This is a genomic window from Pseudacidovorax intermedius, assembly GCF_001476815.1.
Classification (GTDB): Bacteria; Pseudomonadota; Gammaproteobacteria; order Burkholderiales; family Burkholderiaceae_C; genus Xenophilus; species Xenophilus intermedius_A.
In genome coordinates, this window is the sequence record NZ_LDSL01000104.1 from 1 (window position 1) to 42,115 (window position 42,115).

Sequence of the window (42,115 nt, forward strand, 5' to 3'; positions counted from 1 at the left end):
AAGCCCGACTGGATGTTGGCCAGCGAGGCGTCGCTCAGGTAGAGGCTCCCGGGCGTGCCGCCGCCGCTGCCGCCCAGCACCACCGTGCCGGTCGGGTCCGTGGGGCTGATGGTGAGCGTGGCACCGGCGCTGCGCACCGGCGCGGCGATGGTGATGTCGGTCGAGCGCAGGACGATGTCCTTGCCGCCCGCATCCACCGCATTGGAGATGGTCTGGGTGCCGCCCAGCGTCGCCACGTCGGTGGCGCCGCCGCGCGAGCCGGAGCCCGAGGCGCCCACGTCCGAATAGACCTGCACCGACCCGGTGGCGAACACCACCACGTCCTGCCGCGAGGTGCTCGACACCGTCAGCGACTTCGCATCCACCACGATGGACTTGGGGCTGAAGGTGAAGCCGTTCACCTTCTCGCCCACGCCGTTGAGCGCGGTGATGGTGATGTTGCCGCCGACCGCCTGCAGCATTGGGCCGCCCGCCTGGCGCAGCACGGTGCCGTTGGCGAAGAAGTTGTTCTGCTCCTGCGCGTTGAGGCCCGTCGCCACGATCCTGCCGGTGGCCTGGTCCATGGTGAAGTTGCCGCGGCGCAGTGCCCAGTCGATGCCGGCATCGAAACCGTTGCCGGCACGCAGCCAGCCCAGGCTGCTGTCGATGTTGGTGACGGCACCCTTGAGTGCCCGCACCGTCAGGTCGCCCGAGCCGCCGGCATGCACGCCGGCGCCCAGCAGCACGTCGCCGCCCTCGGCCGCCAGCACGATGCTGCCCTGGTGGGCGCTGCCGCCCGTGGTCGAGATCTCGCCCAGGATCTGCAGCGTGGTGCCGGCCGTGAGGTTGACCAGCCCGGTGGTGGCATGCACGCCGGTCCCGGGACCGGAGCCCGCCGCCACGGTGAGCGCACCGCCGCGCGTGATGATGGACACGCCGCCGTCGGCCTGCTGGTTCACCTGCTGCAGGATCAGCCCGTCCACTTCCTCGATGAACACGGCGCCGCTGACGCTGTTCACGAAGTCCAGCGCGCGGACCTGGATCTCCAGCGGATTGCCGTTCTCGCCGATGCCGCCGGTGGAGCGGATGTAGAGCAGCGCATCGCTGGCGATGATGTCGGTCGTGCCTTCGGCCACGTCCAGCACGCCGCCGGCCACGATGCTCAGGGTGCCCGCATTGGTGGTGCGCAGCTTGCCCAGCATGATGTGGCTGCCCGCCGTCATCGTGATGCTGCCGCTGCCGGCGTTCACCACGGTGTCGCCCGTCATGTCCAGCACGCCGGCGCCGGCGTCCAGCACGACGTTGCCGCCGAGCGTCGTCACGTCGCCCGCGGCGGCCATGCTCAGGCCGCCCGCGCCACGCAGCGTGACCGCGCCGGTGGCCGTGGTCAGTGCCTGGTTCACGGTCAGCTTGCCGGCCGTGGTGATCAGCTGGATCGACGCCGAGCCGACCGCCTGGATCGCGCTGTCGACCGTCATCGCGCCGCCGGACTGCAGCAGCACCGCCGCATGGCTGGTGCTCAGCGCCTGCGCCACGGTCATGCCGTCCTTCTCGTAGATGGTGATGGCCGAGCCGGCCGTCACCGTCAGCGTGGTGGCGTCGATGGCACTCACCACCGCGCCGTTGACCAGCTTGCCGCCCGTGACCGAGCCCGCGGCCGTCAGCGTCACCGCACCGGCCGTGGCCATGTTGTCGATGACGATGCTGCCGGTCTTCGAGACGATGGTCACGATGCCCGCAGTGCCCGTGATCGAGCCGATGCTGACGTTGCCATCGGCCTGGATCGTGATGTTGCCGCCCCTCATCACCAGGCTGGAGATCGACAGGTCGCCGCTCTCGAAGATGGTGAGGTTGCCGGCGCCCGTCATCTCGACGGACAGGGTGTCCACCGAGGTCTTGAGGGTCAGGTCGTCGCCGGAGGTCACCTTCAGGTCGTGGGCGGTGAGCGTGCCGCCCACCGTCAGCGCATGGCCGGCGCTCAGGTTGAGCGTGCCGCCGCTGCTGCCGCTGCCGACGTTCAGGTCGGAGACGACGATCAGGTCGCGGCCGGCCGCCAGGGTGATGGACTCGCCCGCATGGACGTCCATCTTCACCACGCTCAGGTTGCCCGTGACGGACAGGCTGGCATTGCCCGGCGCGCGCTGGGGAACGATGAGGATGTAGTCGCCGCTCTTGGTGAGCGCGCGGTTGGCGTCGGTGTCGGCGCTGCTGCCGCCGGCGGTGAAGGCGGTGTTCGCCTGGTTCGCGGTCAGCGTCAGCGTCGAGCCGCTGACGGACACGGCCACCAGGCCGCCCTGCTCCGCCTTGTACTCCAGCGCGCCGAGCACCGAGGCCCAGTCGGCGGTGACGGTACGGCCGTTGACCGTGTCGCCCACCTTGACGCTGTAGGTGTTCAGGCCCACCTGGACCGTGTAGTCCACGCCCGCCTTGACGGTGCCCGTGTAGGCCACGGTGGCGACCTGCGTCGCATCCGTGCCGGCGGCCGTCAGCAGCGTGCCGGTGTCGCGCACCGCATTGGCCACGTCGGCCTGGTAGTGGCGCAGCACCGAGGTGCCGTCGACGGTGAAGCCGACGTTGTCGACCTGCGCGGTCAGCACCAGCTTGCGTGCCGCCACGTCCTTGGTCACCACGAGCGACACGCTGTTCGCCGCCTCGCCGGTGGTGATCTGGCTGGCCAGGTTGGTCAGCACCGAGTTCCAGTCGGCGGTCACGCCGCCGCTGCCGACGGTCACGCCGTAGGTGCGGCCATTGACCGTCACCGTGTACTCGTAGCCCTGCGCCAGCGCATAGGAGGCGTTGGCCGGGTCGGCGAAGCTGAGCGAGGACTTCTGCTTGGCATTGACGCCGGCATCGCGCTCGGTGGCGACGGTGGCGGCTGCGGGGCCGCCCAGGGTGCCTGCCGCGATGCTGAAGGTCGTGTTGTCGGCCTCGGCCAGCAGGCCGACGGCGGACTGGACGGCCACGGCGGCGCCGAAGTTGTCGGTCACCGTGCCCAGCGCGGACGTGCCGCGGATGGTGAGCACGCCGGCCCGGTCCTTGGCCAGCACGCTGCCATCAGTGAGCCTGGAGGCCAGCTGCGACGCGACGGTCTGCCCGCTGTCGCCGGCCACCGCGGTGTAGCTGTAGTTGGCGCCGCCCACGTTCACCGTGTAGGTGGTGCCGGCGGCCACGGTGAGCGACGACAGGTCGATCGAGCGCACGTCGTAGGACGTGGCGTCGATGGCCTCACCGGCCTCGACCACCGACACCAGCGCGCTGCGCAGCGAGGCCCAGTCGGTGACGTTGTAGCTGGAGGCGGTGACGGTGTAGGCGCTGTTGGCGGTGCGCAGCGCACTCGCCAGTTCGGTGTTGACCTTGGCCATGTCGTCGCCGCTGGCGGCGACGTAGCTGACGCGGGTCTGGTCCACCGTCAGCACGTAGCGGTAGCCGGAGCCGAAGACCACCGAGCTGAAGTCCAGATGGCGGCCCGCCTGCGTGGTCTGCACCTCGGTCACGCCGCCGGTGCCGGCATTGGCCACGGCCTGCCAGGTGCGCATGGCCGTGGCGATGGTCTTGCCGACCGCCTGGGTCACGGTGATGACGTTGCCGCTGACCGTGGCGCCGAAGGTGGCGTCGGCGTCGATGGCGTTCTTGAGCGCCGTGACGATGGCGGCGTCCGAATTGATGGTGCCGGTGGCGATGACCTCGAAGGTCTTGCCGTCGATGGTCACCGCGTAGCGCGCGTCGGCCACGTAGTGCCAGCCCACGGTGAGCTTCGGGTCGACCTTGGCGCTGACCGTCGCCGACGGTGCGTCGCTGCTGATGTCGGCCGTGCCCGCGTTGTACGACGCCGAGGCCGACGTGATGCTCAGCTTGTTCGTCGCCGCGTCGTAGCTCGCGCTGTAGTGGCCGCCGGCGCCGATGGCGCTGGCCAGCGAACTGCCCATGGCATCCGCGGTGGCACCCGTGCCTTCGTAGCTTTCGCCGGCGATCACCACGTGCCACTTGTCGCCCGCGCCCGGCGCGGTGGTCGGCAGCGTGACGGTGCGCGCACCGTCGGTGGCGACGGAGACGCTGCCCTGGCCCGTCTCGGCCTGCAGGGACTGCACGGCGACGCTGCTGGCCGCCGCATTGGCGGCCACGTTGGCGATGTCCAGGAACTGGTTGCCGCCCAGGTGCACCGCGTACTCGTGGCCATTGAGCACCACGCTGTAGCTCTTGCCGGCCTGCGGCGCGGCGCTGGCGTCGAAGGTGACGCCGCTGAGCTGCTTGTCGAGGTAGCCGGAAGCGACGTCGCCTGCGGCGGTGTCGATGGTGCTGCCATCCTTGGCCACGCCGCCGGTCACGGCGTCGGTGGCCGGGGCCGTCACCGACACGCTGCCGAGGGTGAAGGCCACGTTGCCGTGCTCGGCCACCAGCGTCAGGCGCAGGGCGGTGGCATCGACGGTGACGGCGATGTCCTCGCCGGCCTCGATGCGGGTCTTGAGCGCGCCCAGCACCGTCGCCGCCGTGTCGGAGGCACCGGCGGTGACGCTGTAGCGGTGACCGTTGACCAGCACGCTGAACACCTGGTTCACCGTCGGTGCCGCGCTGAAGGCCAGGGTGCTGACCTGCGCGACGGAGACGCCCGCAGCCGTCACCGTGTGCATCGCGAAGTTGCTGATCGCGCCGCCGGCTTCCAGCAGGGTCTTCTCGGTGACCGTGCTGTCGTTGTTGTGCACGTAGCCGTCGGCCGCGATCGTGCGGACCTCGACGTCGTCGCCGTTGCCCGACTTGCTCGGGTCGGTCAGCTGCACCGTGCTGACGCTGCCGTTGATGGTGACGCGGTAGCCGTACAGGTCGGCCACCTTGTCGTCGTAGGCGTCCTGGCCCACCAGCACGTTGCCGTTGCTGTCGCGCACCAGGGCCTTCAGTTCCTTCACGCCGCCGAGCGCGTCGACGGTGATGGCGCCGGAGGTCTTCTGCGCGCCCATGTCGGTGGCCGCCTCGACCTCGTCCACGAAGATGATCGCGGTCGAGCGCAGCGAGATGTCGTGGCCCGGCGCGAAGTTGCGCACCTCGCGCAGCAGCAGGTTGCCGCCGGCGGCGATGTCGATGGCGCCGTCCTTGGCGCTCGCGAGTTCCACCGTCAGTCCGGTGGCCTCGTTGATCTTGATGTCGCCCTGCACCGTGGAGCGGACGTTGACCGTCTCGACCAGGGTGTTGAGCTGCACATCCCTGGTGGCCTCGACCACCAGGCGGTCGGAGATGAACACCGAAGCGCCGTCCGAGGTCACGTTGGCCGCCTTCAGGCTCAGCGTGCCGCCGCTGGTGGCCGCGGCCACGATGCCGCTCTGCAGCGTGAGCGTGCCGCCCACGCGCATCGTCACGTCGCGGGCCGACTCGAAGCCGTCCAGGCCGCCGACGAAACCGCTCAGGCGCAGGTCGCGCGCCACCTCGAGGAAGATGTCGTTCCTGGCGCGGATCTCGAACTTGGAGGCCAGCAGCTGGTCGATCTGCAGGTGGACGTTGCCGGTCTGGATCTGCGCCGAGCTGGTGGTCGAGCGGGTGCCGTTGGCGTTGACGTCGACCACCTGGCTCACGGTGCTGGTGCCGCGCGCCTCGATCAGCACGCTGTCGATGGCGGTGGCGGCGCTGCCGTCGTAATGGGTGGCCTTGACATTGATCAGGCCGCCGACGGACGTGGTGACGCCATTGGCGGTGCTGACCACCGGCGTCAGGTTGACGTCCTGCCCGGCGATCAGCTCCAGGTGCCGGTTGACGTTGAGCGTGGTGCCCTTGAGGTTCAGGCTCTCGCCGGTCTGCAGGATCAGCGTGTCGGCCGTGATCGTGCTGGGCAGCAGCTTGGTGAAGTTGTCGCTGGCGACCGTGCCGTCGGCGTTCAGCGTCATCGCGCCGAACTGGAAGTACTGGCCGGCGCGGTATTCCATCCACTCCGGCGCGTCGAAGAAGCGGTAGAGCTCGATGGTCTTCGCGGCGTCGAACACGATGCCGCGGGTGTAGCTGAGCGAATCGCCGCTCGTCGGCGTCTTCACCACCACGCTGCCGGCCGTGCTGGCCAGGCGGATGGTGTCGCCCTTCACCTTGTCGTTCTTGTCGACCAGCAGCGAGCCCGCGCTCGTGATGTCCACCCGCGTGTTGCCCGTGCCAGCCGTGGTGCTGCTCGTCGCGTTGAGCACGTGCAGGCCGGCGAAGCGCTCGTAGGCACCGTCGGTGTCCACCAGCTGGATGTCGCCGCGCGTGGTGCGCGCGTCGAGTTCGTTGATGGCGGTCTCCAGGCCCGTGATGCCGCTGACGGCCACCACCGTGAGGCGGTTGGCCACCACGTCCACGCCGGCGTCGCCATAGGCTTCGCCCACGGCACCCGCGCGCGACTCCAGCCGCACGTTGCCGGCCGAGCTGACGAACACGGGGACCAGGGTGTTGTTCGGGCCCTGCACCGTGGGCTGCGCCGCACCGGCGTCCAGGTGGACGCCGGCCGAGACGAAGCGGACCATCAGGTCCTGCTGCGCCGTGATGGCGATGTCGTTGCCCGTCTGGTTGGTCTTGAGCTGGGCCGAGACCACGTCGATGGCGCCCGCGCCCGTCACGCTCAGGCTGCCGTTGGCCACGCCGGCTTCGAGCAGCAGCTTGCGGCTGCCCTGGTCCACGGTGGCGCTGGCGCCGCCGGCCAGGGTGGCCTGCACGTCCAGCACGAGGCGGTTGACGTTGGTGCGGATGTCCACGGCGCCGGTGCTGGTCACGCTCAGCTCGTCGGCCACGGTGGTCTGGCCGGTCAGGCTTTTCACGGTGCCCTGGGCGGACACGGTGACGTCGCCGCGCGCATCGTTGCGCACGTCGCCCAGCCACAGGTTGGCGTCGATGGCGGTGCCGCTGTTGCGCGCCGCCGTGAGGCTGATGTCGTTGCGGTCGCTGGTGCCGCGCGTGACGACGCTGGTCGCCGTCAGGCTGCCGGTGTTGTAGACCGTGATGCCGCCGTCGGCGGCCACGGCCGTGAGGTCCAGCGCGCCGACGTTCGTCAGGTCGATGTTGCCGGCGCCGGTCAGCGCCACGTTGGCCTGGGCCACGCGGCTGCTGAGCATCAGGCCGGTCTCGGCGCTGGCCACCAGGCGCTTGGCCGCCATGGTGCCGGCCGCCACCCACACCTTGTGGTCGTCGCCGGTGGTGCCGGGCAGCTGCACGAGGTCGCGCACCTGCTCGATGAAGCCCGAGGCCGCAGTCAGCGACAGGGTGCCGGTGGCCCCCGCCGTCGCGTCGACGGTGGCGTGGTTCAGCACGATGTTGCCGCCGTACTCGCCCGCCTTGAAGCTGATGTTGCCCGAGGTGGCCGTGAGCACCGTCTGCTCGTCGGCGCGGATGTCGCCATCCTTGAAGGTGTTGGCCTGGGCCGAGCCGGACTCGAGCGCGATGTCGCCCGCCGTGACCGTGCCGCTGAGCTGCAGGTCGCGGCCCGCATAGACCTTGACCGTGTCCAGGTGGGCGCTGCTGTCGCTGGCCGCCACCACGCCGCCCAGGTTGACGTCCTGTGCGGCCTTGAGCGTGACGGTGCCGTGGCTGCCGGTGGCGGCCAGGGTGCCCGAATCAGCCAGCGTGAGCGAGCCGCCGGCCGACAAGTCCAGCGTCTGCGCCACCAGCTTGGTGGCGACCGTCTGGCCGCCGATGGTGTTGCCCTGCACCTGCAGCTGCGTGCCGGCGTCGATGTCCAGGCCCTGCGTGGCGGCCACGATGCCGCTCACGCGCACGGCGCCGCGCGCATCGATGGCCACGGTGGCGCCTTCGAGCGAGGCACCGGTGTACGAGCCGTAGTTGGTGTCGATGGTCTGGCTGCTGGCCTCGGTCACCAGCTGGGTCACCTGCTGGATGATCGGCACGGACTTCCACACCGTCACGTTCTCCAGCTTCGTGACCATCACCTCCTTGGTGGTGGTCTGGTAGACCGGGCGGTAGTCGAAGTCGTCCTTGGCGATGGTCGCCAGCTGGTACTTGAGCTGCACGCGCTGGTCGGTGATCTCCTGAGTCTTGGCCGTCCACTGGTACATGTAGTCGACGAACTGCTCGAAGCGCCGGCCCCACACGAAGGCGGAGCTCGACTCGTCGTTCACGCCGCCCAGGTTGGGCGTCGAGCCGGTGTAGTCGGCCTTCCAGCCGCCGTAGTTGATGTGCTGGTACAGCCGCACCGCGTAGGTGGCGTTGGTGAAGCGCACCGCCTGGGCGTCGTCGTTCCAGTCGTCGCGGCGGCTGCTGTTGTAGTAGCTGCCGAGCCACGGGTCGTTGCCGCGCAGCTCGAGCGAGGCGCCGACGTAGTTGGCCCACCACCACAGGGTGGGACCGCCATAGCCGCCCTGGATGCCCGGGGCGATGCCGACATCGCGCACGCCGTCGTACTGCGTCCACAGCCGCTGCAGCGAGGCCGTGCCGCTGTCGAGGGTGCTGTTGTAGGCCGCGATGGCCAGGATGTTGTTCGTGGCCGGCGCACCGCCGCTGAAGCCATAGCCCTGAACCAGGTTCTGCTTGGCCGGATCACTGTCGTTCCATGACCAGTTGGGGTCGTAGGCCAGCGTGCCCGCATGGCCGTCGGCCATGCTGGTGAAGATGCGCGAGCCGGTGTTGCCCGAGTAGGAGACCTTCCAGCGGCCGGCGTCGCCGTCGTAGTCGACGCTGGCCTGCGACCAGTCGAAGCTGGTGCGCGAACCCGTCCACACCGAGCTGACCTGGTCGTAGAACACGTTGGCCCGGTCGTAGTACGAACCCACGACCTCGCCCTTCGGCGTGGCCGTCGCTTCCACCCAGGTGCCGGCCGCGCCGGTACCGGTGGTGGCGGAGCCGCCATTGAGGTACTTGGCACTGCCGTCGCTCACCAGGCGCAGGATGTCCTCCTGCGATCCCACCGGCATGTAGACGTACTTGTCCCGCCAGTTGGCGACGTCGACGTAGAAGACCTTCTTGGCGTTGTTGGCCCAGTCCGGCGTCCACGCAGTGTGGGTGGTGTTGCCGTTGAGGGTCTTCCACTCCTGCGCGCCGTCGTACGTGAAGTTGTAGATGGGCATGTAGCCCAGCGTGTTCAGCACGGCCCAGCGCTGGGCGTCGCTCAGCTGCGAGAAGGACTTGTAGCCGGGATCCTTGTAGTTGCCGCTCGGCGCCTCGGCGCTGCGCCCCGGCGTCTGCTCGTTGCCGGCGTTGGTCCACACCACCACGCGGATGTTCGCGGCATTGGGCTGGCGGGCCGCGATGGCGGCGTCCTTCTCGGCCTGGGTGTTGAAGTAGTCGATGCCCTCGATGAAGAAGTCGCGGAACTGGTCCGCGGCCGCCGCGTTCGGGTTGTAGTAGCCCGTCTGCGACAGCGTGACGTTCATCGTGTGGTAGGTGCTGCCCACCTTGACCAGATCGGTGCCGACCTGCTCGGTGATGACCGTGGGCACCCAGGTGACCACGGGCACCTGCACGGTGCCGTCCTCGACCTGCTGGTAGCCGGTGACCACGTCCACCGTCTTGGTGACGGTCTGGTAGGTGGTCACGTCCACCGGTCGCGCCACGCCGCCGCCGATGGCGGCGTCGACGATCACGTCGCCACCGGACTGGATGCTCAGGCCGCCCTTGGCCTGCACCACGCCCTTGTTGCTGATGGTGATGGTGCCGCCCGAGAGCTGCGCCTTCGCGACGCCCAGCTCCATGGCCGCGCGCGTCATGTTCATGTCGACGCCGGCGTTGAGCACGATGTCGTGCATGGAGCCGAGCGAGCCCGACACCTTCAGCGTGCTGCCCGCATTGACCAGCAGCTTGCCGGCCGTGGCGTCCTTGTCCACCAGCACGTTGCCGTTGACGGTGATGTTGCCGCCGGCCAGGTGCACCAGGTGGCCCGCCTTGACGATGGGCTGGTCGTTCTTGTTCGGGTCCGAGGCGCTGGACAGCGTCAGCTTGTCGCCGGCCTTGATGTAGATCGACGACTGCGCACCGTAGGCAAAGATGTGGCTGCCCGAGGTCATGCTCACGTTCGCCGCCACGATGGAGACGGACTCCTGCGCCTCGATGTTGCGCTGCACGACCACGTCGCCCGAGGTGGACTCGATGGTGACGTGGTTGACGTGCGCGCGCGTCATCGCCGCGTCCGACTCGCCCACCGCGATGAAGCGGATGGTGACGCCGTCGGTCGAGCGGATGTTCACGCTGCCGCCGTCGGCGGTGTCCAGCGTGCCGCCGGTCAGGTAGTTGCCCTGCGCGTCCTGCGTGAGCACGTCCACCAGCACGCCGATGCGGCTGGCGTCGGTGCCGCCGACGACGTTGACCTGGTCGTTGGCACGCACCAGGCCCGCCACCATGACCTGGGAGCGCGACTGCAGCGCGATGTCCGCGCCCTGGCCGGTGGCCAGGATGCTGCCGCGCACCAGCAGGTCGCCGTCGGTGGTCAGCGCGATCTGGCCGGCCGCGTCGGTCACCCTCACGGTGCTGCCCGGGTTGAGCACGATGCCGGTGCCCTGGCTGTCCTGGCCCGCCACCATCTCCACCGTGCCGCTGGCCGAGGCCTGGAAGGCGACGGTGATGTCCTGCGACGCGCGCAGCTTCAGGGCGGCGCCCGCCGCCGACAGCTGCTCGCCGCCGGCGTACAGCCCACCCTGCAGGTCCATGCGCACGGCATCCGCGCGCACCAGGCTGCCGGCGCCCAGGGCCAGCACCTTGCCGTCCGACGCCACGCGCAGGTTGCCGCCGGCATGGATGTCGACCAGCCGGTCGGCGCTCAGCACCGCGCCGCCGCTGCGACTGCCCACCGAGCCGACGGACACGTCGCCGCCGGCGCTGAGGGTCACGCCCTGCCCGGCCGCGTTGGCGGCGACGGGCGAGCCGTAGATGGCGATGTTGCCGCCCGCCACCACGCGCAGCGAGCCGGCCAGGGACATGTCGGCATGCAGCTGCACGTTCTGCGCGGCCGAGACCTCGACCTCGTAGTCGTAGCTCGCCGGCGTCGCACCGGTGCTCTTGACCACGCCGGCCAGGTCCACGTTCTTGCCCGACAGCACGATCTGCGCGCCGGTCTCGATCCAGCCCGACGCATGCTCCAGCGTCAGGGTGCCGCTGGTGGCACCGATCTGCACCAGGCCCTGCGCCGCATTGCCGCGGCCGATGCTGCTGTTGATGGAGACGTCGTTCAGGCCGGTCATGACGATCCGGCCGCCCGCGTCGAGCGTGTTGAACTGCGCGGTGCCCGTCGTGCGCAGGCTGACCTCGCCCGCATGCACCTGGGTGCCGGCCTTGATGACGATGTCGCGCTGCGCGGTGAGTTCGCCGCGGATCTCCAGCGTCTGGCGCGCGTCGATGACGATGTCGGCATTGAGGCCGCGGGCGATCAGGTCGCCCTCCATCACCACGTTGCCGGCCGGCGACAGCTGCATGCCGCCCGACAGCGTTTCCAGCAGGCTGGTGGCCGACAGGTGCACGTTCTGGTTGCCCAGCGCATTGGTGCCGGCAAACATGTTGATGGCCGAATGGCCACGGATGGCGCCGGAGATGGTGATGTCGCCGCCGGGCGCATTGGCCCGGCCGAGGTTGACCACCGAGCCGCGCGCGCTGGCGTCCAGCGCATAGGCGCGGCCCGAGCTGGCGGTCGCGCCGCCGTCCACCTGCGTGAAGCCCAGCAGTTCGGCATGGCCGCCGGCCACGGCGGCGATGGCGAACCGGTAGGCGCCGCTGGTCAGCATGAGGTGGCCATCGGCGAGGCGAACCTTCAGGCCGTAGGTCGCGAAGTCCGGGATGGCGTCGATGGCGGCCTGCAGGTCCGCCGCCAGGCCGGCGATGCCGGTGTTGCCCGTGGTGGCCGAGGCGGCCAGGCGCACCACCTGGCTCACGGTGCGGCTGCCGTCCTGCACGCTCAGCGTGAAGGCCACGTCCTGCGTGATGCGGCCGCTGGCGTACTGCATGAAGTCCGCCGCCACCAGCTCCTGCGTCCATTCGGGCGTGAGCACCGACAGGCTGCCGGCCGCCGACAGCGACAGCGTGCTGTCCTGCTGCGTCGTGCGCAGGTGCACCGCGCCGCCGACGACGATGCCGTCGGCCAGCCACGGCTCGGCCTGCGTGGCCGTGCCGGTGCCGGTGCCGCCGCGCACGTCGATGGTCTTGCCGGCCGTCAGGTCGCGGCCCAGGCGGACCTGCTGGCCCGCCACGATGGTGATGACCGAATCGCCGCCGAAGCTCTGCGCCGTGCTGCCCAGCGTGAAGCCGTCGGCATCGCGGTGGTCCACCACCTGGCCGCCGGCCACCAGCTGGCCCAGGATCTCGGCGTCCTGCGAGGCGCTGACGCGGATCTCGCCATCGGCATGCTGCGTGGTGACGCGGGCCGCGGCCGGCATCTTCACGCCGATGCCGTCGGCCAGGCTGAAGCCGCCGGCCAGGTCGACCAGGTGGCTGGCGCGGATGGTCGCGCCCACCTCGATGCTGCCGCCCGAGGCCGTCTTGGCCTGGCCGCCCAGGTAGAGCTGGCCCAGCGAATGCAGGCGCACGGTGCCGTTGCCGGCCGACCAGTCCAGGTCTTCGCTCAGCAGGCGGCCGTTGGCGTCGAAGGTCTGGCGCATGGTCGCGCCGGACAGGATGCTGCCCGCGATGGTGACGCCGCCCTGGGCGTCCACCGACACCAGTCCGCCGGACTGGTCGCTGGTGAGGCCGGCCGCGTTCAGCCCGCCGGCACTGCCAATGACCACGGCCCAGCCCTGGTCGTCGGCACTCAGCGCCTTGGTGGTGGTCAGGGTGACCGACTTGGCGGCCTGCAGGCCGGCGTCGACCAGCACCTGCTGGCCGGCCTTGACCACGATGGTGGAATCCGGGCCGCTCCAGGTCACGCCCTGGGCGCCGATGGTGCCGCCGGCCACGATGGCGCCGTGCAGTTCCACGTCCTGGCTGCCGATGACGGTGATGCTGCTGCCGGCGCGCGTGGTGTTGAGCGTCGAGGACGCGTTGACGTACACGCTGGTGCCGGCGGCATTGGCGCCGTTGCGGTCTGTGCCGTCCAGCTCCACGCCGCCCACGAGCGTGATGTTGCCGTTGACGTTGGCTTGGCCTTCCCAGTACAGCCAGCGGTCGGACTGCATGACGAGGTCGGAGCCGGCGCCCAGCAGGTTGATGTTGCCGCGCACGATGACGTCGTCGGCCGTGGAAACCACGAAGTCGGCGTCGTCCTGCAGCGTGGTGATGGTGCCGGTCAGCAGGAAGCCGAAGCCGCGCTGGCCCAGCAGCGGATGCGGCTCCAGCACGCGGATCTCGTCCACCGCGCCGTCGTTGTTGGCGTCGTAGGCGTACACCACGTACTTGTGGCTGCCGTCGCTCACCACCCAGCGGTTGGTGTCGGCCACGGTGACGTCGGCGTTGCGGTAGTCGATGCCCTCGGTGAAGGAGGTCATCAGCTGCTTGCCCGCCGGGGCGGCGGCGTTGTAGTACACCTTGCCGCCGTAGGACGTGAAGCCGCTCTGGTCCAGCACGCGGAAGAGCTGGTCGCCCGTGAGCGAGGACAGCGCCGCATGGTCGGCCGGACGCGCCACGTCGGCCCAGCGCAGGCCGCTCACGGTGTAGTCGGTGCCGGCCTTGAAGCTCAGGTGGTACTGCTCGCCCACCGGCTTGGTGGCGTTGTAGTACACGGCGCCGTCCCAGCGGGCATAGCCCAGCTGCGCCAGCACCGCGTTCTGCTGCTCGATGCCCAGCTGCTCGAAGCCCTGGCCCGTGGCCGGGCGCGTGAGGTTGCCCCAGGCGATGTCGGCATTGCTGTAGTCCTTGCCGTCGCCCTCCACCAGCGTGCCCAGCACGCGGCCGGTGCCGGCGTTGTAGAACACCTGGCGGTCGACCTGGTCGTAGCCCAGGGACTTGAGCACCACGGCGCGCTGCGAGGGGTTGAGGTCCTCGAAGCTGGCGCTGTCCGTCGGCCGGGCGACACCGCCCCAGTCGATGGCGTCGAGGTTGTAGTCGGCGGCCTGGCCCTGCGCGAAGCCGTCGACCACGCGCACGTTCTTGGCCGCGTCGGTCTTGATGAAGTGCAGGCCTTCCAGCACCTCGTAGCCCATGGCACGGGCCACCACCTTCTGCTGCGCGGCCGTGAGGTCGCCGAAGGCCGCACCCGCGGCCGGCGCACCGGCGCTGCCCCAGTAGATGCTGCCGTTGGCGTAGTCGGAGGCCGGGCCCTGGGTGAAGGTCGACACGGCCTTCTTGCCCGGCGCGGCGTTGTAGTTGAAGAAGTTCTTGTAGCCGGTGCCGTGGTCCAGGAAGTCGGCCACGATCTGGCGCTGCTGCGCGCTCAGCTGGCTCCAGGCGGCGTCGGCGTCGGGAATGGGCGCGATGGGCGTGCCCGCATCCACGCCGGGGCCGAACCACAGGTCGCCCGGCATGGAATAGAAGTCGAAGGTGTAGCCCAGGGCCTCCGCCACCACCATCTTCTGCGCGCCGCTCAGCGCGTCGAAGCCGGTGCCGGCGGCCGGCGCGCTCACGCCCGCGGCGGCCCAGCCGATGCGTGCGTTGTCGTAGTCGTAGGCCGGGCCCTGCGTGAAGCCCGTGAGGACCGCCATGGTGCCGTCGGCGGCCGTGCGCGTGAACACCAGGCCGTCGTAGGTGGCATAGCCCAGCTGCGTGGCCACGGCCTTCTTCTGCGCCAGCGTGAGTTGGTCGAAGCCGGCGTTGGCCGCCGGCGCACCCGCGTCGCCCCAGTGGATGTCGGCATTGCGGTAGGCGACCAGCTCGCCTTCGGTCAAGGCCGTGCGGAAGGTGTGGGTGGCGGCATTCCAGTAGCCGCCCTGGTCGTAGGTGGTGTAGCCCAGCGAGGCCACCAGCGTGGCCTTGGCCGCATCGCTCAGCGCGTCGAAGGGCGTGTAGTTGGCCAGCGAGACGGCGCTGGCCACCGAGGCCAGCGGCGTGTTGCCGGCGCCGAACAGCGAACGCAGGTCCACATGGATCTGGCCCTGGTTCAGCGCCGAGACGATGGCCGCGAACTTGCCGGCATCGCTGGTCGAGGCCAGGGTCTTGCCCGGCAGGGTGTCGAAGTAGTCGGCATGCGGGTCGCTCACGGCGCCCGCATCGATGCGCAGCGCGCCGGCCGCCACCAGGGCGCCGGAGAGCATCAGCTCGCCCGCGGTGCTGATGGACAGGGTGGCGCCGCCGCCGACCAGCAGCGGCGTGAGGCCGTCGGCCGCATAGCGCGCGCCGGACAGCACGGCGCTGCCCGACAGCAGGCCCATGGCGCCGGTGGCGCGCAGGTCGATGGTCGAGTTCGCGCCCTCGGCGGACAGCACCGCGCCCTCGAGCAGCTTGAAGGAGGTGCCGGCCGACAGCTCCATGCGGGCACCGGCGCCCAGCGCCTGCACGCTGGCGGCCATGACCACGGAACCCGAGCCGGCCATCAGCACCTGGCCGCCGTCGGTCAGGTTGCGGATCACCGCGCCCTTGTCGGTGGTGATGCTGTTGGCCTCTGCGCCATAGCTCACCATGGCGCCCTGGCCGGTGGTGCCGGCGACGCGCACGTCCACCAGCGTATCGGCCGTCAGCCAGCCGCTCACCAGCAGCTGCTCGGTCAGGCGCAGGACCGTCTCGCGCGCATGCACGCCCGAATCCGGCGCGCCCATGGGCGTGCGCAGGTTCTGGCGCTGGACGTCCATCAGCCGCGCCTGGAAGCTCAGGCGGTCGGTGGACTGCACGTCGCCCACGATGTCGATGCGGTCGGCGATCAGCGTGGCGCCGTCGCGCAGCATGGCCGAGTAGTGCTCGGTGCCGATGGTGGCGTCTTCCACGTCGCCCACGTACATCGCCACGCCGGCGGCGCGGTGGCCGATGGTGATGCCGCTGAAGCCGTCCTTCAGCGCCGACAGGTCGCGCATGCCCAGCTCGAGGTAGCCGGTCTCGATGCCGAAGGAATAGTCGCCGCCGAACAGGCCCTGGGCCGCCGCGCCGATGCGGTAGCTCTGGCCGATGGACCAGGTGCGGATGCTCAGCGCGCCGGTGCCCGACACATGGTCGTCGCCCGAGGCGAAGTCCACGTCGTCGGCCACGATGGCGATGCTGCCGCCGCCGGTGCCCGTGCTGAGCTGGCCGCTGGCCAGGGTCAGCGCCGCCTCGTGCGTCGCCAGCTGGATATCGATCAGGCCGTTGGGCGTGGTGAGGCCGCCGGCCGCATAGCCGTCGGCGACGATGGACAGGCCGTCGAGCTCGCGCACGACGATGTCCGAGAAGCCGGCACCCGCGGTGCCGCGGTTGACCACGTTGAGCTGGTCCACCTGCGTGGTCAGCGTGCCGCGCAGGCCGGCCGCGTCGATGCTCAGCATCGCCTCGGGCAGCTTCAGCAGCGTGGCCTGGGTCACGTCCACGACGCCGGCGCTGGACAGGTGCAGCGAGGTCTTGCCCCAGCTTGCGCCGCCGGTCATCTTGAGCGCGGTGCCGGTGCTGGCGGTGTCGGTCACCTCGATGCGGTCGAGCGCATCGTCGAAGTTGATGACGCGGTCGCCGCCGTTGATGGTGGTGGCGAGCTGGTGGTCGCCCAGCACCAGCGGCGTGCTGCTGGAGAAGGCGCTGAGCACCAGGCGGTCGTAGTCCGAGCCGCTCTTAAGGTTGAGCGTGCCGGGGCCGGTGACGTAGATGGTGTTGTTGCCGGTGCCGGTCTCGACGTTGTTGGTGCCGGCGCCGACGTAGATGACGTCGTTGCCGCCGCCGCTCTTGATGGTGTTGACGCCGTCGCCCATGTCGACGATGTCGGCGCCGTCGCCGCCCACGAAGCGGTCGTTGCCTGCCCCGCCCTCGAAGCGGATGCCGCCCACGTCGCCGCTGGCGAACTGGTCGTTGCCCGCACCGCCGCGCACCACGCTGCCGGCGCCGCCGCCGAGGATGACGAAGCTGTCATTGCCCTCGCCGCCGTCGAACTGAAGCTGCGCGCGCACGTGGCGGCCGACGTAGATCGAGTCGTTGCCGCGGCCGCCGTTGGCCACGATGTGGTTCACGTTGGTGAAGCTGGCCGACTCGCCCAGGGAGCTGACGGTGACGACGTTGCTGTCCTTCTCCTGCTCGACCGTGTAGGCCTCGCCGATGATGTCGTCGTAGACCGTGTTGCCGTAGCGGTTGCTCGTGTCGCCCATGTTCAGGTAGAGCGTGTCGCCCACCTGGTAGGCGATGCGCGGCGGATCCGCCCACGACCACTTGAAGCTGCCCGACAGGGTGATGCCCATCACGGTGACGCGCGCCGCCATGTAGGCGCTGGCGGCGTTGATGTCGATCTCGCCGCGGAAGCCCGCCAGCGTGAAGTCGATGGAGAACAGGCCCAGGTCGATCTCGAAGTCCAGCGAGCCCCAGGCTGCCGCCGCGAAGCGCGGCGCGCTGCTCAGCGTGAGCGACACGCCCGCGTTCAGGTGCAGGGGGCCGAGGTGGATGTCGATCTCCGCCTTGCCGCGGATCTCGAAATGCCCTTCCGAGTCGACGTAGCCGCCGACGTCGATGGTCAGCGCATTGAAGAAGTTCAGGCTGCCGTCGAAGGACAGCTTGAACACGTTGTCGATGACGCTGATGCCGCCCTTGAAGTCGACATTGAAGGTCAGCAGCTTGATGGCGCCCACCAGCTGCATGTCGAACAGCGTGTTGGCCTTCACCACGTTGCCGTGCAGGTCGGTGTAGTCGCTGCTGCCGGTGTTGATGCGGATGTCCGCACCCGCACGGATGGTGACCGGGCCCGCGCCCAGTTCCACGTTGGTGTGCAGGTTCAGCGCGAAGACGGGGCTGCCGCCCTCCATCAGGAAGGCGGCCGAGCCGCCCACCTTGACCTGGCCGAAGCCGGCCAGCTCCATGGTCATGTCCATGGCCGCCTGCACGCCGCGCGCGTCGATCAGCAGGTCCATGGCACCCGACATGCTCACCGGGCCCACGGCCACGCTGGCCGAGCCCGAGATGCGCAGCATCTGCGGCGACAGCATGACCGTGCGCAGCGGATTGCCGTGGCTGTCCAGCGCCAGCGTGCGCACTTCCTGCTGCGTCGCGGTGGTGTTGATCTGCAGCAGGAACTTGCCGGTGACGGTGAAGATGCCGCCGCCGTCGATCAGCGTCGAGTTGGGGCCGGAACCTCCGACCTCGAAGGCGCCGTAGATGCCGGTGTTGGCCGGCGTGTTGGGGTCGATCAGGATGCCCAGCGTGCCGGTGACCGACAGCGGCTGCAGCAGCGGCAGGTCGAGCGTGGCGGTGGCGCCCAGCTCGGCGCGCACGGTGCCGTCGACCACCGAGACGATGACGCTGAAGTCGCCCTTGAGCGACAGCGCATGGTCCAGCAGGTCCATGGTGCCGTGGCCCACCACGGCGGCGTAGGGGCCCACCCAGCCCGGCTTGCCCGGAGGCGCCGCGCCGATGGTGAAGCTGTCGAAGCCGGTGAGCGCCCGGAATTCGTCCGGCACCACATAGGTGATGTCGCGGCCGAAGGTGTTGAGCGACAGGTCCAGGTCGGCGCGGATGTCCACCACCGAGCCCAGCGTCAGGTTGGCGTCCAGCGACAGGCGCGCGGCGACGCCCGGGTCGCTGCCGCCCTGCACCACGATCAGGCCGGTGCCGTGGCGCTTGAGGTTCAGGCCGTCCGGCCCGATCTGCACCATCACGTCGGCGAAGGCCGTGAGGCCGGTGCTCTGCGAGAAGCGGAAATCCAGCACGCCGGTGGCCGTGACCAGGCCGAACAGGTTGAGCTCGACGCGGCCCTTGATGCGCAGCAGCTGCTCGTCGTAGTTCAGCACGATGGGGTGCGCGGCATCGCCGGTGGCGATGGCATAGCCCGGCTGCACGACGCCATTGACGTCGCGGTACGACGCCTTGCTGTAGTCGATGGCGGCGAACTGGAAGGACGCGCTCACGTCCTCGGTGAAGGACACGCCGGTGTGGATGTCGCCGCTGAGCTTGCCGATGCTGAAGGTGGCCCGCGCGCCGAGGTTGATTTCCATCGACAGCAGGTCGGCCGTCATGTCGGCACCGGTCACGCCCACCAGGTCGATGGAGTCGATGGTGGCATGGCCGGCGACGTAGGCGCCGACGCTCACCGAGGTCAGCCCGACCTCCAGCTCGCGGGAGACCACCAGGCCCAGGTTCAGGTTCTTGACCGCCAGGCCCACGGCCGAGGTGTTGGGCGAGTCCTTGGGCGTGATGCGGCCGTCGTTGTCGGAATCGCGCCAGTAGCCGCCGTAGCCTACGAAGCCGTAGGCCTGGCTGATGCCCAGGGCCAGCGAGGACACGTTGGTCTGCACGCCGTTGGTCAGCGTGACGGCCTCGGAGCCCTTCTTGGTCAGCGCCATCGACGCCGACAGCTGCAGGAAGCCGCCGATGTTGATCTCGGCATAGCCGATGGACGCCTGGATCAGCTCCTCGTTGAAGTCGATCAGGATGGTGTGGCCGCCACCGGCCTGCACCTGGAAGCCGGGCTTGGTGCCGGCCGGCGCCTTGGCGTCCACCGGGAAACTGGTCTCCCAGTTGATGGACGGCGGGCCGAGGAGCTGCAGCGCCAGGTTGATGTAGCCGCCGGTCGGGTCCTCGGGCAGCACGAAGGTGTTGATGTTGACCGACACGTCGTGCAGCTGCGCCGACAGGATCGAGTCGGGGATGCCCACCAGCTGCGCGTAGCCCACGTCCGCCTTGACGGTCAGGAAGCGCGGCGACACCTGCTCCAGCGCCGGCAGCAGGGTCATCAGCGCCGGGGTGGAGATGACCACCGCGAAGTCGACGTTGCCGATGGCGATGCCGATGGCGCCCTCGTTGGTCGGGTCGTTGTTGTCGATGCGGTCGTTGTTGTCGGTGGCCGAGTCGTAGCGGTACGGGCCGCCCACGCCGGCAAAGCCCTGCAGGTCGTGGCCGGCCAGGGTGATGGTCTCCATCTGCAGCTTGAGCGTGGAGCTGGTGCCCAGCAGGGTGCCCGCTTCGTTCATCAGCTTCTGCAGCGCGCCCAGGTTCACGTCCGCCATGAAGCGGTCGCCCTTGCGGAAGGCCAGCGAGCCCGACAGGCTGAGGAACTGCGACACCTGCAGCTCGGCATAGCCGATGTCCACGCCCAGCAGCTGGGTGCCTTCGAAGTTGAGGTAGACGCCGGTGCTCGGGCCGGTGCGCACCTTGAAGCCGTGCTGGTTGGTGACCGGATCGACGATGGAGCTGAAGTTGGCTGTGGACTTGAGCAGGCCGCCGAACAGCAGGCCGCCGTAGTTGACCTCGATGGTCACGTCCTCGGCGCGCACCTTGAGCACGTCGCCCATGCCGTAGGTGGTGGCCTTGTCGGCATGCACGTACAGCGAGAAGAAGTTCTGCGCGTTGAAGAACTGCGGCAGGTCGGCCTTGAACATGGAGAAGCCCACGTCCACGCCTTCCACGCTGAAGCCCACCAGGTCGTTCGGGTTGGTGATGCGCAGCTTGCCCGGCTGGCCGGTCACGGCCTCGTAGTGCGGGTTGCCCACGCCCACGTAGGCGTAGACGTTGCTGGCGCCGAAGCTCAGGCCCTTGAAGGTGACGCCGTCGATGGTCGAGTAGTCGCCCGAGACGCCGCCCAGCGCCTTCAGGCCGTCGATGACGGCCGCCGCGGGCGTGCCGTTCAGCAGCGACTCCACCGACGCCAGGTCCGCCGGCAGGCCGGTGTACATCTTGCCGGTGAAGGTCTCGCCGATGTTCAGCTGGAAGTCGCCGCGCAGGTGGACGAAGTCGCCCAGGTCCAGCGACAGGTTGGGCAGCTTGAGCGTGCCCATGATGGTCGGCAGCTTGCCGTCGAAGCCGATCGAGATGTCCAGGTCGCGGATGAAGGAGATCGCGCCCTTGAGGAAGTCGAAGTTCGGCGACAGCGTGGGCAACATGTCGCCCAGGCCCGACAGGCTGATCTTCGGGAACAGGTTGCCGGTGTCGGGCAGCGTGAAGTTGAAGTTGAACCCGGCATCGATCTTGATGAGATCCATGATGCCCAGGTGGGCCGTCATGCCGATGCCCAGCGTGTTGCCGCTGAAGCCCAGCACCAGCTTGTCGGTGGTGCCGATCGGCACTTCCAGGCCCTTGCCGCCGTCGATCTTCGACAGGTCGGCATAGAAGCCGGGCAGCGGGTACTGGCCGGCGAAGGCGCCGTTGAAGGCGAAGCGCAGGTCGGTGGCGTTGAGCGTGAGCCAGGGGTCGGTGCCCACCAGGCCCGCGAAGTCGGCCTTGGCGTCCAGCGCGAAGAACTTGGCGGGGCCGGCGGCCGGCATGTTGGCGCCCAGCGAGGGCGAGAGCATGGCCAGCGCGAAGTCCAGCCCGGTCACGGCCAGGCCGATGGCGCCGCTGCTGATGCTGCCGTCGGCCTGGATGTGGCCGTTGATGCCGGCGAAGGCGCTGACGTTCTTGCCCGCGACCACCAGGGCCTCGGCGGGCATGCCCAGGCCGAAGCCGGGGCCGTGGAATTCCACCTCGTCGAGCGTGCGCTTCTGGAAGGTGAAGCCGCCTTGCAGCGCCAGGATGCCGGCGATGGAGGCGGTGGCCTTGCCGACCGAGGCCTCCAGGATGGCGTTGCCATAGTCGATCACCATCGGCGCGCCGCCGGTGGCGATCTCGCGGCCCTTGCCGCCGTTGGAGAAGTCGGCGATCAGCCCGGTGCGGTTGCTGATGTTGATGCCGACGTTGACGTCCTGCAGGTCGAACTGGATGAAGTCCGAGCCGAAGCCGACGAAGCCGATCTGCTCGCCATGGGCCTTCATGCCCACGAACTTGGCGCCGGCGGCCAGGGCCGACAGCGGGTTGGACGGATCGATGGCGTTCTTCGCCGTCAGGATCGTCATGCCGAAGTCGAAGTCGCGGATCAGCAGGCCCACCGACTCGGGGTTCAGCGCGTCGGCGCTGTTGATCTTGCCGTCGCCGTTGGTGTCGCGCACGAAGGGCTTGTTGACGCCGACGAAGGCGGTGACGTTGTTGGCCCCGATCTCGATGGCATTGGCCTGCACGTTCGGGATCACCACGTTGCCGACGGTCTTGACGTCCAGGCTGGTGGCGCCGCTCATGCGGAAGGCGAAGTCGCCGGAGACGTAGACGAACTTCGACACCGTCAGCAGGACGTCGTGCACCGTCGCCTGCACGAAGGCGCCGCCGGCGTAGTCGATGGTCAGCTCGGTGGCGCCCGCGCGCACCTTGAGGGGCTGCGCGCTGTGGGCGAAGTCGATGGAGGGGCGCGAGGCCGGGTCGGTCGACCAGCCGGTGCTCCAGTTCATCTGCACGTCGATGCGGCCGCTGGACAGCTCGAAGATGTCCGCGCCGCCGGCCACGATGAACTCGTCGGCCGAGCCATCCACCGCGATGAACTTGGGCATCACCTTGGCGAGGCGGCCCGTGGGCGTGAGGATGGCGAGCGCCAGGTCGATGTTCTTGACCGCCACGCCGAACACGCCGTCCTGGTCGCGGATGGGCGTGGTCGACTGGAAGTCGGGCGTGCCGTAGCCGACGAACACGTTGGCCTGGCTGACGCCGATGGTCATCATCTGCATCTCGACGTCGTCGATGTGCGTGAAGTCCGACGACACCTTGCCGCCCGAGGCCAGCACCTGCGCCACCGAGCCGGCCGCCAGGCTGGTGAGGGTGGCGCCGGTGTCGACGCGGAAGGACTGGCGCCGGCCCATCTCGAAGCTGAAGCCGCCCTGGATGTGGACGAAGTTCTGCACCACGATGGTGGCGCGCGCCACGTCGACGCCGATGTAGCCGCTGGCGAAGGCCAGCGCGATGGGCGCGTTGCCCGTCTGCACCAGCAGGCCCGCCGCGCCGAAGGTGGACACGAAGTCCACGTAGGGGCGGATGGTGGGCGCACTGCTCCAGGCGGCGCCGGAGTTGGCGCGCACGCTGGCGCCTTCGGCCGACAGCGTGAGGAAGCTTTCGAGGCCGACGAAGGCCACGTTGTCCACCGAGGCGGACAGCGCCCACAGCGTGCCGACCTTCTTCGTCGGGTCGGTGAACATGGCCAGGGCCATGTCGAAGTTGTCGATGACGAGGCCGGTGGCGTCGCTGCTGCGGCTGTCGCTGACGCCGTCGCCGTTGGTGTCGATGAAGTACGGACCGGCGCCGACGAACATCTTCACGTTCGACAGGCCGATCGTGGTCACGTTCATCGCATAGTTGTCGATGCGCGAGCCGTCGGCGCTCACGGTGCCGCTGCCCAGGCCCAGGCTGTGGGCCTGCACGGCGCTGAGGCCGGTGACGATGTCCACGCCCACGCTGCCGCCGCGGCCCACGGAGAAGCCGCCTTCGACGTGGAAGAAGTCGCCGATGGAGATCAGCGCGTGCTGCACCTGCACGCCGAAGAAGGCGCCGTTGAAGTCGAACTTGACCGGCGTGCCGCCGGTGGCCACCTCGAAGCCGCCGGTCGAGCGGAAGCTGCTGGCGAAGTCGATGGTGGGCGCCACCTTGACGGCGGCGCTCCAGTTGGAGCCCGAGTTCAGCTGTACCTCCAGGCCCTGCACCTGCAGCTGCATGAAGCCCCAGTCGGCGTCGACCGGCTTTGCCCACGAGGCCTTCAGGCTGTACATCAGCGGCACGACGCCCTGGGTGTCCTTGAAGGCGGCGAAGGCGACGTCGATGCCCGACAGCGTGAACAGCGGGTCGCTCGTGTCGCCGACCTTGATCACCACGTTGGACGCGCCGATGGTGATGGCGTTGACGGCCAGGCCGGTGATGCGCGAGCCGTCGGTGCTCAGCATGCCGTTGGCCAGGCGGCCCAGGCCCAGCGACGCGGCCTGCAGCCGGTCCAGGCCGGTGTTCACGTCCACCAGCGTGGTGGTGCGCTCGAAGGCGAAGCCGCCCTCGATCTGGAAGAAGCCGCCGATGTTGAGCAGCGCGTGATCGATGTTGACGCCGATCATGGCGCGGCTGTAGTCGATCGCGATGGGCGCGCCCGAGGTCGGGATCGAGAAGCCGCCGTTGAAGCTGGTGGAGAAGTCGACGTACGGGTTGAGCACGCCGGTGGCCGTGGTGCCCCACTTGCCGCCCTGGTTGACGTCGATGCTCAGGCCGTCGGCCGCGAAGCGGAACACGCCGCCCAGGTCGATGTCGATGCTGTTGTTGTAGCGCACCTGCAGTGCGTACAGCTTGGGAATGACCGACAGCGGATCGGCCGCCAGGGTCGAGTCGAACATGGCCAGGCCGACGTCGATGCGGTCCAGCTTGACGCCGAAGGCATCGGGGTTGAGCTGCTCGCCCGCGTCGCGGATGCCGTTGTGGTTGGCGTCGATGAAGTACGGGCCGAGGCCGGCGAAGACCTCCAGGTTGCTGCCGCTGAGCAGCAGGGCCGAGACCTCCAGGTCCTCGATGCGCTTGTGGTCGGCCGACAGGCCCTGCACGCGCGCCAGGCCGCTCGCCAGCGAGGCCGGCAGGTTGCCCGCCGGCAGGCCGGTGGCCACGTCCACGTGGGTGGTGGCCAGCTGCTCGAAGTAGAAGCCGCCGCTGATGTAGATGTAGTCGGAGATGGCCAGGGTGGCGCGGCCGATCTGCACTGCGGTGGTGTTGCCGCGGCTGCCGTCCATGTCGAGCAGCACGCTGCGGCTGCCGCCGATGTCCACGCGCAGCGGCGAGGCCTTGAAGTCGATGACCGATTGGCCGGCGAGGCCGGCGCGGTTGATGGTCAGCGCCACGTCGGTGGCGGCGATGGTCAGGGCGTCGATGCCCAGGAAGCGGGCACCGGCCGCGCTGGCTTGCAGCGCCGTCCAGTGGCGGGTGGCGTCGGCCTGGCTGGTCATGAGCGCCAGGGCCACGTCCACGCCGTCGAGTTCCACGCCCAGCGCGTCGGACGTGCCGCCGTTGACGCCGGCGAAGGCATGCACGTTGCTGGCGCCGATGGTCAGCAGGTTGACGTTCACCCGGCTCGCATCGGCCAGCTGCACGGTGGCGGTGCTGGTCTGGATGGCGAAGTCGCCCGAGACCTGGACGAAGCCGTACAGGTCCACCACCAGCTGCGCGCTGGCCTTCATCAGGGCGCCGTCGCTGCCCCTCATGTCCAGTGCCAGCGTGCTGCTGCCGCCGGTGGCGATGGCCAGCTGCGTGGCGCCGGCGGCATAGTCCACCACCGTGTTGTTGGCCACGCTGGTCGACGAGCCGGACTTGTTGATCGCCACCGCGATGTTGGAGGCCGAAACCGTCAGGTCGCCGGCACCGACGATGGCGGCGCCGCCGGCCGTGGCCTGCAGGCTGGTCCAGCTGCGGGTGCCGCCGTGCTCGTGCATCAGCGCCAGGCCGAAGGTCACGTTGCTGAGCTTCAGGCCCATCTGGTTGGCGGTGCCGCCGTTCAGGCCGGCGAAGGCATCGACGCCCGAGGCGCCGAGCGTCAGCAGGTCGACGTTGGCCGTCGTGCTGTCGGAGAGCTTGACGGTCTGGCTGCTGGTCTGCAGCGCGAAGTCGCCTTCGACCTGGAAGAAGCCGTAGAGGTCCAGCGACAGGTGGGCGCTGGCCTGCAGCAGCTCGCCCTTGGCGCCGGCCATGTCGAGGTGGATGGGCGCGCCGCCGGTGACCACCGTCAGGTCGGTCGCGCCGCTGGCGTAGTCGACCACGGCGTCGTTGACGACGCTGGCCTGGTTGATCAGCACCTTGAGGCCGCTGGCGGACAGGTTGATGTCCCCCAGGCCCACGAAGCCGGCGCTGCCGGCGCTGGCCTGCAGCGAGGTCCAGCTGCGGCCGGTGGCCGCCTGGCCGCTGGCCGCGCGCTGCGTCATCAGGGCCAGGCCGAAGTCGACGTCGTGCAGTTGCAGGCCGGAGGCGCTGGCCGTGCCGCCGCCGACACCGGCGAAGGCCTCCAGGTCGGCACCGCCGATGGTGAGCATGTCCACGTCCACCGTGGCGGCGGGCGTGCTGCCGTGCGCGGCCAGGGTGACCTGGCGGCTGCTCTTCTGGATCGCGAGGTCGCCTTCGACGTGGAAGAAGCCGTACACGTCCACCGTGAGGTGGCCCGAGGCCTGGAGCAGCTTGCCCTTGGCGCCGTCCATGCTCAGCTGCAGCGGCGTGGTGCCGGTGCCGGTGGCCACGGCGAGTTGCGTGCCGTGGGCATAGTCGACCACCACGTTGGCGCCGGCGCCCGTCTGGCCGCTCTGGTTGACCAGCAGTTCCAGGTCGGTGGCGCGCAGCGTCACGTCGGAGATGCCGACGAAGGCCACGGAGCCGGCCTTGGCCTGCACGCTGGTCCAGTTGCGGGCGGGGGCCGTGCTGCCCGCCGCCATCTTCTCGCCCATCAGCGCCAGGCCGAACTGAACGTTGTTCAGCTGCACGCCGGTGCCGCTGGCGCCGACGAAGCCATCGATGCCGGTGCCGCCGATGGTCAGCACGTCGACGGTCGCGGTGCTGCGGTCGGACAGGGTGACGGTCTTGCTGCTGCTCTTCTCGAAGGCGAAGTCGCCACTCAGCTGGGCGAAGCCGAAGACGTCCAGCGTCAGGTGCGCCGATGCCTGCATCAGCTTGCCCTTGCTGCCGTCGAGCGACAGGTCCAGGCTGGTGCCGGTGCCCGTCGCGACGGACAGGCTGGTCTTGTTCGCGCCGGTGTATTCGACGACGGCGTCGTTGGCGGTGCCGGCCTGGTTGACCGCGATGGCGATGGCGCCGGCCGACAGCGTCAGGCCGTCGACGCCCACGATCTGGGCGCTGGTGGCGGTCGCTTGCAGGCTGGTCCAGGTGCGCGCGGGCGTAGTGGTGCCTGCGGCCATGTGCTGGCTCATCAGGGCGAGGCCGAACTGCGCGTTCGTCAGGCTCAGGCCGACGGCGTTGCTCTGGCCGCCGTTGGCGCCGATGAAGGCGTTGATGTTGGTGCCACCGATGGTCAGGACGTCGGCCGTGATCTGCTCGTGCGCGGCGTTCGCCAGCGTGACGGTCTGGTTGCTGCTCTTCTCGAAAGCGAAGTCACCGGAGAGCTGGGCGAAGCCGAACACGTCCAGCGTCAGGTGCGCCGATGCCTGCGTCAGCGCGCCCTTGCTGCCGTCCAGCGACAGGTCGATGCTGGTGCCCGTGCCGGTCGCGACGGCCAGCGTGGTCTTGTTCGCGCCGGTGTATTCGACCACCGCGTCGCTGGCGGTGCCTGCCTTGTTGACGGCAACGGCGATGCTGCCGGCCGACAGTGTCAGGCCGTCGACGCCCACGATCTGGGCGCTGGTGGCGGTCGCTTGCAGGCTGGTCCAGGTGCGCGCGGGCGTGGTGGTGCCTGCGGCCATGTGCTGGCTCATCAGCGCCAGGCCGAACTGCGCGTTCGTGAGGCTCAGGCCGACGGCGTTGCTCTGGCCGCCGTTCGCACCAATGAAGGCGTTGACGCTGGTGCCGCCAATGGTCAGGACGTCAGCGTTGACTTGCTCATGTGCGCTGTTCGCCAGCGTGATCGTCTGGTTGCTGCTCTTCTCGAAGGCGAAGCTGCCCGACAGCTGGGCGAAGCCGAAGACGTCGAGCGTCAGATTGCCCGAAGCACGCGTGAGGCTGCCCTTGCTGCCGTCCAGCGACAGGTCGAGGCTGGTGCCGGTGCCCGTCGCGACGGACAGGCTCGTCTTGTTCGCACCGGTGTACTCGACGACAGCGTCACCGGCCGTGCCGGCCTTGTTCACCGCGATGTCGATGGAACCGGCCGAGAGAGTCAGACCGTTCACACCCACGATCTGCGCGCTCGTCGCGGTCGCTTGCAAGCTCGTCCAGGTGCGCGCGGGCGTGGTGGTGCCTGCGGCCATGTGCTGGCTCAACAGCGCCAGGCCGAACTGCGCGTTCGTCAGGCTCAGGCCAACCGCGTTGCTCTGGCCGCCATTCGCGCCGATGAAGGCGTTGATGCCCGTGCCGCCAATGGTCAGCACATCGGCGGTGACCTGCTCGTGCGCAGCGTTCGCCAGCGTGACGGTCTGATTGCTGCTCTTCTCGAAAGCGAAGCTGCCGCTGAGCTGCGCGAAGCCGAACACATCCAGCGTCAGGTTGCCCGAAGCACGCGTGAGGCTGCCCTTGCTGCCGTCGAGCGACAGGTCGAGGCTGGAGCCCGTGCCCGTCGCAACGGTCAGACTGGTCTTGTTCGCGCCCGTGTATTCGACGACGGCATCCCCTGCCGTGCCCGCCTTGTTCACCGCGATGTCGATGGAACCGGCCGACAGCGTCAGCCCGTTCACGCCAACGATCTGGGCGCTGGTGGCCGTGGCTTGCAGGCTGGTCCAGGTACGCGCAGGCGTGGTGCTGCCTGCGGCCATGTGCTGGCTCATCAGGGCGAGGCCGAACTGCGCGTTCGTCAGGCTCAGGCCGACCGCGTTGCTCTGGCCGCCGTTGGCGCCGATGAAGGCATTGATGCCCGTGCCGCCGATGGTCAGCACGTCGGCCGTGACCTGCTCGTGCGCAGTGTTCGCCAGCGTGATGCTCTGATTGCTGCTCTTCTCGAACGCGAAGCTGCCGGAGAGTTGGGCGAAGCCAAAGACGTCGAGTGTCAGATTGCCCGAGGCACGCGTCAGGCTGCCCTTCGCGCCATCCAGCGACAGCGCGAGGCTCGTGCCGGTGCCCGTCGCCACGGACAAGTCGGTCTTGTTTGCACCGGTGTACTCGACCACGGCGTCGCCGGCCGTACCGGCCTTGTTCACCGCGATGTCGATGGATCCAGCCGATAGGGTCAGACCATTTACACCCACGATCTGGGCGCTGGTCGCGGTCGCTTGCAAGCTCGTCCAGGTCCGCGCGGGCGTGGTGCTGCCTGCGGCCATGTGCTGACTCATCAGCGCCAAGCCGAACTGCGCGTTCGTCAGGCTCAAGCCGACTGCGTTGCTCTGCCCGCCGTTGGCACCGATGAACGCATTGATGGCCGTGCCGCCGATGGTCAGCACGTCGGCGGTAATCTGCTCATGCGTGGCGTTCGCCAGCGTGATCGTCTGGTTGCTGCTCTTCTCGAAGGCAAAGCTGCCCGACAACTGCGCGAAGCCGAAGACGTCCAGCGTCAGATTGCCCGAAGCACGCGTAAGGCTGCCCTTCGCGCCGTCCAGCGACAGCGCGAGGCTCGTGCCCGTACCCGTCGCCACGGACAAGTCGGTCTTGTTGGCACCGGTGTACTCGACAACTGCATCGCCTACCGTGCCCGCCTTGTTCACGGCGATGTCGATGCTTCCAGCCGACAGCGTGAGGCCGTTCACGCCGACGATCTGGGCGCTGGCGGCCGTCGCCTGCAAGCTCGTCCACGTCCGCGCAGGCGTGGTAGTGCCTGCGGCCATGTGCTGGCTCATCAGGGCCAGGCCGAACTGGGCATTGGTCAGGCTCAGTCCGACCGCATTGCTCTGGCCACCATTAGCGCCGATGAAGGCGTTGATGCCCGTGCCGCCGATGGTCAAGACGTCGGCCGTAACCTGCTCGTGCGCGGCAGTCGCCAGCGTGATGGTCTGGTTGCTGCTCTTCTCGAATGCGAAGCTGCCAGTCAGTTGGGCGAAGCCGAAGACGTCCAGCGTCAGGTTGCCCGAGGCGCGCAGCAGGCTGCCCTTGCTGCCATCTAAGGAGAGGTCGATGCTGGTGCCCGTGCCGGTCGCAACGGCCAGCGTGGTCTTGTTCGTTCCGGTGTATTCGACCACCGCGTCGTTGGCGGTGCCTGCCTTGTTGACCGCGATGTCGATACTTCCAGCAGACAGCGTCAGGCCGTTCACGCCGACGATCTGCGCGCTGGTGGCCGTGGCTTGCAGGCTCGTCCAGGTACGCGCGGGCGTGGTGCTGCCTGCTGCCATGTGCTGGCTAATCAGGGCCAGGCCAAACTGCGCGTTCGTCAGGCTCAAGCCAACCGCGTTGCTCTGGCCACCATTCGCGCCGATGAAGGCATTGATGCCCGTGCCACCGATGGTCAGCACGTCGGCCGTGACCTGCTCATGCGCAGTGTTCGCCAGCGTGATGGTTTGGTTGCTGCTCTTTTCGAAGGCAAAGCTGCCCGACAACTGCGCGAAGCCAAAGACGTCGAGCGTCAGATTGCCCGAAGCGCGCGTCAGGCTGCCCTTGCTGCCGTCCAGGGAGAGGTCGATGCTGGTGCCCGTGCCGGTCGCAACAGCCAGCGTAGTCTTGTTCGTGCCGGTGTACTCGACGACGGCATCCCCTGCCGTGCCAGCCTTGTTGACCGCGATGTCGATGCTTCCAGCAGACAGCGTGAGGCCATTCACGCCGACGATCTGCGCGCTGGTGGCCGTGGCCTGCAGGCTCGTCCAGGTGCGCGCAGGCGTGGTGCTGCCTGCAGCCATGTGCTGACTCATCAGCGCCAGGCCGAACTGCGCGTTCGTCAGGCTCAGGCCGACGGCGTTGCTCTGTCCGCCGTTGGCGCCGATGAAGGCATTGATGCCCGTGCCGCCGATGGCCAGGACATCGGCCGTCAGCTGCTCGTGCGTGGCGTTGGCGAGCGTGATGGTCTGGTTGCTGCTCTTCTCGAACGCGAAGCTGCCCGAGAGCTGCGCGAAGCCAAAGACGTCGAGCGTCAGATTTCCCGAAGCGCGCGTCAGGCTGCCCTTGCTGCCGTCCAGGGAGAGGTCGATGCTGGTGCCCGTGCCGGTCGCAACCGCCAGCGTGGTCTTGTTCGCACCGGTGTACTCGACGACCGCGTCACCGGCCGTACCGGCCTTGTTGACCGCGATGTCGATGGAACCGGCCGACAGCGTCAACCCGTTCACGCCAACGATCTGCGCACTGGTCGCGGTCGCTTGCAGGCTAGTCCAGGTCCGCGCAGGCGTGGTGGTACCTGCGGCCATGTTCTGGCTCATCAGGGCCAGGCCGAACTGGGCATTCGTCAGGCTCAGGCCGACCGCATTGCTCTGTCCACCGTTGGCGCCGATGAACGCGTTGACGCCCGTGCCACCGATGGTCAGGACGTCAGCGTTGACTTGCTCACGTGCGCTGTTCGCCAGCGTTATGGTCTGGTTGCTGCTCTTCTCGAAAGCGAAGCTGCCCGACAACTGGGCGAAGCCGAACACGTCCAGCGTCAGGTTGCCCGACGCACGCAGCAGGCTGCCCTTGGCGCCATCCAGCGACAGCGTCAGGCTCAAGCCCGTGCCTGTCGCCACAGACAGGTCGGTCTTGTTCGCGCCGCTGTAGTTGACGACCGCACCGCCTGCGGTGCTGGTCTTGTTCACGGCCACATCGATGGCGCCGGCCGACAGCGTCAGCCCATCCACACCGACGATCTGGGCACTGGTCGCGGTCGCTTGCAGGCTGGTCCAAGTGCGCGCAGGCGTGCTTGAGCCTGCGGCCATGCGCTCGCCCATCAGGGCCAGGCCAAACTGGGCATTGGTCAGCTTCAGGCCGACTTCATTGCTCTGTCCACCGTTGGCGCCGATGAAGGCACTGATGCCCGTGCCGCCGATGGTCAGCACATCCACGGTCACGTTGCTGGCGTCCGACAGCGTGACGACCTTGTTCGCGCTCTTCTCGAAGGCGAAGTCGCCCGAGAGTTGCGCAAAGCCGAACACATCCAGCGTCAGGCTGCCCGACGCACGCAGCAGATTGCCCTTGGCGCCGTCCAACGACAGCGTCAGGCTCGAGCCCGTGCCTGTCCCGACGGACAGATCGGTCTTGTTCGTACCGATGTAGTTGACAACGGCACCATTGGCAGTACTCGACTTGTTCACCGCCACGTCGATGGCGCCGGCAGACAGCGTCAGCCCATCCACACCCAGGAACTGGGCGCTGGTGGCGGTCGCTTGCAAGCTCGTCCACGTGCGGGCAGGCGTGGTGGTGCCCGCAGCCAGGCGCTCGCCCATCAAGGCCAGGCCGAACTGTGCGTTGGTCAGGCTCAGACCAACCGCATTGCTCTGGCCGCCGTTGGCGCCGATGAAGGCGTTGATGCCCGTGCCACCGATGGTCAGCACGTCAACGGTGACGTTGCTGGCGTCCGACAGCGTGACGGTCTTGTTGCTGTTCTTCTCGAAGGCAAAGCTGCCCGACAGCTGGGCGAAGCCGAACACATCCAGCGTCAGGTTGCCCGAGGCACGCGTCAGGCTGCCCTTGCTGCCGTCAAGCGACAGGTCGATGCTGCTGCCCGTGCCCGTGGCGACGGACAGGTTCGTCTTGTTCGCACCGCTGTACTCGACCACTGCGTCACCCGCCGTGCCTACCTTGTTGACCGCGATGTCGATGCTTCCAGCAGACAGCGTAAGGCCATTCACACCGACGATCTGAGCGCTGGTGGCCGTGGCCTGCAGGCTCGTCCAAGTGCGCGCAGGCGTGGTGCTGCCTGCAGCCGTGTGCTGGCTAATCAGGGCCAGGCCAAACTGCGCGTTCGTCAGGCTCAAGCCGACCGCGTTGCTCTGGCCGCCATTCGCGCCGATGAAGGCGTTGATGCCCGTGCCACCAATGGTCAGCACGTCGGCCGTGACCTGCTCATGCGCGGCATTCGCCAGCGTGATGGTCTGGTTGCTGCTCTTCTCGAAGGCAAAGCTGCCCGACAGCTGCGCGAAGCCAAAGACGTCGAGCGTCAGATTGCCCGAAGCGCGCGTGAGGCTGCCCTTGCTTCCGTCTAGCGATAGGTCGAGGCTTGTGCCCGTGCCGGTCGCAACAGCCAGCGTGGTCTTGTTCGTGCCGGTGTATTCGACGACAGCATCACCGATCGTGCCCGCCTTGTTTACCGCGATGTCGATGCTTCCAGCAGACAGCGTCAGGCCATTCACGCCGACGATCTGCGCGCTGGTGGGCGTGGCTTGCAGGCTGGTCCAGGTACGCGCAGGCGTGGTGGTGCCTGCGGCCATGTGCTGGCTCATCAGGGCCAGGCCGAACTGGGCATTCGTCAGGCTCAGGCCGACCGCATTGCTCTGTCCGCCGTTAGCGCCGATGAAGGCATTGACGCCGGTGCCGCCGATGGTCAGCACGTCAGCGTTGACTTGCTCGTGCGCAGTGTTCGCCAGCGTGATCGTCTGGTTGCTGCTCTTCTCGAAGGCAAAGCTGCCAGAGATTTGAGCAAAGCCGAACACGTCCAGCGTCAGGTTGCCCGACGCGCGTAGCAGGCTGCCCTTGGTGCCGTCCAAGGAGAGATCGATGCTGGTGCCCGTGCCGGTGGCGACGGACAGGTTCGTCTTGTTCGCACCGCTGTACTCGACGACAGCGTCACCGGCCGTGCCGGCCTTGTTCACCGCGATGTCGATGGAACCGGCCGACAGCGTCAGGCCGTTCACACCGACGATCTGGGCACTGGTCGCGGTCGCTTGCAGGCTGGTCCACGTGCGCGCGGGCGTGGTGGTGCCGGCGGCCATGTGCTGGCTCATGAGCGCCAGGCCGAACTGCGCGTTCGTCAGGCTCAGGCCGACCGCATTGCTCTGTCCGCCGTTAGCGCCGATGAAGGCATTGACGCCGGTGCCGCCGATGGTCAGCACGTCAGCGTTGACTTGCTCGTGCGCAGTGTTCGCCAGCGTGATCGTCTGGCTGCTGCTCTTCTCGAAAGCAAAGCTGCCCGACAGCTGCGCAAAGCCGAAGACGTCCAGCGTCAGATTGCCCGAAGCGCGCGTCAGGCTGCCCTTGCTACCGTCAAGGGACAGGTCAATGCTGAAGCCGGTGCCCGTCGCGACGGACAGGCTCGTCTTGTTCGCACCGGTGTACTCGACCACGGCGTCGCCGACCGTGCCCGCCTTGTTCACCGCGATGTCGATGGAGCCGGCTGACAGCGTCAGGCCGTTCACGCCGACGATCTGCGCGCTGGTGGCCGTGGCTTGCAGGCTAGTCCAGGTCCGTGCAGGCGTGGTGCTGCCTGCGGCCATGTGCTGGCTCATCAAGGCCAAGCCGAACTGGGCATTGGTCAGGCTCAGGCCGACCGCATTGCTCTGTCCGCCGTTAGCGCCGATGAACGCATTGACGCCCGTACCGCCAATGGTCAGGACATCGGCCGTGACCTGCTCGTGCGCGGCGTTGGCGAGCGTGATGGTCTTGTTGCTGCTCTTCTCGAACGCGAAGTCGCCCGTCAACTGCGCGAAGCCGAAGACATCCAGCGTCAGATGGCCCGAGGCCTGCAGCAGTTCGCCCTTGCTGCCGTCGAGCGACAGATTGACGCTGCTGCCCGTGCCAGTCGCCACCGACAGCGCGGTCTTGTTGGCACCGCTGTATTCGACGACCGCGTCGTTGGCCGCCTTGGCCTGGTTGAAGGCGAGCTGCACGCTGCCGGCCGACAGCGTCAGGCCGTTGACGCCGGCAAAGTCGGCCTGCGTGGCGCTTGCCTGCAGGCTGGTCCAGGCGCGGGTGGGCGCCGGCTGGCCGGTGACGGACTTCTGGCTCATCAGGGCCAGCGCGAATTCCATGCCCGTCAGGCGCAGGCCCACGGCATTGGCCTGGCTGCCGTTGGTGCCGATGAAGGCGCTGATGCCCGTGCCGCCGATGGCCAGCAGGTCGGTGTCGACCTGCTCGTGGGCCGCGTTGGCCAGCGTCACCGTCTGGCTGCTCTTCTCGATCGCGAAGCTGCCCGACAGCTGCACGAAGCCGGACAGGTCCAGCGCCAGGTTGCCCGAGGCCTGCAGCAGGCGGCCCTTGGCGCCGTCCAGGGCCAGCGTGACGTGGGCGCCGTTGGTGCCGGTCGTCACGTCGAAGGCCGTGGTGCGGCCGTAGTCGACGACGCTGTCGCCCGCGTTGCGCGCCTGATTGACGGCCACGCGGATCTGGCCGGCGGACAGGGTCAGCCCGTCCACGCCCGTGATGGACGCACCCGCGGCCGTCGCCTGCAGGCTGGTCCAGCTGCGCGCCGGCGTGGTGCTGCCGGTGGCCATGTGCTGGCTGATGAGGGCCAGGCCGAATTCCACGCCGGTGAGTTGCAGGCCCATGGCGTTGGCGCGGCCGTGGCCGACGCCGGCGAAGGCGTCCAGGCCGGTGCCGCCGATGGCGAGCACCTCGGCGCCCAGCACCTGCTCGCCGCTGGCCAGGGTGACGTCGCGGCGGCTCCTCTCGATGGCCAGCTGGCCGTCGACGGCAAAGAAACCGGCCACGTCCAGGCTGAGGTGGCCGCTGGCTTCCAGCAGTTCGCCGCGCGACGCCGCCATGTTCAGGGCGACCGACGTGCTGCTGCTCGTGGCCACCGAGAAGGCGTGCGCGCCGCTGAAGTCCAGCACCTGGTCGTTCGCACGGCTGGCCTGGTTGATGGCGATGCTGAGGCCGGAGACCTGCATCGTCAGGTCGGCCAGGCCCACCACGCTGGCGCTGCCCGCGGTGGCGACCAGCGTGGTCCAGTGGCGCGAGGCATCGGCCTGCGAGGTGGCCAGCGCCAGACCGAAGTCCACGCCCGTGAGCGCCAGGCCGGCCTTGGCGGCGCTGCCGCCGTTCACGCCGACGAAGGCATTGGCGCCATGCGCGCCCAGCGTGAGCAGGTCAACGGCCAGGCTGCTGCCGTCGGCCAGCGTGAGCGTCTCGACACTCTTGTTGAGCGCGAAGCCGCCCGAGACCTGGAAGAAGCCGTAGACGTCGATGTCCAGGTCGCCCTGCACCTGCAGCAGCTGGCCCTTGGCACCGGCCATGTTCAGCGTCATGACCGTGCCGGTGCCGGTGGGCACCGCCACGCCCTGCGCGGCGTAGTCGATCACCAGCGCATGGGCCGGCACGCCAGGGGTGCTGTGCGTGTAGCCGTCATGCACCTGCGACAGGCCGGGCGTCGCCACCTGGGCCGAGGCCGTGACGGCCAGCGCGGCGACGTCCACGCCCGCCAGGCTGCCGCCGAAGCGCACCACCAGTTCCTTGCCGTTCCAGAAGGTCGCTTCGACCTGGGCGCCGGCGAGGGACTGGTTGATGGCGGCGTCCAGCGCCGCGTTGATCTCGGCGCGGCCCGCGTCCAGGGCGATGCTGCCCGTGGTGTAGGTCTGGCCGCCGTGCGTGAAGCCCAGCGTGAAGCCACCGGCCAGCGCCTGCATGTCGAAGACCACGCGCTGCGCTTCGGCCACCGCCGCCTGGCCCTGGGCCAGGTTGTAGGGCTTGGCCGTGGCATTCACCAGGCTGCCGAAATGCGTGGTGAAGTCGGCGATGTCGGTGTTCGCCTTGGCACCGGCGAACTGGACGTCGTAGCTGCTGAAGCGGCCGCCGGAGGCGCCGGCGTTGTAGCTCACGCTCAGCTCGCCGGCCTGGAAGCCGCCCATGGCGAGCAGGGCCGCCTGGATGTTGGCGGCCTGGGTCGCGGGATCGCTGCTGTAGGCGATGGCGGCCGTCGTGCGGCCCGCATATTCGATGGTGAACGAGCCGCTGGGCGCCGTCTCGGCCACGGTCACCGTGCTGCGCAGCGCGTTCAGGGATTGGCCGGCCAGGCTGCCGCCGAAGCCCACCAGGAAGGCGCCATTCGCGTCGGTGGACACGGTCACGCTGCCGCCGATGCCCGCGAGTGCGGCATTCAGGGCCGACTGCACCGCCGAGGCGCCGGCGCCGAGCGCGATGGCGCCGGTGGTGTAGGCCGAGCCGTTGTAGGTCAGCGAGAGCGTGTAGCTGCCCGCGGCCGCGGTGTCGATGGCCACGCGCTGCACTTCGCCCAGCGCCGCACCGGCCGCGCTGACGTTGGAGGCGCTGACGTGGCCGAACACGGTGCGGGTGCCCACCACGCTGATGTCGCCCACGTCCGTGCCCGCCAGGGCGCCGCTGAAGCTGATCAGGTAGCGATGGCTGCCCGTCGTCTTCTGGTCGAAGGTGACGCGGATGTCGTTGGCGTTCGCGTTCAGCAGCTGGACCAGCGCGGCCTTGATGTTGGCGGCGTTGAAGCTGACGCTGTTCTGTGCGAAGAATTCGGTCACCGAGCCGGCGACGCCAGCCACCGACAGGATGTAGCTGCCCACCGAGGTGTAGGGCGTGTCGAAGACGATCTGCTGCACTTCGCCCGTGGCGGTGCGGGCGGCCGAGACTTCGCCGATGGCGATGGACACCGGCGCCGGCACCACGCGCTCGGCCTCGATGACGATCTGCTTGACCTCGCTGGTGCCTGCCGCGGCCTGCGCGTCGGTGCTCACGGTGGCGGTGATGCCGGCGGCCGTCAGGTGGACGCCCAGCGTGCCCGCGGCCTGGCCGGCCAGGCTGCCGATCAGCTCGATGGCGAAGCCCTGCTCGCGCGAGCCGGTCACGTGCACGTTGCCGGCGCCGACCAGCGTCTCCAGCGTGCGCGTCAGGCTGGCGATCAGCTCGGCCGTGCTCTCGCGGCCGGTCAGCGTGGCCGTGGCATCGGCGCCGCCGTAGCTCAACTTGAGGCTGCCGACGGCGGTGGCGGGCAGCTGCAGCGTCCACAGCGCGTTCTGCTGGTCCGAGGTGGCCGCCGTGGCCGGCACCTGCACGCCGCGGTTGATGTTGACGACGAGGTTGGAGGCGGCGACGTGCACGTCGTCCAGCCCCACGAAGGTGGCCAGCTGGGCCGAGGCCTGCAGGCTGGTGAACTTGTGCGCCGCATTGGCGCGGTCGACGGCGAAGAGCAGGCCGAAGTCGGCATTGCCCAGGCGCAGGCCCAGCGCATCGCTGCTGCTGCGGCCGTTGACGCCGGCGAAGGCCGTGATGCCGGCGCCGCCCAGGCTCAGCGTCTGGGCCTGGATCTGGCTGCCGTCGGACAGTGTGAGCGGCTGGGTCTTGCTTTCCAGCGCGAAGCTGCCGGAGACATTGAAGAAGCCGAAGACGTCCAGGTCCAGATGGGCCGTGGCGAGCAGCTGCGCGCCGGCGCTGCCGGCCATGGCCAGCGTGACGTGGCTGCCGGGCCCGGTCGCCACGTTCAGCGGCGCGGCCTGCCAGTCGATGACGTTGCCGGCCGGCGCGCTGGCCCGGTTGACGGCCACGTGCACGTTGGAGACCACCGCCGTCAGGTCGCTGACGCCGACGAAGGAAGCGGTGCCCGGCGTGCTCGCGTTGCTGGCGATGTCCAGCGCGGTCCACTGGCGTGCGGTGCCGGTGGCGCCCGCGGCCAGTTGCTCGCTGGCCAGCGCCAGGCCGAAGTCGAAGCCGTTCAGCGACAGGCCGATGGGGCTGCTGCCGGTGATGCCGGCGAAGGCCTGCACCTGGCTGGCGCCGACCGTCAGCAGGTCGACGTCGACCTGGCTGCCGCCCTGCAGCGTCACGCGGGCGCTGCTCTTGTCGAAGGCGAAGTTGCCGCTGACCTGCACGAAGCCGAACAGGTCCAGGTCCAGCTGGCCGGCGGCGCGGACGGTGGCGCCCAGGGCGCCGTCCAGGTTCAGCGTCGCGCTGCTGGCGGCGCCGGTGGCCACCGTCAGCTGGTGGCTGCCGCTGAAGTCCAGCACCACGCCATCGGCCGCGGCGCGGTTGATGGCCACGGACAGCTGCGTGCCCGAGGCCTTGAAGCCATCGAGGCCCACGAAGGAAGCAGCGCCGGCGCTGGCCTGCAGCGTGCTCCACTGGCGCGGCGTGCCCTGGCCGGCGGCCAGGGTCTCGGTGGCCAGCGCGAGGGCCACGTCCACGTTCGACAGCGCGAAGCCCATGGCGCCATCGGTGCCGCCGCGCACGCCGGCAAAGGCGGACACGCCGTGCATGCCCACCGTCAGCAGGCGCACGGCCACGGCGCCGGATTCGTCCACGTTGGCGGTGGCGGCCCGGTCGGCCTTCTGCAGCGTGGCGTCGGACTGGCTCAGCGCGAAGCTGCCCGAGGCCTGCAGGAAGCCGAAGGCATCCAGCCGCAGCGTGCCGGCGGCGCGGGTCACGGCGCCGTCCTGGCCCTTCATGTCGAAGGCGATGGTGTGGCCGTTGCCGGTGTCGATCGCCAGCTGGGTCTTGCCGGCGCCGAAGTCGATCACCGACGCGCCGGCGGAGGCGCGGTTGATGTCCAGCCGCAGCGCCTCGGCGGCGAGTTCCAGGCCGGCCACGCCGGTGAAGGACGCCGAGCCGGCGGTCGCCTGCAGGGCCGTCCAGGTGCGGGCCGTCTGGCCGGCTGCCACCTTGTCGCTGGCCACGGCCAGCGCGAAATCCATGCCGGCCAGCTGCAGGCCGGCGGCCTGGGCCGTGCCGCCCGCCATGCCGGCGAAGGCGCGCACGTCGTGGCCGCCCAGGGTCAGCAGGTTCACGTCCACCGGACTGCCGCCGCTGGCGAGCACCACGGACGAGGTGGACTTGGAGAAAGCGAAATCGCCTTCGAGCTGCAGGAAGCCGAAGGCGTCGATGCTGAGGTGCCCCGAGGCGCGCAGCAGCGCCCCGTCGGCGCCGTGCATGCCGAAGGCGACGCTGCTGGCCGGCCCCGTGGGCACGCTGAGCGTGGTGCGCGCATAGTCGACCACGCTGGTGTCGCCCGCGGCGCGGTTGACCTGCACCGACAGCTTGCCGGCGCCCAGCACCAGGCCGTCGATGCCCACGAAGGAGGCGCTGTCGGCCGTGGCCTGCAGGCTGGTCCACTGGCGGGCGGTGGCGGTGCTGCCCTGGGGCAGCACTTCGCTGATGAGGGCCAGGCCCAGGTCCACGCCCGTCAGGCGCAGGCCCACCGGGTTGGCGCCCTGCCCGTTCACGCCCACGAAGGCCGAGATGCCGCGGCCGGCCAGGCTCAGCACGTCGACGTTGACGGCCGAGGCGGATTCGTCCGCCGGTGTGGCGGCCACGTCGGCCAGCAGCACCGTCTGGCTGCTCTTCTTGAGCGCGAAGTCGCCCTCGGCGCCGAAGAAGCCGAAGGCGTCCAGGTTCAGGTGGCCGGCCACCTGCAGCAGGGCGCCCTGGCGGCCGTCCATGTCGAGCGCGACGGCATCGGTGCCCAGGCCCAGGCGCAGGCCCTGCACCGCGTAGTCGACCACCGCATCGCCGGCGCGGCCGGCCTGGTTGACCGCCACGATCATGTCGCGGCCGGCCAGCGCCAGGCCGTCGATGCCGTGCAGGCTGGCGCCGGCCACGCGGGCCTGCACGCTGGTCCAGGTGCGCGTGGCGTCGTTGCGGTCGGCCAGCAGGGCGATACCCAGGTCCGCGCCCGACAGCGTCAGGCCGACCTCGTTGGCCTGGCCCTTGTTCACGCCGACGAAGGCGTTGGTGTTGGCCAGGCTCAGGTCCACCAGGCTGGCATCGACGGTGCTGCCGTCGGCCAGCACCACCGCGGCATTGCGCTTGTCGATGTTGACCTGGCCTTCGGCCCGCACGAAGCCGAAGAGGTTGAGCGCCAGGTTGCCATTGGCGCGCGTCTGCGCGCCCAGGCTGCCGTCCAGGTCCAGCGACACCGTGCCGCTGCCGGTGGCCACGCTGATGGCGTTGGCGCCGGCCAGGTTGGCCACCGCATCGCCCGCCTTGCCGGCGCGGTTGATGGTCACGCCCAGCTGGGTGCCGCTCACGCTGAGCCCGTTGCCCGCGCTGACCGACACGCTCGCGGCCGTGGCCTTGGCGGCCGTCCAGGTGCGGGTGGCGTCGCTGCGGTCGCTCATCAGCGCCAGCGCGAACTGCACGCCGGCCAGGTCCAGGTCCAGCGCGCTGCCGAGCAGGCCGGCCGAGGCGCTCACGTTGCTGGCGCCCACCGTGAGCATGTCCACGGCGATGGGGCTGCCACCGCTGGCCAGCTGCACGCTGCCCACGCTGCGGTGCAGCGCGAAGTCGCCGCTGGCGCGGAAGAAGCCGTCGATGTCCAGCAGGCCGCCGCGCACCGCGACTTCCTGCACGCCGGCCACCAGGCCGGCGCCGTAGGCATAGCTGGCGCTGCCCACCGTCACCGTCTGCGCGGCGAAGTCGCTGCCGGTGCTGTTCCAGCGCACGGCGGCGCTGGTGCCGCCCAGGGTGGCGGCGTCGCCCAGCGTGGCCTGCACGCTGCCCGAGGCCTCCAGCACGGTGCCGGACTGGCCCGCGGTCGTGACCACGCGCAGCGCCACCGACGCATCGCTCACGCCCACCTTGAAGCCGCCCGCCGCCAGCGACACCGACGCATGGCTGGCGATGACCTGCATCGCGCCGGTGGCCGTGTCCTTGCCGAAGGAGAAGTCGCCGCTGAGCACGAAGGCGCCCACCGTGGCGCTCAGGCCCTGGATGTCCACCACCGGCGTGCTGCCGGCGGCCATGCTGCCGAAGGTGTAGCTGAAGCCGCGGAAGTCCAGCTTGACGCCCGTGAGGTCGCCCGCCTGCTGGTTGAAGTGCAGCGTGGCCGAAGCCGCCGAGGCGTTGGCGAAGTCCCCGCCGTTGACGTAGGCGCCGCCCGAGGCCTCCAGCGCGATCTTGCCGCTCGTGTCCACCGACAGGGCGAAGGCCCCATGGTCGATGCCCACCGACATGCCGCCACCGGCCATGCGCGCCGACACGTCGTGGCCCGCCGCCACGAACTGGTTGCCCGCCATCGCAAAGCCGAAGTCGCCCGAGACGGTGATGTCGTTGAACACCGTCAGCGTGCCCTGGTGCGCCGACAGCGTGACCCGCGTGACGTCCGTGGCCGGCGCGTCCAGCGTGAACGTGGGCGCATTGCTCGCACCGCCGAAGCTCAGAGGATGGGCGCTCAGGTCCGGGCTGCTGGCGCTCGCGCCCGGGCCCACGCCCACCGCGAAGTCCAGCGTCAGCTGGTTGGCCGTCAGCGACAGCCCGCTCGTGCCCTGCAGCGTCAGGCCCGTCACCGTGCCCTCGCCCAGCACCCAGCCCGAGTCGGCCCGGCTCGCATCGGCGATGTAGGCGATGCCGATGTCCGCATCCGAGAACGCGATGCCCGGCCTGGCCGCGTCCAGCGAGCCCAGCACGCCGCTGCCGTCGTGCAGGCCCAGCAGCAGGATGTCGTGCGCGCGCCCTGCCCCGTCGCCCAGGTCGGCGTCGGCCATGTAGCCCAGACTGAAGTTGCCCGACAGGTGCAGCCCCTGGCCCAGGTCCAGCGCCGTGGCGCCGAAGTTCAGCGGGCCGCTGGACTGGAAGTAGCCGGCGTTGATCAGCTGGCCCACGCCGTCCTTGATGGTGCCCGTGAGGCCAGTGGGCGTGGCGCTGTCGATGGCACCGATCAGCAGCCCCGCGGTGGCGTTGAGCTTGTGGGCCGTGAGCACCACCGCGCCAGCGGTGTTGGTGTCGCCCGTCTGTTTGATCTCGAAGTAGTAGGTGTCGCTGCCGGCGGACTGCACGAAGCCCTGGCTGCTCGAGAAGTGGCCCGAGACGCTGCCATAGGTCATGAAGGTGAACTGCTGGCCGTCGGTGGGCTTGAAGCCGTCGATCAGGCTCAGGGCCAGCTTGCCGTCCAGGGTGGCGTTGCCCGAGACGTTGATCTGGTCGTAGTGGCCGGCGCCGGTGCCGGCGCTGCTGCCGCCCAGCTCGATCTGCAGCGTGCCGCCGGCGCTCTGGGTATAGCTGCTGACGTTGTCCACGCCCGGCGAATGGCCGGGGCTGACCACGCCGGTGTTGAGCACCGCCA

1 protein-coding gene is annotated in these 42,115 nt (G+C 69.3%); it reads right to left on the reverse strand.

Going from position 1 to position 42,115, the window contains the following annotated elements; translation table 11 throughout:
- The coding region (locus tag NS331_RS26760) for a hypothetical protein (RefSeq protein WP_058643002.1) at positions 1–42,115 on the reverse strand (42,115 nt) is incomplete at both ends.